Source organism: Glycomyces sp. NPDC047010 (assembly GCF_040644205.1).
GTDB lineage: Bacteria > Actinomycetota > Actinomycetes > Mycobacteriales > Micromonosporaceae > Glycomyces.
In genome coordinates this window covers 57,543-112,647 of the sequence record NZ_JBEYVY010000011.1, presented here as the reverse complement: position 1 = coordinate 112,647, position 55,105 = coordinate 57,543, and the positions used below count along the sequence as shown (strand labels likewise).

The 55,105-nt window shown below is 71.6% G+C and carries 57 protein-coding genes and 1 pseudogene (1 of these 58 running past the window's edge); 15 read left to right on the top strand and 43 right to left on the bottom strand.

The features are described 5' to 3' along the window. Both araB and AB0A65_RS21435 read right to left on the bottom strand, forming a co-directional pair. Positions 1–946 carry the 5' portion of a ribulokinase gene (gene araB / locus AB0A65_RS21440; protein WP_359953678.1) on the bottom strand. The gene continues 719 nt to the left of window position 1, outside the view, so only the first 946 of its 1,665 coding nucleotides appear in the window; the start codon lies at positions 944–946; its stop codon lies beyond the left edge, outside the window. A 289-nt stretch (positions 947–1,235) separates the two neighbouring features. Beyond that, positions 1,236–1,604: a hypothetical protein gene (locus AB0A65_RS21435; RefSeq protein WP_359953676.1), complete on the bottom strand. Its 369-nt coding sequence runs from the start codon at positions 1,602–1,604 to the stop codon at positions 1,236–1,238. Positions 1,605–1,863: 259 nt separating this feature from the next. Between AB0A65_RS21435 and AB0A65_RS21430 the strand changes: the two genes are divergently transcribed. After that, entirely contained in the window at positions 1,864–2,280 is a 417-nt protein-coding gene (locus AB0A65_RS21430) for a CBS domain-containing protein (protein WP_359953674.1), read from the top strand. A 115-nt stretch (positions 2,281–2,395) separates the two neighbouring features. After that, positions 2,396–2,962 (top strand): hemerythrin domain-containing protein, encoded by a 567-nt coding sequence (locus tag AB0A65_RS21425; protein WP_359953673.1) that lies wholly within the window; start codon positions 2,396–2,398, stop codon positions 2,960–2,962. Between the two features lie 39 nt (positions 2,963–3,001). On the opposite strand, the gene AB0A65_RS21420 is transcribed toward AB0A65_RS21425, so the two are convergent. The 21 genes and pseudogenes from AB0A65_RS21420 to AB0A65_RS21320 all read right to left on the bottom strand — a co-directional run bounded on the left by AB0A65_RS21420 (position 3,002) and on the right by AB0A65_RS21320 (position 21,114). Further along, entirely contained in the window at positions 3,002–3,805 is an 804-nt protein-coding gene (locus AB0A65_RS21420; RefSeq protein WP_359953672.1) for an RNA polymerase sigma factor SigF, read from the bottom strand. Between the two features lie 130 nt (positions 3,806–3,935). Beyond that, positions 3,936–5,663, bottom strand: coding sequence for a methylmalonyl-CoA mutase family protein (locus tag AB0A65_RS21415; protein WP_359953670.1), 1,728 nt, complete (start codon positions 5,661–5,663; stop codon positions 3,936–3,938). Positions 5,664–5,904: 241 nt separating this feature from the next. Further along, the gene (locus tag AB0A65_RS21410; protein ID WP_359953668.1) at positions 5,905–6,306 is read right to left on the bottom strand and encodes a Rid family hydrolase; all 402 of its coding nucleotides are present in this window, start codon (positions 6,304–6,306) and stop codon (positions 5,905–5,907) included. 17 nt (positions 6,307–6,323) lie between these two features. Next, positions 6,324–7,055: a bifunctional 1-(5-phosphoribosyl)-5-((5-phosphoribosylamino)methylideneamino)imidazole-4-carboxamide isomerase/phosphoribosylanthranilate isomerase PriA gene (gene priA, locus AB0A65_RS21405; protein ID WP_359953666.1), complete on the bottom strand. Its 732-nt coding sequence runs from the start codon at positions 7,053–7,055 to the stop codon at positions 6,324–6,326. Further along, positions 7,052–7,666, bottom strand: a complete 615-nt coding sequence (gene hisH / locus AB0A65_RS21400) for an imidazole glycerol phosphate synthase subunit HisH (protein WP_359953664.1) — start codon at positions 7,664–7,666, stop codon at positions 7,052–7,054. Before hisH ends, priA begins: the two co-directional genes overlap by 4 nt. A 10-nt stretch (positions 7,667–7,676) precedes the next feature. Further along, entirely contained in the window at positions 7,677–7,835 is a 159-nt protein-coding gene (locus AB0A65_RS21395; RefSeq protein WP_359953662.1) for a hypothetical protein, read from the bottom strand. Continuing rightward, positions 7,832–8,440, bottom strand: a complete 609-nt coding sequence (hisB, locus tag AB0A65_RS21390; RefSeq protein ID WP_359953660.1) for an imidazoleglycerol-phosphate dehydratase HisB — start codon at positions 8,438–8,440, stop codon at positions 7,832–7,834. The genes AB0A65_RS21395 and hisB overlap by 4 nt, the downstream gene beginning before the upstream one ends. Beyond that, positions 8,441–9,544 (bottom strand): histidinol-phosphate transaminase, encoded by a 1,104-nt coding sequence (locus AB0A65_RS21385; RefSeq protein ID WP_359953658.1) that lies wholly within the window; start codon positions 9,542–9,544, stop codon positions 8,441–8,443. Next, on the bottom strand, positions 9,541–10,869 hold the full coding sequence (gene hisD / locus AB0A65_RS21380) for a histidinol dehydrogenase (RefSeq protein WP_359953656.1): 1,329 nt from the start codon (positions 10,867–10,869) through the stop codon (positions 9,541–9,543). The genes AB0A65_RS21385 and hisD overlap by 4 nt, the downstream gene beginning before the upstream one ends. A gap of 45 nt (positions 10,870–10,914) precedes the next feature. After that, entirely contained in the window at positions 10,915–11,571 is a 657-nt protein-coding gene (locus AB0A65_RS21375) for a DUF2567 domain-containing protein (RefSeq protein WP_359953655.1), read from the bottom strand. 59 nt (positions 11,572–11,630) lie between these two features. Continuing rightward, positions 11,631–12,404 (bottom strand): annotated as a pseudogene (locus tag AB0A65_RS21370) (chromosome partitioning ATPase); the annotation flags it as partial. Between the two features lie 553 nt (positions 12,405–12,957). Further along, entirely contained in the window at positions 12,958–13,908 is a 951-nt protein-coding gene (locus AB0A65_RS21365; protein ID WP_359953653.1) for an RluA family pseudouridine synthase, read from the bottom strand. Beyond that, the gene (lspA, locus tag AB0A65_RS21360; RefSeq protein WP_359953936.1) at positions 13,905–14,402 is read right to left on the bottom strand and encodes a signal peptidase II; all 498 of its coding nucleotides are present in this window, start codon (positions 14,400–14,402) and stop codon (positions 13,905–13,907) included. Before lspA ends, AB0A65_RS21365 begins: the two co-directional genes overlap by 4 nt. Before the next feature lie 134 nt (positions 14,403–14,536). Continuing rightward, positions 14,537–14,902, bottom strand: a complete 366-nt coding sequence (locus AB0A65_RS21355) for a TraR/DksA family transcriptional regulator (RefSeq protein ID WP_359953934.1) — start codon at positions 14,900–14,902, stop codon at positions 14,537–14,539. A gap of 512 nt (positions 14,903–15,414) precedes the next feature. Next, positions 15,415–16,029, bottom strand: a complete 615-nt coding sequence (locus tag AB0A65_RS21350) for a hypothetical protein (RefSeq protein ID WP_359953651.1) — start codon at positions 16,027–16,029, stop codon at positions 15,415–15,417. 260 nt (positions 16,030–16,289) lie between these two features. Then, positions 16,290–17,243 carry a DivIVA domain-containing protein gene (locus AB0A65_RS21345; RefSeq protein WP_359953649.1) on the bottom strand — a complete coding sequence of 318 codons (954 nt, stop codon included), beginning with the start codon at positions 17,241–17,243 and terminating at the stop codon, positions 16,290–16,292. 83 nt (positions 17,244–17,326) lie between these two features. Further along, entirely contained in the window at positions 17,327–17,620 is a 294-nt protein-coding gene (locus AB0A65_RS21340; RefSeq protein ID WP_091043670.1) for a YggT family protein, read from the bottom strand. 22 nt (positions 17,621–17,642) lie between these two features. Continuing rightward, positions 17,643–18,266 carry a cell division protein SepF gene (gene sepF, locus AB0A65_RS21335; RefSeq protein WP_359953647.1) on the bottom strand — a complete coding sequence of 208 codons (624 nt, stop codon included), beginning with the start codon at positions 18,264–18,266 and terminating at the stop codon, positions 17,643–17,645. Between the two features lie 138 nt (positions 18,267–18,404). Next, a complete protein-coding gene (locus AB0A65_RS21330; protein ID WP_359953645.1) occupies positions 18,405–19,112 on the bottom strand; it encodes a YggS family pyridoxal phosphate-dependent enzyme in 708 nt (235 codons plus the stop codon). A 78-nt stretch (positions 19,113–19,190) separates the two neighbouring features. Next, complete coding sequence (ftsZ, locus tag AB0A65_RS21325) at positions 19,191–20,300, bottom strand: cell division protein FtsZ (protein ID WP_359953643.1); 1,110 nt, start codon at positions 20,298–20,300, stop codon at positions 19,191–19,193. Positions 20,301–20,379: 79 nt separating this feature from the next. Further along, the gene (locus AB0A65_RS21320) at positions 20,380–21,114 is read right to left on the bottom strand and encodes an FtsQ-type POTRA domain-containing protein (protein ID WP_359953641.1); all 735 of its coding nucleotides are present in this window, start codon (positions 21,112–21,114) and stop codon (positions 20,380–20,382) included. A 96-nt stretch (positions 21,115–21,210) separates the two neighbouring features. On the opposite strand from AB0A65_RS21320, the gene AB0A65_RS21315 reads away from it, so the two are divergent. After that, positions 21,211–22,134 (top strand): siderophore-interacting protein, encoded by a 924-nt coding sequence (locus tag AB0A65_RS21315; protein WP_359953639.1) that lies wholly within the window; start codon positions 21,211–21,213, stop codon positions 22,132–22,134. Positions 22,135–22,177: 43 nt separating this feature from the next. On the opposite strand, the gene AB0A65_RS21310 is transcribed toward AB0A65_RS21315, so the two are convergent. The 11 genes from AB0A65_RS21310 to AB0A65_RS21260 form a co-directional block, all read right to left on the bottom strand. Then, the gene (locus tag AB0A65_RS21310) at positions 22,178–25,306 is read right to left on the bottom strand and encodes a COR domain-containing protein (protein ID WP_359953637.1); all 3,129 of its coding nucleotides are present in this window, start codon (positions 25,304–25,306) and stop codon (positions 22,178–22,180) included. A 73-nt stretch (positions 25,307–25,379) separates the two neighbouring features. Further along, positions 25,380–27,473, bottom strand: a complete 2,094-nt coding sequence (locus AB0A65_RS21305; protein WP_359953635.1) for a hypothetical protein — start codon at positions 27,471–27,473, stop codon at positions 25,380–25,382. Continuing rightward, on the bottom strand, positions 27,470–28,480 hold the full coding sequence (locus tag AB0A65_RS21300; RefSeq protein WP_359953932.1) for a hypothetical protein: 1,011 nt from the start codon (positions 28,478–28,480) through the stop codon (positions 27,470–27,472). Before AB0A65_RS21300 ends, AB0A65_RS21305 begins: the two co-directional genes overlap by 4 nt. Before the next feature lie 140 nt (positions 28,481–28,620). Next, complete coding sequence (gene murC / locus AB0A65_RS21295; protein ID WP_359953633.1) at positions 28,621–30,030, bottom strand: UDP-N-acetylmuramate--L-alanine ligase; 1,410 nt, start codon at positions 30,028–30,030, stop codon at positions 28,621–28,623. Next, positions 30,027–31,139, bottom strand: coding sequence for a UDP-N-acetylglucosamine--N-acetylmuramyl-(pentapeptide) pyrophosphoryl-undecaprenol N-acetylglucosamine transferase (locus AB0A65_RS21290; protein ID WP_359953631.1), 1,113 nt, complete (start codon positions 31,137–31,139; stop codon positions 30,027–30,029). The genes murC and AB0A65_RS21290 overlap by 4 nt, the downstream gene beginning before the upstream one ends. Before the next feature lie 2 nt (positions 31,140–31,141). Continuing rightward, the gene (ftsW, locus tag AB0A65_RS21285) at positions 31,142–32,392 is read right to left on the bottom strand and encodes a putative lipid II flippase FtsW (protein WP_359953930.1); all 1,251 of its coding nucleotides are present in this window, start codon (positions 32,390–32,392) and stop codon (positions 31,142–31,144) included. A 17-nt stretch (positions 32,393–32,409) separates the two neighbouring features. Beyond that, positions 32,410–33,747, bottom strand: coding sequence for a UDP-N-acetylmuramoyl-L-alanine--D-glutamate ligase (gene murD, locus AB0A65_RS21280; RefSeq protein ID WP_359953629.1), 1,338 nt, complete (start codon positions 33,745–33,747; stop codon positions 32,410–32,412). Positions 33,748–33,807: 60 nt separating this feature from the next. Then, positions 33,808–34,935: a phospho-N-acetylmuramoyl-pentapeptide-transferase gene (gene mraY, locus AB0A65_RS21275; protein WP_359953627.1), complete on the bottom strand. Its 1,128-nt coding sequence runs from the start codon at positions 34,933–34,935 to the stop codon at positions 33,808–33,810. Then, positions 34,932–36,302 (bottom strand): UDP-N-acetylmuramoyl-tripeptide--D-alanyl-D-alanine ligase, encoded by a 1,371-nt coding sequence (gene murF / locus AB0A65_RS21270; protein ID WP_359953625.1) that lies wholly within the window; start codon positions 36,300–36,302, stop codon positions 34,932–34,934. The genes mraY and murF overlap by 4 nt, the downstream gene beginning before the upstream one ends. 43 nt (positions 36,303–36,345) lie before the next feature. After that, positions 36,346–37,803 carry a UDP-N-acetylmuramoyl-L-alanyl-D-glutamate--2,6-diaminopimelate ligase gene (locus AB0A65_RS21265; RefSeq protein WP_359953928.1) on the bottom strand — a complete coding sequence of 486 codons (1,458 nt, stop codon included), beginning with the start codon at positions 37,801–37,803 and terminating at the stop codon, positions 36,346–36,348. 110 nt (positions 37,804–37,913) lie between these two features. Beyond that, a complete protein-coding gene (locus AB0A65_RS21260) occupies positions 37,914–38,414 on the bottom strand; it encodes a MarR family winged helix-turn-helix transcriptional regulator (RefSeq protein ID WP_359953623.1) in 501 nt (166 codons plus the stop codon). Between the two features lie 251 nt (positions 38,415–38,665). On the opposite strand from AB0A65_RS21260, the gene AB0A65_RS21255 reads away from it, so the two are divergent. Continuing rightward, positions 38,666–39,673: a hypothetical protein gene (locus AB0A65_RS21255; RefSeq protein ID WP_359953621.1), complete on the top strand. Its 1,008-nt coding sequence runs from the start codon at positions 38,666–38,668 to the stop codon at positions 39,671–39,673. 58 nt (positions 39,674–39,731) lie between these two features. After that, positions 39,732–40,940, top strand: a complete 1,209-nt coding sequence (locus AB0A65_RS21250) for an Ig-like domain-containing protein (RefSeq protein ID WP_359953619.1) — start codon at positions 39,732–39,734, stop codon at positions 40,938–40,940. Between the two features lie 50 nt (positions 40,941–40,990). On the opposite strand, the gene AB0A65_RS21245 is transcribed toward AB0A65_RS21250, so the two are convergent. Further along, positions 40,991–41,335 (bottom strand): DUF3817 domain-containing protein, encoded by a 345-nt coding sequence (locus AB0A65_RS21245; RefSeq protein ID WP_359953617.1) that lies wholly within the window; start codon positions 41,333–41,335, stop codon positions 40,991–40,993. Beyond that, positions 41,332–41,664, bottom strand: a complete 333-nt coding sequence (locus AB0A65_RS21240; protein ID WP_359953615.1) for a hypothetical protein — start codon at positions 41,662–41,664, stop codon at positions 41,332–41,334. The genes AB0A65_RS21245 and AB0A65_RS21240 overlap by 4 nt, the downstream gene beginning before the upstream one ends. 65 nt (positions 41,665–41,729) lie before the next feature. On the opposite strand from AB0A65_RS21240, the gene AB0A65_RS21235 reads away from it, so the two are divergent. Continuing rightward, on the top strand, positions 41,730–42,638 hold the full coding sequence (locus AB0A65_RS21235; RefSeq protein WP_359953613.1) for an acyltransferase domain-containing protein: 909 nt from the start codon (positions 41,730–41,732) through the stop codon (positions 42,636–42,638). A 53-nt stretch (positions 42,639–42,691) separates the two neighbouring features. Here AB0A65_RS21235 and AB0A65_RS21230 read toward each other — a convergent pair whose 3' ends face one another. After that, positions 42,692–43,174 (bottom strand): cupin domain-containing protein, encoded by a 483-nt coding sequence (locus AB0A65_RS21230; protein WP_359953611.1) that lies wholly within the window; start codon positions 43,172–43,174, stop codon positions 42,692–42,694. A gap of 116 nt (positions 43,175–43,290) precedes the next feature. Between AB0A65_RS21230 and AB0A65_RS21225 the strand changes: the two genes are divergently transcribed. The 5 genes from AB0A65_RS21225 to AB0A65_RS21205 all read left to right on the top strand — a co-directional run bounded on the left by AB0A65_RS21225 (position 43,291) and on the right by AB0A65_RS21205 (position 46,317). Beyond that, a complete protein-coding gene (locus AB0A65_RS21225; protein WP_359953609.1) occupies positions 43,291–43,794 on the top strand; it encodes an Rrf2 family transcriptional regulator in 504 nt (167 codons plus the stop codon). A gap of 10 nt (positions 43,795–43,804) precedes the next feature. Then, positions 43,805–44,680, top strand: coding sequence for a TIGR01777 family oxidoreductase (locus tag AB0A65_RS21220; RefSeq protein WP_359953608.1), 876 nt, complete (start codon positions 43,805–43,807; stop codon positions 44,678–44,680). 38 nt (positions 44,681–44,718) lie between these two features. After that, positions 44,719–45,171: a hypothetical protein gene (locus tag AB0A65_RS21215; protein ID WP_359953607.1), complete on the top strand. Its 453-nt coding sequence runs from the start codon at positions 44,719–44,721 to the stop codon at positions 45,169–45,171. Between the two features lie 69 nt (positions 45,172–45,240). Beyond that, the gene (locus AB0A65_RS21210) at positions 45,241–45,720 is read left to right on the top strand and encodes a hypothetical protein (protein ID WP_359953606.1); all 480 of its coding nucleotides are present in this window, start codon (positions 45,241–45,243) and stop codon (positions 45,718–45,720) included. Positions 45,721–45,753: 33 nt separating this feature from the next. Then, positions 45,754–46,317, top strand: coding sequence for a hypothetical protein (locus tag AB0A65_RS21205; protein ID WP_359953604.1), 564 nt, complete (start codon positions 45,754–45,756; stop codon positions 46,315–46,317). Here the strand turns inward: AB0A65_RS21205 and AB0A65_RS21200 are convergent. Both AB0A65_RS21200 and AB0A65_RS21195 read right to left on the bottom strand, forming a co-directional pair. After that, positions 46,274–47,296: an LLM class flavin-dependent oxidoreductase gene (locus tag AB0A65_RS21200; protein WP_359953602.1), complete on the bottom strand. Its 1,023-nt coding sequence runs from the start codon at positions 47,294–47,296 to the stop codon at positions 46,274–46,276. The genes AB0A65_RS21205 and AB0A65_RS21200 overlap by 44 nt on opposite strands. Before the next feature lie 31 nt (positions 47,297–47,327). Continuing rightward, complete coding sequence (locus AB0A65_RS21195) at positions 47,328–48,716, bottom strand: class II 3-deoxy-7-phosphoheptulonate synthase (RefSeq protein ID WP_359953600.1); 1,389 nt, start codon at positions 48,714–48,716, stop codon at positions 47,328–47,330. A 138-nt stretch (positions 48,717–48,854) separates the two neighbouring features. Here AB0A65_RS21195 and AB0A65_RS21190 point away from each other — a divergent pair, with 138 nt between their 5' ends. From AB0A65_RS21190 to AB0A65_RS21180, 3 genes are all read left to right on the top strand, one after another. Continuing rightward, positions 48,855–49,478: a cyclodeaminase/cyclohydrolase family protein gene (locus AB0A65_RS21190; RefSeq protein ID WP_359953599.1), complete on the top strand. Its 624-nt coding sequence runs from the start codon at positions 48,855–48,857 to the stop codon at positions 49,476–49,478. Next, positions 49,475–50,323 (top strand): bifunctional 5,10-methylenetetrahydrofolate dehydrogenase/5,10-methenyltetrahydrofolate cyclohydrolase, encoded by an 849-nt coding sequence (locus AB0A65_RS21185; RefSeq protein WP_359953597.1) that lies wholly within the window; start codon positions 49,475–49,477, stop codon positions 50,321–50,323. Before AB0A65_RS21190 ends, AB0A65_RS21185 begins: the two co-directional genes overlap by 4 nt. Before the next feature lie 146 nt (positions 50,324–50,469). Continuing rightward, entirely contained in the window at positions 50,470–50,859 is a 390-nt protein-coding gene (locus AB0A65_RS21180; protein ID WP_359953595.1) for a hypothetical protein, read from the top strand. 18 nt (positions 50,860–50,877) lie between these two features. Here AB0A65_RS21180 and AB0A65_RS21175 read toward each other — a convergent pair whose 3' ends face one another. The 3 genes from AB0A65_RS21175 to AB0A65_RS21165 form a co-directional block, all read right to left on the bottom strand. Next, the gene (locus tag AB0A65_RS21175) at positions 50,878–51,297 is read right to left on the bottom strand and encodes a hypothetical protein (RefSeq protein WP_359953593.1); all 420 of its coding nucleotides are present in this window, start codon (positions 51,295–51,297) and stop codon (positions 50,878–50,880) included. 173 nt (positions 51,298–51,470) lie between these two features. After that, positions 51,471–52,496 (bottom strand): 6-phosphofructokinase, encoded by a 1,026-nt coding sequence (locus AB0A65_RS21170; protein WP_359953591.1) that lies wholly within the window; start codon positions 52,494–52,496, stop codon positions 51,471–51,473. Positions 52,497–52,606: 110 nt separating this feature from the next. Further along, positions 52,607–53,155 (bottom strand): polyadenylate-specific 3'-exoribonuclease AS, encoded by a 549-nt coding sequence (locus tag AB0A65_RS21165; RefSeq protein ID WP_359953590.1) that lies wholly within the window; start codon positions 53,153–53,155, stop codon positions 52,607–52,609. A 328-nt stretch (positions 53,156–53,483) separates the two neighbouring features. On the opposite strand from AB0A65_RS21165, the gene AB0A65_RS21160 reads away from it, so the two are divergent. Further along, complete coding sequence (locus tag AB0A65_RS21160) at positions 53,484–54,173, top strand: Crp/Fnr family transcriptional regulator (protein WP_198667126.1); 690 nt, start codon at positions 53,484–53,486, stop codon at positions 54,171–54,173. Between the two features lie 57 nt (positions 54,174–54,230). Here AB0A65_RS21160 and AB0A65_RS21155 read toward each other — a convergent pair whose 3' ends face one another. Then, positions 54,231–54,911: a lysophospholipid acyltransferase family protein gene (locus AB0A65_RS21155; protein ID WP_359953926.1), complete on the bottom strand. Its 681-nt coding sequence runs from the start codon at positions 54,909–54,911 to the stop codon at positions 54,231–54,233. Positions 54,912–55,105: the final 194 nt, after the last annotated feature.

Genomic DNA, 55,105 nt, shown 5'->3' with positions numbered 1-55,105 from the left:
CGCACATCCCCTGGGCCTCCTTCAGCTCCTCGCCGTTGACCACGTGGCAGGTGCTCGTGCCCATGATCGCGACCATCTGGCCCGGCCCCACGGCCTTCGCCGAAGCGGCCGTGACGTGCGCGTCGACGTTGCCGACGGCGATCACGGTGCCCGCGTTCAGGCCCGTCCACTCCGCGGCCTGCGCCGTCAGCTCCCCGGCCTTGTCGCCCAGCGCCGACAGCGGGTGTTCCATCTTCGCGTTGAAGTCCGCGAACCCCGGGTTCAGGGCCGCCAGGTACTCGCGGGAGGGGCGCTCCCCGTCCTGCACGATGCCCTTGTAACCGGCCGTGCAGGAGTTGCGGGTCTCCTCGCCGCACAGCTGCCAGATGATCCAGTCCGCGGCCTCGATCCAGCGGTCGGCGCGCGCGTACAGCTCCGGGTCCTCCTCAAGGAGCTGCAGGCCCTTCGCGTAGGCCCACTCCGAGGAGATCTTCCCGCCGTACCGCGGCAGCCACGACTCGCCGCGCTCGGCCGCCACCGCGTTGATGCGGTCGGCCTGGCCCTGGGCGGCGTGGTGCTTCCACAGCTTCGGCCACGCGTGCGGGCGGTCCCGAAACTCGTCGAGCTCGCACAGCGGCGTCCCGTCGGCGGTCGCCGGGAGGATCGTGCACGCCGTGAAGTCGGTCGCGACACCGATGACCTGGTCGGCGCTCACGCCCGCGGCGGCCAGCGCGGCCGGGACGGCGTTCTTGAGGACGTCGACCCAGTCCTTCGGCGACTGGAGTGCCCAGCTGCGCGGCAGGCGGACGCCGGAACCGGGCAGGGCCTCCTCGATCGCGCCGTGCTCGTAGACGTGCTCGGCGCTGGCGAGTTCGCGCCCGTCCGCCACCGACGCGACGACGGCGCGGCCCGAGAGCGTGCCGAAGTCGATCCCGATAGCAACGGCACCGTTGTCGCTGCCAGTCATTTGCAGCCTCCTTGGGCTCGTTCAGAAGTGACCGTTCACATGCACGGAGTCCCCCGCGCGCGTGCGGACCCGCCCCGGCGCGCGCTTGAGGGCGCTTTCACGCGGGTGGATCTCCCACAACCTAACGCATTCGCACGTTCGGTACCAGTGGCGGTCAGGCGTTCCGGCCCCGAAAGCGGACATGCCGCCCCGTTCCGGAGGGCCCGCGCGGGCCCGCTGTGACGCAGCTCCCTGGCCCGGACACGCCGCACCGGCGGGCCGTCGGGCCCGCCGGTGCGGTCTCGGGGGCTCAGCGGCCGACGAGTCGGCGCAGCTTCGAGCGGCGCGGGCGGATGCGGCGGGCGAGGTCGCGTACGGACCGCGCCTCGGAGCGGCGGTGGCCGCGGGTCACGGCGACCGTCACGACGGTGGCCGTGACGGCGCCCGCGGCGGCGACGGCCACCGTGAACGGGTGGCGGCGGACCGGGGCGAACGGGCCGTGCGCGTCCTCGGCGTCGGGCGCGAGGCCCAGGCGGTCGCGCATCTCGGCGACGGCGTCGTTGATGCGGTCGCGCGCGTGGTCGGCCTCGCGCAGGAGCGCCTCGACGGTGGACCCGGGCTCGCTCTCGGGCACCGTGCCGGGAGTCGTGTCGGTGGGGTGGGTGCTCGTGCTGGTCATCGGTGCGTCCTTCCGTGCGGGGCCCGGGCCTGGCGCCCGGGCGCGTCTGATGGCGTCCTGGGGATCGGCGGCATCACCCCGTCCGGGTTCCCGGAGCGGCGGCGGCGAAACACGCGGTTTCGCGGGCGGGGCGGCGGGTAGCCGGGAGGACGGGGCGGGCGGCGACGGATTCGGCGCTTCTCGCCCGGGACCGCGGCGATCCGGAGAAAATCGAGGAACATTCACTACTCGGGCGGTCCCGATGAAGGAGATGGGCCACATGGCAACCGCACGCGAACTCATGCACACCGGGTGCACCTGCGTCAAGAGCGACCAGACCGCGGCCGACGCGGCGCGCCTCATGACGGAGCTGAACGTCGGCGCGCTCCCGATCTGCGGCGCCGACGACGAGAAGATCAAGGGCATGGTCACCGACCGCGACCTGGTCGTGAACGTCATGGCCGCCGGGGAGGACGCCGCGACGTACACCGTCGACCGGCTCCCGCAGGGCCACCTCATCCTCGCCGACGCGAACGAGGACATCGACATCACCATCGCGAAGATGAAGGAGCACCAGATCCACCGCATCCCCGTGATCGACCAGGGGCGGCTGGTGGGGATCATCGCGCTCGCGGACGTGTCACACGGCATGCCGGAATCCGTCACCGGCGGCCTGGTGGAGTCGATCCGCTCCTGACCACGGTCGTCAGGAGCGGACGGCCCCGGGGAGGGCCGCCGCCGGAGCTCCCGGCGGCCCTCCCGCCCCCGTACTCCCCCGAAACCGAGTGCCCCGACACCCTGAGGAGGCAGCGATGCCCCGGACAGAACAGGACACCGATCTCATCCGCGTGGTCGAGGACGACCACCGCGCGTTCGAGGCGGCCTTCGCCGAACTGGAGGCCACCGCTTCGGAACCGGTGGGCCGCAAGGCCCTCGTGGACCACCTCGTCGCGAACCTGGTGCGCCACGCCGTGGTCCAGGAGCAGTTCGCGCACCCCGTGATCAGGAAGCGCCTCGACGACGGCAAGGCCGTCGTCGAGCACGAGCTGGCCGTCTACGGCGAGGCCGAGATGGTCATGAAGGCCCTGGACGAGCGCGGGCCCGCCGACGCCGACTTCGAGCCGCTCCTGGAGCGGCTCGTCACCGGGGTCAGGGCGCACATCATCGCCGAGGAGGCCGACCTCCTCCCCCGGCTCGGCGCGGCCTGCGACGCCGAGGAGCGGCAGGACATCGGGTTCAAGATGCTCGCGGCCAAGGACTTCGCGCCCACGCGGCCGCATCCGCACGCGCCGGACTCGACGCCCGCGAACCTCGTCGTCGGGCCCGGCGTCGGGCTCGTGGACCACATCCGGGACGCCTTGGAGCACCGGGACGTGTGAGCGGGGCGGGGCGGCGGGGGGACCCGCCGTCCCGGTCCGCTACTCCGGCTCGGGCGCCTGCTCAAGGCCCTCGCGGAGTTCGCCGAGCGTGCGGTGGAGGAGCCGCGAGACGTGCATCTGCGAGATGCCCACCTCCTCGGCGATCTGGGTCTGCGTCATGTCGCCGAAGTACCGCAGCGCCAGGATCTTCTGCTCGCGCTGCGGGAGCTCCTGGATGAGCGGGACGAGCGACTCGTGGTCCTCGACCAGGCCGAGCGCGGCGTCCTCGCCGCCGACGGTGTCGCCGAGGCGCGGCGCCCCGTCGTCGGCGGACGGCGCCTCGTCGAGCGAGAGCGCCCGGTACGCCTGCCGGGCCTCGTGGCCCTGCTGGACCTCCGCCTCGGTGATGCCGAGGTGCTCGGCCGCCTCGGCGTCGGTCGGGGGCCGGCCGAGGCGCTGCGACAGTTCCGCGCCCGCCCGGTTCACCGCGATCCGCAGCTCCTGGAGCCGCCGCGGGACCCGCATGGGCCAGCTCGTGTCGCGGAAGTGCCTCCGGACCTCGCCCATCACGGTCGGCACCGCGTACGAGAGGAAGTCCGTCCCCTGGCCGGGGTCGAAGCGGTCGACCGCGTGGATCAGGCCCACGGACGCGGTCTGCACCAGGTCGTCCTTCGCGATCCCCTTGCCGGAGAAGCGCTGTGCGATGTGCTCGGCGAGCGGGAGGTGCCCGGTCACGAGCCGCTCCCGGACCTCGGCCCGCCGCGGGTCGTCCGCGTCGAGCCCGGCCAGCTCCCAGAACAGCGGCGCCAGGTGCGCGTACTCGTGCGGGCCGCGCCGCTTTCCCTCTGTCTCTTCGTCTCCCATGCGATCGCCCTCCTGCCCCTAATGGACATCGGTTTGAAGCATGTTGCCCCATATAGGTACTTGACACCCCATTGTTACACCGTTGCGGGCGCGAGATCAACGGCGCGGGGTGAACATCGTGTCGACCGGGTCAGATGGCGGCGTTCTCGCGGTACTCGCCCCACTCGTCGCGCAGCGCCCCGCAGATCTCCCCGAGCGTGGCCTCCACTCGGGCGGCGTTCAGGATCGGCTCGATGAGGTTCGCGGTCCCCTTTGCGGCCGTGACGATCTCGGCGAGGGCCCGCTCGACCGCGGCGTTGTCGCGGCCCGCGCGGCGCTCGGCGAGGAGCGCGTTCTGGCCGTGCTCGACCTCGCCGGAGACGCGGAGGATCTCCAGGTCGGAGGTGACGGTGTTGGTCAGCTCGGTGACGCCGACGATGTGCTTCGTGCCGTCTTCGAGCTGGCGCTGGTACGTGAAGGCCGACTCGGCGATCTGGGCGTTGAACCACCCCTCCTCGATGCCGCGGAGGATGCCGGTGGTGACCGGGCCGATCTCGTGGCGCCCGGCCGCTTCGCGGGCGATGTCGGCCGCGTTCTCGCCGGTCTCGCCGCCGAGGGCGAGGATCTGGAGGAACAGGTCCTCGGCCTCGGCCTCGATCTTGTCGGTGAGCGCCTCGACGTACCAGGAGCCGCCGAGCGGGTCGGCCACGTTGGTCACGCCGGTCTCGTCGCGCAGCACCGCCTGGGTGCGCAGGGCGATCTCCGCGGCCTGGTCGGTGGGGAGCGCGAGGGTCTCGTCCAGCGCGTTGGTGTGCAGGGAGTTCGTGCCGCCCATGACGGCCGCGAGCGCCTCGACGGCGGTGCGCACCACGTTGTTGTACGGCTGCTGCGCGGTCAGCGAGACCCCGGCGGTCTGGGTGTGGAACCGGAGCCATTGCGCGCGTTCGGTCTCGGCGCCGTAGACGTCGCGCAGCCACTTCGCCCAGATGCGGCGGGCCGCGCGGAACTTCGCGACCTCCTCGAAGAAGTCGATGTGCGCGTCGAAGAAGAACGAGAGGCCCGGCGCGAACACGTCCACGTCGAGGCCGCGCGACAGGCCGAGTTCCACATAGGAGAAGCCGTCGGCGAGGGTGAACGCGAGCTCCTGCGCCGCAGTCGATCCGGCCTCTCGGATGTGGTACCCGGAGACGGAGAGCGGCTTGTAGCGGGGGATGTTCTCGGCGCAGTAGGCCATGAGGTCGCCGATGAGGCGCAGGTGCGGCTCGGGCGGGAACAGCCACTCCTTCTGCGCGATGTACTCCTTGTGGATGTCGGTCTGGAGCGTGCCGTCGAGGGTGGAGAGGTCGACCCCCTGGCGCTCGGCCGCGGCGAGGTACATGCAGAAGATCGGGACGGCCGGGCCGGAGATCGTCATGGAGGTGGTGACGCCGCCGAGGCCGATGCCGTCGAAGAGGCGGTCCATGTCGGCGGTGGAGTCGATGGCGACGCCGCAGTGGCCGACCTCGCCGAGGGAGGCGGGCTCGTCGGAGTCGCGGCCCATGAGCGTGGGCATGTCGAACGCGACGGACAGGCCGCCGCCGCCCGCGCCGAGGAGCATCTTGTAGCGGGCGTTCGTCTGCTCGGCGTTGCCGAACCCGGAGAACTGCCGGATGGTCCACTGGCGGCCGCGGTAGCCGGTCGGGTAGAGGCCGCGGGTGTACGGGAACTCCCCAGGCCAGCCGATGCGGCCCATGCGCGGGTCCTCGACGCCCTCCGGCGGACCGTAGACGGGCTCGACTTCGAGACCCGACAGGGTCGTGAAGTCGGCGTCGCGCTTGGCGGCGTGGGCGTAGCGCTTGGCCCAGCGCTCACGGCCTTCGGCGATCTCTTCAGCGTCCACGGTGACACCTCACTTTTGGCGAGACTACGGCGGGCCTTCGGTCGGGCCCACGGCCAATACTACTGAACGGTCGTTAAGCCGCCAGGCGGCATAACTCCCCAAATCATTCCGTATCAACCGGGAGTGTCTCCACAAATCGGGCGTCCGGGGGTCCCCTTGTTTTCAAACGTACGCGAGGGGTCCGACACTGTCCGTGACGCGAAGCCCGTTCGCGAGCAATCGATGCGAGGCCGCCTCGCGGCTAGTCGATGTCGCGCCAGGCCCGGAACGCCTCCAGCTCCACGGCCACGAGCTGGCCCGGGTGGAAGAGCCCCGTCACGATGACGACGGTGGCGGTCGGCAGGACGACGCCGAAGAACTCGCCGTGGACCCGGCCCACCGGGTCGGCGTGGGCCGGGTCGGTCACGTAGAGGCGGGAGCGCACGACGTCGGAGACCCCGGCGCCTGCGTGGACCATCGCGTCGAGCGCGGTCCGGAACGCCTCGCGGGCCTGCCCGGCCGGATCGCCCTCCAGATGCGGGCTCGCCTCGACGTCGGCGGTGCACGCGCTCGTGAGCACGAGCGGGCCCACCGCGACGGCGCGCGAGTACCCGTAGAGCTGCGCCCACGGCCCGGTCTCCGGAACCCGTTCGACCAGTGCCATGCGCGCCTCCCCTTGAGCTACATACCTTTCAGCAGGTTCAACGCTTCAGCGACCGTGAAGTTACGCTCGTACAGCGCGGTTCCCACGATCGCGCCCTCGACCCCGGCGTCGACGAGCCCGGCCAGCGCCCGCAGGTCGTCCAGGGAGGACACCCCGCCGGAGGCGATCACGGGCTTGTCGGTGGCCTCGCAGACGCTGCGCAGCAGGTCGAGGTTGGGGCCCGAGAGCATCCCGTCCGAGTTCACGTCGGTCACCACGTACCGCGCGCACCCGGCGCGCTCCAGGCGCTCCAGGGTCTCGAACAGCTCGCCGCCCTCGCGGGTCCAGCCGCGCGCGGCGAGGCGCCCGCCCTTGACGTCGAGGCCGATGGCGACGCGGTCGCCGTACTCGCCGCAGATCCGGTCGCACCACTCCGGGTCTTCGAGCGCGGCGGTGCCGATGTTGACGCGGCGGACCCCGGAGGCCAAGGCGCGCTTGAGGGTCTCGTCGTCGCGGATGCCGCCGGACAGCTCGACCTGCATGTCGACCTGGCCTGCGACCTCGGCGAGCAGCTCGTGGTTGGAGCCGCGCCCGAAGGCCGCGTCGAGGTCCACGAGGTGGAGCCACTCGGCGCCCTGGCGCTGCCATTCGAGGGCCGCCTCGACCGGGTCGCCGTACTGCTTGCCCGAGCCCGCGACGCCCTGGACGAGCTGGACGGCCTTGCCTCCGGTCACGTCGACGGCCGGGAGCAGTTGAAGTTCGGTCATCACAATTCCTTGATCCAGTTGGTCAGCAGCGCGTACCCGGCGTCGCCGGACTTCTCGGGGTGGAACTGGGTGGCGGCGAGGGCGCCGCGCTCGACGGCCGCGATGAACGGCTCGCCGTGCTCGCACACCGCGACGAGCGAGCCCGCGGGCTTCGCCTTGGCGGCGTAGGAGTGCACGAAGTAGAAGCGCTCGTCGGGGCCGATCCCCGCGAACAGGCGCATCCCGGCGTCGGCGCGCACGGTGTTCCACCCCATGTGCGGGATGCGCGGGGCGTCGATGAGCTCGACGCGGCCTTCGAGGACGCCGACCCCGGCGGTCTCCACGCCGTGCTCGATGCCCTCGGTGAACAGGACCTGCTCGCCCACGCAGATGCCGAGCACGGGCGCGTCGGCGGCGACGCGCTCGCGGATCACGGCGTCGACGCCGCTCTTGAGGACGCCCTCCATGCAGGCCGCGTAGGCCCCGACGCCGGGGACGACGAGGCCGTCGGCGCGGCGGGCCGCGTCGAGGTCGCTGGTGAGCGTGACGTCCGCTCCGGCGCGCTCCAGGGCGCGGAACGCGGAGCGGAGGTTGCCCGAGCCGTAGTCGAACAGGGCCACCGTCGGCTTGGTCACCTTGTCCCCCTTACCCGTAGACGAGGTAGACGCCGCCGCCGAACGCGGCGACGGCGAGCAGCGCGGTGACGACCGCCGCGGGGAGCTTCCCGTTGCGGCGCAGGCTCACGGCCCCGCCGAGGAGGATCCCGGCGAGCGCCATGAGGAGGATCGGCCCGGCCCAGCTCACAGGACCCCCTTGGTGGAGGGGATGTCGGTGCCGTCGATGCGGGTCGCGTACTTCAGGGCCCGCGCGAGGGCCTTGAACTGGGCCTCGATGACGTGGTGCGCGTCGGGCTTCTGGCCGGGGTTGGCGGCGCGGAGCACGGTGACGTGCAGGCAGATCCGGGCGTGGTACGCGAACGATTCGAGGATGTGGCGGGTCATCGAGGTCGGGTAGTCGGTGCCGATCACCGGCGCGATGTCCATGGGCTCGTCGTGGACCATGTACGGGCGGCCCGAGAGGTCCACGACGGCGCGCGCGAGCACCTCGTCCAGGGGCACGGAGGCGTCGGCGAAGCGGACCACGCCGGCCTTGTCGCCGAGGGCCTCGGCGAACGCCTGGCCGAGCGCGATCGCGGTGTCCTCCATGGTGTGGTGGGCGTCGATGTGCAGGTCGCCCTTGACGGCGATCTTCAGGTCGAAGCCGCCGTGCTTGCCGAGCTGGTGGAGCATGTGGTCGTAGAAGCCGACGCCGGTGGCGATGTCGACGACCTTGTCGGTGCCGTCGAGGTCGACGTAGACGTCGACGCTGGTCTCACCGGTGGTGCGGACGATGTGCGCGGTGCGGCTCACTTACTTGCTCTCCTCGAACAATTCGGGGCGGTCGGTCATGGCGGCGTCGAACGCGTCGAGGAGCGCGGTGGTCTCCTCGTCGGTGCCGGCGGTGATGCGCAGGCGCCCGGGGAGGCCCACGTCGCGGATGAGGACGCCTTCGGCGAGGATCGCGCGCCACACGGCGGCGGCGTCCTTGAGGCCGCCGACGAGCACGAAGTTCGCGTCCGAGTCGGCGACGGGGAGTCCCTTGGCGCGCAGGCTCTTCACGATCCGGTCGCGCTGGTGCTTCAGCTCGTCAACTTCGCCCTGGAGCTGGGCGGCGCACGCGAGCGCGCCGCGGGCGGCGGCCTGCGTGATGCTCGACAGGTGGTACGGCAGGCGCACCAGCAGGAGTTTCTCCACGAGTTCGGGGTCGGCGGCGAGGTAGCCGACGCGGGCCCCGGCGAACGCGAACGCCTTCGAGAGGGTCCGGGTGACGACGAGGCGCCTGCGTCCCTCCAGGCGGCCCAGCGCGGTGGAGGCGGGGTCGCGGGCGAACTCGGCGTACGCCTCGTCGATGACGACGATGCCGCGCGCGGCCGCGTAGGCGGCCTCGACGACCTCGGCGTCGAGCGCGGTCCCGGTCGGGTTGTTCGGGGACACCAGGAAGACCAGGTCCGGGTCGTGCTCCTCGATCGCGGCGCGCACGTACGCGGGGCTGAGCGTGTACCCGTCCTCGCGGCCCGCGTCGATGAACACCGTGCCGGTGCCGCGGGCGAGCAGCGGGTGCATCGAGTACGACGGCATGAAGCCGAGCACGGTGCGGCCCGGCCCGCCGAACGCCTGGAGCAGCTGCTGGAGGATCTCGTTGGAGCCGTTGGCGGCCCACACGTGGTCGGCGGTGAGCCCGTGGCCGAGGTAGGCCGCGAGGTCGGTGCGCAGGGCGACGGCGTCGCGGTCGGGGTAGCGGTTGAGGCCGCGCAGCTCGCGCCCGATGAACTCGGCGACGACGGCCGCCACGTCCTCGGGGATCGCAAAGGCGTTCTCGTTGGTGTTCAACTGGACCGGGACGTCCAGCTGCGGGGCGCCGTACGGCGACTGCCCGCGCAGGTCCGCGCGGAGCAGGTCCTCGATCTCGCTCACTGTGCTTCCTCCACGACCGGGGCCTCGAATCTGGCGGTCACGGCCTCGCCGTGCGAGGGCAGGTCCTCGGAGTTCGCAAACGTGACCACGTCCGCCGCCACGACTTCGAGGGCCTCGCGGGAGTAGTCGATGAGGTGGACGGCGCGCAGGAACGTGTGCACGCTCAGCCCGGCCGAGTGGCGGGCGCACCCGCCGGTGGGCAGCACGTGGTTCGACCCGGCGCAGTAGTCGCCGAGGGACACCGGCGAGTACGCGCCGACGAAGATCGCCCCGGCGTTGCGGATGCGCAGGGCCGTCTCGCGGGCGTCCGCGGTCTGGATCTCCAGGTGCTCGGCGGCGTACGCGTCCGCCACGGCCACGGCCTCGTCGATGTCGGCGACGAGGATCGTCCCCGACTGCTCCCCCGCGAGCGCGGTCAGGATGCGCTCGGCGTGGCGGGCAGCCGGCGCGCGGCGCTCCAGTTCGGCGTCCACGGCGTCGGCGAGGGCCGCGGAGTCGGTGATGAGGACCGAGGCGGCGGCCGGGTCGTGCTCGGCCTGACTGATGAGGTCGGCGGCGACGTGGACCGGGTCGGCCCCGGCGTCGGCGATGACGGCGATCTCGGTGGTCCCGGCCTCGGCGTCGATGCCCACGAGGCCGCGCACGGCCCGCTTCGCGGCGGTGACGTAGATGTTCCCGGGCCCGGTGATCATGTCCACCGGCTCGCACTCGTCGGTCCCGTAGGCGAACATGCCGACCGCGGCGGGGCCGCCGACGGCGTACACCTCGTCGATCCCGAGGAGCCCGGCGACGGCGAGGATGCCCTGGTCGGGCAGGCCGCCGTTGGTCTTCTGCGCGGGCGTGGCGAGCGCGATGGAGCCGACGCCCGCGATCTGCGCGGGGACGGCGTTCATGATCACGGAGGACGCGAGGACGGCGAGGCCGCCGGGCGCGTACAGGCCGACGCGGCCGACCGGCAGGTACCGCTCGGTGACCGTGCCGCCCGGGGCGACCTCGGTGGTGACGTCGGGGAGGCGCTGGGCCTCGTGCGCGGTGCGGACCCGCTCGATGGAGGTCTCGTAAGCGCGGCGCAGGTCCGGGTCGAGCTCCGCGACGGCGGCCTTGATCGCGGCCTCGGGGACGCGCAGGTGCTCCAGATGCACGCCGTCGAACCGCTCGACGATCTCGACCACGGCGGCGGTCCCGCGGCGGGCGATGTCGTCGATGAGCGGCTGGACCGACCGCAGCGCCTCGTTCACGTCGAACGCGGCGCGCGGCATCAGCTCGCGCAGTGCGCGGGCCGGATAGTCGGATACGGCTCCTGATAGGTCGATGCGTCTGAGCACGCTCCAAGCGTAGTCACCCGCATTTCCAGGTCAAAGGGCATACCGCTATTCGGGAGCGTCCGTGCGAAGGCTCGGGCGACGTGACCAACCGGCGCAGACGGTGTAAGTGAAGGTCGCGGCGAGGGCCATGACGGCGAGCGCCCCGAGCTGGAGCGAGTCGAGGGCCGTTGTGAGATGCCCGACCCTGAGCGCGTCCCAGGCGGCGCCGGGGTCCAGCTCGACGAACAGGACCGACGGCGGCCGGAACATGTGCACGCCGACGGGCGCGCGCTCGACGGCGTCCCAGAACTGCTGCCACTCGTTCGCGCCGATCTTCCACGCCACGACCTGGCAGGCGATCGAGCCGATGACCAGGCCGAGGAGGAGGAGCGGGCCGCGGCGCTCGCGCATCGCCGACCACGCGAAGATCGCGGCGGCGATCCCGAGGACCAGGCCGATCCCGGCGAACACCAGGTCGCCCTCGATGTAGCCGTCCGGGTAGGTCTCGACGGGCAGCCAGCCGCCGTCCACGACGACGAACTCGACGCGCGGGGTGACGATCTGCCAGAGCATCGCCGCGGGGAAGCCGAGCGCGGTGAGGACCACGGCGAGGACGCCCGCGGCGAGCAGGTCGCGGCCGACGGTGCGCGGGGACCGCTCGGGCGGGCCGCCGTAGACGTGCGGGTCGGTCGCGGGGGACACCGGGGTCGCTTCGTCGGTCACGCCTGGAATCCTGCCACAGCGGCCTCAGGGCGCGGTGGCGTGTTCGGTGGACGGGTCCGCTACAGACCGTCCACGATCGTCGCGGCGGCCTCGAACCAGGCGGCGCGGGTCTCCGGGCGCAGCGCCGAGAACTCGATCTTCGCGCCCGGCTCCAGCGACGGGTCGTACGGGACGACCGCGCAGGCGCGGGTGCGCTGCGAGAAGTGCCGCTGGAGGTCGTGCAGGAGCGGGCCCGGGTTCGGGGTGGGCATCGACAGGAGCGTCACCGCGTTCTTGACGAGGTTGCCGTACCCGCCCTCTTCGAGGTGGTCGAGCATCCAGTCCGCGGAGAACGCGGCGTCCTCGCGGGGCACCGTGGTGACCACGAGCCGGTCCACCGAGGAGACGACGGTCCGCCAGTTCGGGGACTCGACGTTGTTGCCGGTGTCGATGCACACGAGCTTGTGCGTGCGGGTGAGGATGTCGAGCACGCGCAGGACCGTGGTCGGGTCGAGGCGGCGCTGGAGCTTCGGGTCCTCGTCCCCGGCGAGCACGTCGAACGAGCCGTCGGAGGAGTGGCGCAGGAACTCGTCGAGGTGCTCGGGCAGGTGCACGCCCGCGGCCTCGACCTGGTCGAGGTGCTCCACGAGGTGGCGGATGGTGCGGCCGTGCCGGGCGGACCCGGCGCGCAGGCCGAGGGTCCCGCGCAGCTCGTTGTCGTCCCAGGCGATGACGCCGCCGTTGCGGGCGGTGCCCATGGCCGCGGCGGACAGCACCGTGGCGGTGGTCTTGTGGACGCCGCCCTTGGGGTTGATGAACGCGATGACGCGGCTGCGGCCGAGGTCGCGGCGGAGCCGCTGGAGCGCGACCGGGCTGGGCTCGGCCGACGGCTGCGGCTGGCGCGGCTGCGGCGGCAGGCCCTGCGGCGGGCGGATCGGCTGGGTCATCTGCGCGGCGCTCGGCGGGGTCTGCGTGGCGACCGGCGGGCGGCGGCCCGCGGTCGGCACCGAGTAGTGGGCCTGGCCGGGCGGGGGGCCGGGCGGCTGCGACGGCGGGTAGGACTCGCGGGGCGGGGGCGTGGGGGTCTGCTGCGCGCCTCCGGCGCGTCCGCGGCCGCGGCCGAGCAGCTTCTGCCAGCGCGAGCTGTCGTTGTTGCGGTCGTTGCTCCACGGTTCGGGCGTGTTCACGTGCGACCTCCTCTCGACCGGTGCGGTGGTCGGACTGCGAGCACAGCGGCCCGCGATTCCTCGCCGCCCCGACCGGACGCCATTACCACCCGCGACTATTAGAACACAACGATTCCTCAAGGCCCGTTGCGAATCGCGGGCGGCAGCGGCCCGGGGGTGAGGCGTGCGTTACGCCCGCCCCGACGGTGCGGCGGGCACCTGGCCCAAGTCTAGAGGTTGCCTATTGGTCGGCTCGCAACCGCGCCAGCGCCGTCTCCAGGTCGTCCGGGTAATCACTCGTGAAGGTGACCGTGCGGCCGGTGCCGGGGTGGACGAACTCCAGGCGGTAGGCGTGCAGCCACTGCCTGGTGAGGCCCAGTTTCTCGGCGAGGACGGGGTCGGCGCCGTAGGTGAGGTCGCCCGCGAGCGGGTGGCCGAGCGCGGAGAAGTGGACGCGGATCTGGTGGGTGCGGCCGGTCTCCAAGCCGAGGTCCATCAGGGACGCGCCGGGGAAGACCTCGATCGTGTCGTAGTGGGTGACGCTGGGCTTGCCTTCGGCGACGACGGCCCACTTGTAGTCGTGGCGCGGGTGGCGCCCGATGGGGGCGTCGATCGTGCCCGACAGCGGGTCGGGGTGGCCCTGGGCGACGGCCCGGTACCGCTTGGAGACCCTGCGTTCCTTGAAGGCGCGCTTGAGTTCGGAGTAGGCGCGCTCGCTCTTGGCGACGACCATGAGGCCGGAGGTGCCGACGTCGAGGCGGTGGACGATCCCCTGGCGCTCGTCGGCGCCGTGGGAGGACAGCCGGTACCCGGCGGCGGCGAGGCCGCCGGTGACGGTGGGGCCGGTCCAGCCGGGGCTGGGGTGGGCGGCGACGCCGACGGGCTTGGAGACCACCACGATGTCGTCGTCGTCGAAGACCACGTCGAGCCCGACCACGGGCTCTTCGACGCGGTTGCGGACGTCCTCGGGCGGCGGCGGGAGGACGACCTCCAGCCAGGCGCCCGCGGAGACCCGCTCGGACTTGGTGGCGCAGGGCGCGCCGTCGATGGTGACGTCCCCGGCGGTGACGAGCTCGGCGGCGACGGTCCGGGAGAGGCCCAGGAGCCGGGACACGACCTGGTCGATCCGCTGGCCCTCGAAGCCCTCGGGGACCGGCAGCGACCGGGTCTGGCGCGCGTCGGCGCCGCTCATGCGTCCGCCTTCGCGTCCTCGCGGGACGGTTTGCGGGCCTCGGGCGAGAAGCCGTGGCCGGTGAGTTCGAGGAGCACGATGAGGACGACGCCGCAGCACAGGGCCGAGTCGGCGAGGTTGAAGATGGGGAACACCTCGGCGAAGGGCTTGAAGACGCTGATGAAGTCCACGACGTGGCCGTGGGCAAAGCCGGGTTCGCGGAAGTACCGGTCGATGAGGTTCCCGGCCGCGCCGCCGAGGACCAGGCCGATCGCGATCGCCCAGCCGGGGTAGACGATCCTGCGGGACAGGAAGACCAGGAACACGACGACCGCCGAGGCGACGATCGTGAAGATCCACGTGTAGCCGGTGCCGAGGCTGAACGCGGCCCCGGAGTTCCAGGTGAGGCTCAGGTAGACGAGGCCGCCGAGGATGCGGACGGGCTCCTGGGGGTCGAGGTTGGCCTCGGCCAGGTACTTCGTCCACTGGTCCAGGCCGACGGCGACCGCGGCTATGAGCAGCGCGGCCAGGGTCAGGCCGGGCCGGCGGCGCCGGGGCGCCGCCTCGGTCCCGCCGTCCTGGGCGGTGTCGTCGGGGGTGGTGTCGTCGGGGCCGGGGCCGTCGTCGGCCCCGGGCTGGGTGTCCTCGCTCAGCGTCGCTCCTCAAGCTGTTTGCAACTGACGCAGAGGGTAGCCGACGGGAAGGCGGCCAGACGAGCCGCCGGGATGGGCTTGCCGCACTTCTCACAGAAGCCGTAGCCGCCCTCGTCGATGCGTTCGAGGGCGTGGCTGACCTGGCGGATGCGCTCGGAGATCGCGCCCGCGACGGCCACTTCGTGCTCGTGCTCGACGGTCTTGGAGCCGGAGTCGATCTGGTCGTCCCCGGCGGTGTCGCTCAGGCGCTCGCGCTGGGCGACGGCGATGGAGTCGGAGTAGCGGCGCTGCTCGGCGACGAGCTCGTCGAGCCGCTCTTTGAGCGCGGCGCGCAGTTCGGCCTGCTCGCTCTCGGTGCGCAGCTGGTGGTCGGGTTCGGGGGCCGCCGGAGGGGGCGCGGCGGCCTCGGTCGCGGCCGCGGTCTTCGCGGCGGCCTTCTTGACCGACTTCTTGACGGTCTTCTTCGCGGGCGCCGCTGCGGCGGCGGTCTTCGCCGCCGCCTTCTTCACGGGCGCCTTCTTCACCGCGCTCTTCTTGACGGCGGCCTTCTTGACGGCGCCGGCGGCGGCCGTCTGCTTCGCGGCCTGCTTCTGGGTCTTCTTGGCTGGACTCATGAGGCGCCTCTGGAGGGGTGTGTCGGCTCGGGTTCCGGTGTCGTCCGGACACGCCGGGGCCGCGGCAGTGCCCTGCGTCGGGCGTTCGTCATGGCGGCTCCCGAGTTCGCGTACTCCTGACGACCTCGCCGAAACGAGGACAATGCGCGCCAGGCCCCGCCGAGGCGGGAGCCTGCCGCGCAATTAAGCACACAGGATACGCAAGACCTGCAACTAGGTCAATTACTTCGGGAACTTGACCCCGGACTGTGCGTCAGCGTTCAGCGTCCCCCGACAGGGGCCATGAGGAGGCGCGAGGCGGGCTCGCACATCGCGCACGGCGTGAACCCCAGTTCGAGGGCCTCGGAGACGGCGAGCGGCTCGTGGTCGCGACCGGTGAGGTGCGCGCACGACATGTGGTGGAAGCGGGGCCGCCCGTCGACGACGGCGACCTCGGTGTCCAGGCGCATGAGGCCGGCGGCCTCGACGCTGGACATGCGCTGCTCGGTGGGCTCGTCGGCAAGCGACTCGGGTGCCCGGTGACTGGCGGCCTGCCGCTGCGGGTCCTCGAAGCGGAGCTCCGGGTCCCGGTCGACGGCGTAGTCGGTGGAGTCGAAGACCTTGCCTTCGATGAGCGGCAGCTCCGTGGTGGGGCTGTCGTCCACGCCGATGCGGCGGAACTGCTGGGTGTCGTCGTCGGCGACGGCGCGGCCGGTCCGCTGGGAGGCGATGCGCGGGCGCTTGGCGCCCCTCCCGCGGATGCCGACGTAGAGCGCGATCCCCGCGGCGAGGCTCGCGGTGATCGACGAGACCAGCAACTGGTCGTTCCCGGTGATCATGCCAGTGACCAGCAAGACCGCCGCTATGACGAGGATCAGCAGGCTGCTGACGATCACGTCGTGTCCTCCCCTGCGCGGGGCAGCGGGGCCCTCGCGCGGTCCTACCGCGGCCCCGAGGGGACCGCGGATCGCTAACGCATGATGGTGGCGGCGGTGAGGGCGGCCGTGGCGTCCCGTACTCGGGACACCGGCGCCCTCACCCGCTCACCCATGGATAACGAGGCGACCCACGTTCAGGTTATGCCCGCAGGCGTGCCAATGTCGCTTCGCGCGACCCTGCCTCGGCACGTGCGGCTCCCGGGGAGGCGGGAGTCGGGTCAGCCGCGGCCGCCCTGCATCACGAACGCCGACCGGGCGCCGGTCCGCTCGTTGCCGCCGGACTCGCGCTGGGCCTCCTCGAAGACCTCTTCCTGAGTGCGGCCCTGCTGGCCGTTCAGGTCGCGGAGCTGGCTTTCGAGGTAGAGCTTGAGGCGGGTGCGGTACTCGCGCTCGAAGGTCTTGAGCTCCTCGATGTTGTGGAGCAGCGAGGTGCGGGACTCCTCCAGCTGGCCGATGACCTTCTGGCGCTCGTCCTCGGCCTCCATCTCCATGCGCTCGGCCTTGTCGCGGGCCTGGCCCACGAGGTCCTCGGCCTGGGTGCGGGCCTCGGTGACCATCGTGTCGGCGTCGCGCTGGGCCTCGGTGACCATGGTCTTGGACTCGCGCTGGGCCTGGGACACCATGGTCTGCGACTCGCGCTGCGCCTCGGAGACCATCGTCTGGGCCTCGTGCTGGGCCTCGCTCAGGAGCGTGTCGGCCTCCCGGCGGGAGTCCTCCAGGTGCTCGTCGGCGGTGCGCTGGGCGACCATGAGGAGGCGCAGGGCCTCCTGCTCGCCGCCGCCGGCCGCGGCCGGGGCGGGGGCCTCCTGCTGGGGGCGCTGGACCAGTTCCTGCTGGAGCTGCTGGGCCTGCTGCTGCGAGGCGACCATCTGCTGGTGCATCTCGTGCAGCTCGCCGTCGAGCTCCTGGAGCTGCTGCTCCATGGTGTGCTTCTCCCGCTGCACCCGGTCGAGTGCGGCGGCCATCTCGGCGTGGTCGGCGGCTCCGGGGGGAGCACCGGCGCGGAGGCTGTCGACCTGGGCGCGAAGCTCGCCGTTCTCATCGCTGAGGCGAGCGAGTTCGCGCTCGACCTCGTCGAGGAAACCGTCGACCTCGTCCTCGTCGTATCCGCGCTTTCCGAGCATGGGTTTCTTGAACGTGACGTTGTGAACGTCGGCTGGGGTCAGCGGCATTCGAAACTCCTTCTCAGCTGTTCGCCTGGCGCGCAAGGCCACTCGACACGATAACCGTGCCTCGCACCCCCGCCCGGCGTTGCTCAGGAGATGAATCCCGCGATCACGAAGTCCATCAGGATCCACACGATCAGGAGCAGCGCCAGGAACGCCAGATCAATCGATACAGTACCAAGCCTGAGAGGGGGTATCACCTTCCTCAACCCCTTCAGGGGAGGGTCGGTCACGCTGTAGACCGTCTCCAGCAGGGCCGCGGCGCGGGGGCCGGGCTCCCAGCGGCGGGAGAACTGGACCACCACGCTGCACACCAGGCGAGCCAGTAGGAACAGGTAGAACGCGAAGAGCGCCAAGTAGACGAGCTGGAGTGCCAGGTTCACGGTGTGGAGTCTATCCGCCCGGTCACGCCTGGTTGAAGAACCCGCCCTCGGCGATCTTCGCCTTGTCCTCCGCGGTCACCTGGACGTGCGGCGGCGAGAGGAGGAACACACGGTTCGTCACCCGCTCGAAAGAGCCCCGGGTGCCGAAGATCAACCCGGCGGCGAAGTCGACCAGGCGCTTGGCGTCGGCCTCCTCCATCTCCGAGAGGTTCATGATGACCGGCGTGCCGTCGCGGTAGCGCTCGCCGATGGTGCGCGCCTCGTTGTACGTCGTCGGGTGGAGCGTGGTGATCCGGTAGTTCACGGGGGACTCCTCCTCCGACGGCACGGGCCGGATCGTGGAGGGCTCCGCGAGCGCGAGGTTGTCGCGCGTCAGCGGCGTGACCGAACCGGAGCCGCGGTTGAGCTGGCGGACGGGGCTGCGGTCCTCAAGGCGGCGGTCGTCGGAACGCCGGTCGTCGAGACGGCGCTCCTCGGCGGGGCGGCCGACCCGGCCGGTGGTCCGCTGCGATCCGCGCGCACGGGCGGGGGCCGCCGGCGCCGGCTCCTCGGCGAACTCGTCGTTCTGCTCATAGCCGTTGTAGCCGCGCTCCTCCTCGTCCTCGATGAGGCCGAGCCAGATGCCTGCCTTCCGCATCGCGCCCATCGATCCTGCTCCCTCCTCGGGCCGCCCCTGTTGAGTCAGGTACGCGGTCTCATCCTAGCGCCGACTCCTTACACGGATGTGTTTTTCCGCGGTTCATGGTGCACGGCCGCGGCATAGATCCCTTTACTGCCGTATACCTTACGCCATCGGCTCACGTTCGCCGAGGACGTTTCTCCCCAGTCTGACCATTGTGGCCCCACCGGCGACGGCCTCGCGGTAGTCGCCGCTCATGCCCGCCGAGACCTCGGCGGCGCCCGGGTCCACTCGGCGCACCACTGCCGAGGACTCCATAAGCAGCGCAAATGCTTTCGCGGGCTCCCAGCCGATCGGCGCGACGGCCATGACTCCCTTGAGGTCGATCGAGGCCAGGGCGGCGATGCGCTCGGCGAGCGGCTCGACGTCCGCGGCGACGACGCCGCCGCGCGAGGTGTCGCCGTCGAGGCTCACCTGGACGAGTGCATTGAGGCGGCGCCCGTGCGCCGCGGCGGCCCGGTCGAGGGCCTCGGCGAGGGAGTCGCGGTCGACCGAATGCACCCAGTCGGCGTACGCGGCGACCGAGCGGGCCTTGTTGCGCTGGAGCTGGCCCACGAAGTGCCACACCGGTTCCAGACCGCGCGCGGCGAGGTCGGCGGCCTTCGGCGCGGCCTCCTGGTCGCGGTTCTCCCCCAGGTCGGTCTGGCCCAGGTCCACGAGGGTCGCGGCGTCGAGCGCCGGGAAGGTCTTGGTGACGACGACCAAGCGGACCGCGCCGCGGTCGCGCCCCGCGCGTTCGCAGGCGTCGGCGATGGCCTCGCGCGTCCGGTTCAGGTTGTCCTGCAACTGGACTCTGCGGGCTTCAGTGCTCAAGGCGGTCCTCGCGGGTGGTGCGTTCAGGGCTGCGGGCGGCGGTCCGCCGAGTCGCGGGGACCCGACGGAGCGCCGCCGCTAGAAGCCCTCTTTGAGGAAGGAGGGGACGTCGACGTCGTCGAACAGGACCTTGCCCGAGGCGGACTCGCGCTCCGGTTCGGGCTTGGCCTCGCGGACCGGCTCCGGCTTCTGCTCGGGCAGGGCCGAGATCCGGGTCGGCTGCGCCAGTTCGAACTCGGCGTCGTCGGTGTCGAAGCCCGCGGCGATCACGGTCACCCGCGCCTCTTCGCCGAGAGCGTCGTCGATGACCGCGCCGAAGATGATGTTCGCGTCGGTGTGCGCGCAGTCCGAGACGAGCTCGGCCGCGTCGTTGATCTCGAACAGGCCCAGGTCCGAGCCGCCCGCGATCGACAGGAGCACGCCGCGCGCGCCCTCCATGCTCTGCTCCAGCAGCGGCGACTCGATCGCCGCGCGCGCCGCCTCGACGGCGCGGTTCTCACCGCGCGCCGAGCCGATGCCCATGAGCGCCGAGCCGGCGCCGGACATGACGCTCTTGACGTCCGCGAAGTCGAGATTGATGAGGCCGGGCGTGGTGATCAGGTCGGTGATGCCCTGGACACCGGAGAGCAGCACCTGGTCGGCGAGGCGGAAGGCGTCCATCATGGAGATCGAGCGGTCGCCGAGGTGGAGCAGGCGGTCGTTCGGGATGACGATCAGCGTGTCGCACTCGTTCCGCAGATCCTCTATCCCCGAGACCGCCTGGGTCTGGCGGCGCTTGCCCTCGAAGGCGAACGGCCGGGTGACCACGCCGATCGTGAGCGCGCCGAGCTTGCGGGCGATGTTCGCGATGACCGGTGCGCCACCGGTACCGGTGCCGCCGCCCTCGCCGCAGGTCACGAAGACCATGTCGGCTCCCTTGAGGACTTCCTCGATCTCGTCGCGGTGGTCCTCGCAGGCCTTCGCGCCCACTTCGGGATTCGCGCCCGCGCCGAGGCCGCGGGTCAGCTCGCGGCCGACGTCCAGCTTGACGTCGGCGTCGCTCATCAGGAGCGCCTGGGCGTCGGTGTTGATGGCGATGAACTCGACGCCCTTGAGGCCCGCCTCGATCATCCGGTTGACAGCATTGACGCCGCCGCCTCCGACTCCAACGACTTTGATGACGGCGAGGTAGTTGTGCGGTGGTGTCATCGCGGCTGCCTTCCTTCCCCTTCGCGCGGCCCTGGGTGCGACAAACGGGATGTGCAAGCACACCCGCTCCCCCTTAACGCTAACTCACAGTGGGGGCATCTGGTGCGCTGACATCGACATGTTCGTACCCGACCGCGAGCAATCGATCGGCCACCTCGGCCTTCTGCTCCCCCTCGGAACCGTCGCCCCAGGTGAGCGTCCGTCCACCGTCGAGGAACAGCGTCACCCCGGCGGGGGACGGGGATTCGACGTGTTCGACCTCGTCGGCGAGCCCCTTGGGAAGGGAGTCGAGGACTTTCAGGGTCTCGACGGTGGCGAGGTCGTCCGGTGACGGATCGTCGAGTTCGACTATCCAAACAGAACCGGAAGGCGAATCGGACTCGTCGAACGCCACACCTTCGGAATCGACCATGAGAAAAGTCTCGTCACCGGACGGAACCGCCATATACGGCTCGCGTTCCGTGACGTCCACGCGCAGGGCGTCGGGCCACGAGCGGGTGACGTCCACCGACTTCACCGGCGCGAGCCCCGCGACCGCCGCCGCGAGCGAGTCCAGGTCGGCGCCGAGCAGCGGGTCCCCAAGGGCCCCTTGGCCGAGTGCCTGCACCTCCGCCGGGTCGAGCACCGACGTGCCCTCGACCTCGATGCGCTGCACCTGGAACCACGGCACGGTCCAGAGCACGACGAACGCCGCGATGAGCAGGACGAGCACGCCGAGGACCGTGTACCTCAACTTCTTGTTGGGCAAGCCCCGGCGCATCACGTGGACCAGCCGCCAGGGACCGGGCCCGGCCGGGTCTTCGGAGCCGCGCATGCACCGATCATGGCACGGGCCGCCCACCGGACGGTGGCGGCACGCCGGGGCGTCGGCTAAGGTTAGGCAAACCTAAACCCGAAGGAGGGGCAGCGCGTGGCGACGCAGACACAGGCCGAGGCGGCACCGGAGCAGACGGTCCGGGCGTTCGACATCTTCCCCGGGGAGGTGCGGGCGCTGCGGCGGCTCAGCCCCTCGTTCCTGCGGGTCACCTTCGCCGGGGACACCCTCGCCCACTTCGCGGACAACGGGAACGACCAGCGGTTCAAGCTCATCTTCCCCGCCCCCGCATGCGGCTTCGACAAGATGCCCCGCTCCGAGCGCTGGTACTCCGAGCTCCGCGCCCTCCCCGAGCAGGAGCAGTGCGGGGTCCGCACCTACACCGTGCGCGCCGTCCGCCCCGAACTCGGCGAGGTCGACGTCGACATGGTCGTCCACGAGGCCGGCGCGAACGAGCACTGCGGCCCGGCCCTGCGCTGGCTCCAGACCGTCCAGGTCGGCGACGAACTCCTGCTGCTGGGACCGGACGCGCGCTTCGACGGACCGCACGGCGGCGTCGACTTCCACGCCCCCGAGGGGGCGGACCTGCTCATCGCGGGCGACGAGACCGCCGCCCCGGCGATCGCCGCGATCCTGGAGGACCTCCCGGTCACCGCCCGCGGCAAGGTGTTCATCGAGGTGCCCACCGCCGCCGACGTCCTGGAGCTCGACGCCCCCGAGGAGGTCGAGGTCCACTGGCTGCCGCGCGAGGGCGCGGTGTGGGGCGACAAGCTCGTCCCCGCCGTCACCGACGCGGCCCGGGCCATGGACTTCGGTGCGACCGGCGAGTTCGAGGAGACCGGCGAGGAGATGATCTGGGACGCCCCGCAGGCGCCCGTCTCCGCCGGGGCGTACGTGTGGATCGCCGCCGAGACCGGCGTCGTCAAGACCCTCCGCTTCACCATCCGCAAGGAGCTGGGCCTGCCGAAGGAGTCAGGGGCCTTCATGGGCTACTGGCGCAACGGGATGCCCTGGGACTGAAGGACTTCAGAGGGAGGCGGGCGCCGCTGGCGCCCGCCTTTCGTCATGTCCGGTCGAAGGTGGGCACGCCCGGCTCGTACTCCCCCGCGAAATCGCGGTGGACCCACAGGAACCGGTCCCGGTCCCGCACCCGTTCGAGGCCGCCGTAGCCGGGGTCGGCCTTGTTCAGGAACGCGTGCAGGCGGCGCAGCTCCGCCCCCGAGCGGGCGTTCCCCGAGCCGGCGGCCCACGGCTGCTCGGCCCCGGCCTCGATCGCGTCCTCGCCGATCTCGGCGATCACGTCGAAGGACTCGTCGGCGAGTTCGAGGTGGTTCTGGATCGCGGCCGGGTCGAACGCGGGCGCGAGCGCGTCCAGCACGACCGACCCGCCCGGCAGGAGCGTCGAGGCCAGGACCTTGAGGGTGCGGCGGATCAGCGGCGCCGACTTGAGGAGCCACTCGCGGGGCACGTCGATGTCGAAGACGCCGCTGGTCGGGTCGTCGTCCAGGACGTACAGGGGCATGTGCGAGTGCTCGCACCACAGGACCACCCGGACGCCCACGTGCGTGAGCCGCTTGGTCCAGGAGCGCTTGTCGCGCAGCTCGACCGTGTAGAGGCGCGGGCCCTGGACCGCCTCGTCCGAGAGCAGCCCGATGATCTTCCGCAGCTCCTCCTGGGTCTGCGTCCACTGCCCGATCGCGTCGATGCCGAGGGGCCGCACCGCGCCGGGGACCGGCGGGGCCTCGGGCTCCTCGTCGGCGGGGCGGCGGTGGAGCAGCCCGTCGATCGGCACGTCCTGCCAGCAGCGGCGGCACTCGGCGGTCTTCTTGCCGAGGCGGCGGCGCGACAGCAGCCGCTCCATGCCGAACAGGCCCGCCTCCGAGTCCTCCGGGTCGATGCACACGCCCGCGCACGGCACGAGCCGCTTGAGCCGCAGGCCGCTCCACAGCTCCCCCGCGTACGCCTCCAGGTCGTTCACGAACTCGTGGAGGAACTGCTCGGGGTAGACGGCCTTCACCTCGACGCGCAGCCGCTGCCCCTCCAGGCGGACCAGGGCCCGCGAAAACGGGTCCGGTTCGATGACGAAGCCCGAGTGCCAGTGGACGGAGTCCTCGAAGCGCTCGCGGCCCAGGGACCTGCGGTGCCAGCGCACGATCAGCTGGTGCATGAGGCCCTCGGGGACGGCCTTGGCGCCGTTGGCGTCCAGGAACTCGCACAGCTGCGCGTCGCGGGCGAGGCGCGGCCCGAACGCGTCCCAGACCTCGTCCAGGGGCGGCGGGGCCTCGTCGAGGAGCTGGGCGATGAGGCTCGACTCGGGGCGGCCGGGCTCGGGGGCGATGCGGTAGGAGATGTCGTACTTCTCCATGAGCTGCACGAGGGCCGGGTGGAACTTCGGATCGTAGCGGTAGCGGGGGCCGCGGCCGGGGTCGTCCCAGAGGTCGCCGAGGTGCGGGTGCTCCACGAGGCCGTTGGCGCCCGCGGCGGCGGGGTCGTCCAGGACGAGGCTGACGGCGGTGGAGAGCCAGTCGCCCTTGAGGACCACGATGTCGTCGAGGCCGGGGATCTCGGGGTAGTGGATCCAGTAGCCGAGCTGGGTGGCGATGCGCGCGAGGGCGCGGGCGGCGTCGGCGTCGAGGCCGAAGGCGTCTGCGCGGCGCTCGTAGGCGCTGTATTCGAGATAGGACTCGCCGCTCTCGATGAGGTTGCGGCGCAGGTTCCTCCAGCTCGCGGGGACCTCGCGGCTGATCTGGGGCATGGCGGCGGCGGACTCCCACAAGGCCGCCTTGAGGTCGGCGATGCCGGTGCCGGTCGCGGAGTCGGTGAAGTGGAAGCCGCCGACGAGGTCGCCGTGGCGTTCTCTCAGGCCGGCCTGGTCGAGCCTGGGGTGCTGGCCCTCGGCGTCGGCGTGGGTGGCGACGATGTGGATCTTGACGTTCGCGTCGCTGGTGCGGCGGCGGATGAGGTCGATCCAGTAGTCCACGAAGCCCTGCATGGGGCCCTGGCGGGCCTTCCAGACGACGACGTAGACCGCGGGGGCGGTGAAGAACAGCTGGTGCGTGGGGCGGTATGCCTTCTGGCCGCCGAAGTCCCAGGCGTTCAGGGCGATCGCGGTGGCTGGGTCGGCGCCGGGGCCGGTGAGTTCGAGGGTCTTCACCTCGATGCCGTGGGTGGAGCCGCGGTCGGGGTCGAAGGGCTCGCCGCGCATGGCGGCGAGGAGGGAGCTCTTGCCGACCTCGCCTTCGCCGACGAGCACGAGCTTCGACTCGCGGAAGTCGGCGCCCTCGACGTCGGTGCGCTCGATGAGCTTGCGCAGCTCGGGGAGGCCGGTCTCGGCGGCGCCGCGCTGCTCGGCGGAGAGGAGGTTCCCGTCGAGGTGGAGGACGGTGAGCTTGTCGAGGCGGAACAGGGAGCGGGGCAGGGTGCGCAGGCCGTTGCCCTCGGCGTCGAGGCGGGTGAGCTCGGTGAGCGCGCCGATGTGGTCGGGCAGCTCCTTGAACTGGTTGCCGTTGAGGATGAGTCGGTCGAGCGCGGTGAGGGACGCGATCGAGCGGGGCAGGGTGGAGAGCCGGTTGTCGCCGAGGCCGAGGTGGGTGAGGTTGACGAGGCGGCCGATCGCGTCCGGCAGCTCCGTGAGCCCGGAGCGGGAGAGTTCGAGCCACGTGAGGCCGGTGAGCGCGGTGATCGGGGCGGGGAGGGTCCCGAACCGGTTGTGGCCCGCGTCGAGCCACGTGAGCGCCTGGAGGCGCTCCAGGGACGTCGGGAGGTCCGTGAGGCGGTTGCGGGACAGGTCGAGCCGTACGAGGCGCGTGAGGCGGCCGATGGAGCCCGGCAATGCGGTGATCCGGTTGAGGTCGAGGTCGAGCCGGGTCAGGGCCGCGAGGCGCCCGATGGACGCGGGGAGGGCGGTGAGCTGGTTGTCGCCGGTGTTGAGCCACAGGAGGCTCCCGAGGCCGCCGAGGGACTCGGGGAGGGCGGTGAGGCGGTTCCCGTAGAGGTTGAGGACGGTGAGGTCCGGGAGGTCGCCGATCCAGTCGGGGAGGCGGGTGAGGCCGTTGACCGAGAGGTCGAGTTCAGTCAGGTGGGTGAGGCCCCTGATGGCCTCGGGGACCGAGGTGAGGTTCCTGCGGGAGAGGTCGAGCCGCTTGCGGCCCTGGTGCTTCGCGTCCGCGATGAGCTTCTTGACGGACGGCATGGGGCGTTCACCTGCCGGGGGTGGGGGATGTCGTCTGCTGTCCGCATCGTACCCACCGGTTGCGACATCCCGGTCACACGCGGCGCGGGGACCGCCCGATCGTGAGGTCCCGCATGAGCGCGGCCTCCTCGCGGTTCTCGGCGCGCCACAGGCGGTACGGGCTGGCCGTGACGAGGTCGCGGTCCTCGGGGAAGCGGGCGCGGAGGGCGTCGGGGGCGCTGCGGCGGGCGAGGGTGGCGACGATCTGCGGGGAGGTGATGCTCGCGAGGATGCCGGCGTTCCAGCCCTTGGCGACGAGGAACGCGGTGGCGGCCTTGAGGTCGAGGCCGCCGCCGCGGGCGGTGGTGAGGAACGCGGGCATGAGGCGGAGGTTCGCGGGGTTGCCGCCGGGCCGCATGAGGCGCGAGCCGTTGAGGAACGCGTAGTGCATGGCGAGCTGGGTCAGGGTCGGCATGTGGGCGGGTTCGAGGCGGTTCTCCGTGAGCATCGCGTATTCGAGCTTCGCGGCGCCGAGGAGCAGGCCCACCGAGCGCTCGATCTCCTCGCGGTCGGCGGTGCGGGTCCCGTTGGCGCGGTGGACGTCCAGGCACACGGCGTCCACGGTGGCCTGGAGGAGGAGGGCGCGCACGAACATGATCTGCGCGGCGATCTTCCATTTCGCGGTGGACGCGCGGTCGTAGCGCTTCGCGGCGGGCAGGCCGTGCTCGCGGGTGAGGTGCTCCAGCTTCCCGACGCCCTGCGCGGCCGCGTCGAGGGCCCTGCGGCCCTGGCGGACCAGGGGCGAGAGGCGCTCGGGCGAGAGCCGCGCGGTGCCCAGGAACGGGTAGGACAGGTGGTATTCGAGGAGGCGCAGCTCGGTGCCGCCCGCGGCGAGCCACACCTGCTGGTCGGCCTCGGCGAAGCCCACGGCGTCCGCTTCGGCGGTGGTCCACGCGCCGCTCCACCGGTCGAGGTAGCCGCGGCTCGCGTCGAGCCAGACCTTCGCGGCGCCGTACCGGTGGCGCTTCGACTCCAGGAGGGCCTGGACGCGCAGGAGCGCGCCGGTGAACGGGCCGTTGTCGGCCAGCGCGAGGGTGCCGAGGGAGCCGGTGAAGTCCGCGGGGAACGCGATCCCGGCGTTCGTCATGTGGACGGCGAGGTAGTTCAGGGTGCCGAAGACGCCCTTGACGTCCCGCGGGTGGAGCGCGCCGCGGGCGGCGAGGCGGGCGAGGGTTCCGGCGAGGTCGGCCTTCTCGGTGCGGAACTCGCGGGAGCGGACGAGGGCGGCGACGGTGTCGTGGAGCCGCTCGTGGTCGAGGAGCCACGCGGGGGCCTCGTCGGAGCCGGAGGCGCGGTAGACGGCGAGGCGGTCGCGGAACTCGTCGGTGGTGCGCCGGTCGCGCAGGCCGGTGTCGACGGCGGGGGCGGCCGCGGGGGCGGCGGGTGCGGACTGGTTCACCTTGCGGGCCTTGACGAGGACTTCGCGGTAGGGGGCGTAGCCGGGGGGCGGGGCGACGGCGTCGAGGAGGGATTCGGTGAGGATCTGGTCGACGAGGTGGTCGTGGACCTCGCCGAGGTCTTCGGATCGGAGGAGGTCGTCGCCGGAGCGTTCGAGTAGGGCGGCGAGGCGGCGCTTCGGGGCGGGGTCGGGCTGGTCGGGGACGGCGGCGGCGAGGCGGCGCTGGGCCTCGTCCTGGTGGAGGTCGAGGCCGACGGGTTCGATCCACAGGGGGTGGTACCAGAGCCATTCGCGGGCGAGCGGGTACCCGGCGAGGCCCTCGCCGTCGGCGGGCGCGAGGCCGAGGACGCGCAGGCCGGTCTCGGTGCGGACGCGGGGGCGCCAGCCGGGGAGGTCGCGGTCGAGGCGGTCGGCGGCCCGCTGGTAGACGGCCTTCTTGAAGGCGCGGAAGACCATCGAGACGGGGCGGGGTTCGCGGTCCCGGAGGCCGGTGGTGAAGGCGGTGACGCGGTCGCTGGAGTCGGCGTAGCCGCGCAGGCCGATCCGGCGGGCGCGCAGGTGGGCCTCGAAGCCGCGGCAGAATTCGGCGCGCCAGGCGTCGTCGGCGACGAGGCCCGCGATGCGGGCCGCGAAGGGGTGGGCGGAGGGCGCGCGGGCGAAGTCGTCGCCGCTCTCGATCTCGCCCGGCCAGTGGGCGTCCGGCTCGGGAGCCGCGCCTCCGGGGGTCACGGCCGCCGCCGCTGGCGGCGCACGGCGGCGTCCCTCAGGCGCCGCATGGAGACGATCGCCGAGCGGATCTCCTGGAGGTACTGTCCGATGATCGTCGCGTCGGGGTGGAGGGTCGTCCCGGCGAGGTCGACGCCGACGGTGTCGATCTCGCACCGGTAGGGCAGGCCCATGGTGGCAACGGCGTCGCAGTGCTGGAAGGGCACGAAGATCGAGGAGGTGACGACGAGGACGCGGTCCCCCGGTTCGAGGACGGCCACCCGGTCGGCCCAGAAGCGGCACGTGTCGACGGTGTTGGCGCGGGTCGCGGCCGGGTCGGAGGCGTCGGCGGCGACCACGTGCGCGGAGCGGCCCTCGGTGCGCGGGGAGAGGCCGTCCACGGCGCTGTAGGTGCGGATCTTCCAGGACCGGTTGGGGTCGGCGTACGGGTCGCCCTTGGACTGCTCGTACGGGGTGCCGGTGAGGGTGAACGCGCGGACCATCGCGGCCTCCATGGCGTCGACCTCGAAGTCGAGGCCGTCGGCGGGCCGCACGGGGGCGGCGGCGCGCTCGGCGTAGTCGGTCGGGCGGAAGCTGCCGAGGCCGGAGACCTCGGGGGCCTCGACGAGGTTGCGGAGGAGTTCGGCGGCGAACTCGGCGCGGGCGGTGCAGGTGCGCATCTTGCCGCCGAGGATGAGGACGTGCCGGTACTCGTCGTGGGACGGGTAGGTGGTGGCGCCGAGGCCGAGGGCGTAGGCGGCGGCCTGGACGAGGCGGGCGGTGCCGGGTTCGAAGTCGCGGTGCTCGGCCTGGCTGCGCTCGCGGCCGCCCCGGAAGTCCCAGTGCTCCGCGGAGAAGTCCTCCAGGTAGCGGAGGGCGTCGGCGTGGCCGCCGGTGGGGAGCGTGCCGCCGAACTCCGCGACGAGATCGCGGATCGGGAGGGAATGCGACCATTCGCCGATGTGGTCGAGAATGGACTCCGGGTCCCGGGAGTCCATGCGGGTGAGGCGATATGCGGGGTAGTCGAACATTTCCACCGGATTCTCCGTTCCTCGGGCCGTGCGAGCGCCTGAGGACATGGTCGTTGAATCGATATCGAGTTGGACCCCGTATGGGAAATGGTACGGGGCGGCGCCCTCAGGCACCGCCCCGTTCAGTCTCGCGTCTTACTTCAGCGCAGGAGGTCGTCGGGCATCAGGGACACCGGCGGGGCGCCCATGGTGACGACGACGTCGCCTTCGGAGGCGAGGGCCCGCACCGCGGCGGGGACGTCGTCCCACTCGGGGACGAAGACCTTGTCGTCGGCGTGGAGGACGATCGCGTCCAGGAGCGCCTGTCCCCCTTCGCCTTCAGGGATGTCCTCGCCGGGGCCGAAGATCTCCATGACCACGACGCGGTCGGCGAGGGACAGCGCGGCGGCGATCTCCTCGCGCATGGCGATGGTGCGGTAGGCGCGGTACGGCTGGAAGACCACGATGAGGCGGCCGTCCCCGGCGACCTCCTTGAGGGTCTTCACGGCCTCGGTCATCGCGGTCGGGTGGTACGCGTACTCGTCGAAGACCGCGTAGCCGTCCTTCTCGCCGCGCTTCTCGAAGCGGCGCTTGACGCCGCTGAACGCGGCGATCCCGGCGGCGATGTCCTCCGGTTCGAGGCCCAGGTACAGGCCCACGGCGACCGCGGCGGTCGAGTTGAGGGCGATGTGGCGGCCGGGCATGGGCAGGTGGAAGCGGCCGAGGACCTGCTTCTCGTAGAGCACCGTGTAGTCGACGCCGTCCACACTGGACTCGACGTCGCCGAGCTGCACGTCCGCGCCGTCGCTGAACCCGTAGGTGGCGACCGTGCGGCCCTCGGCTCGGAGCTTCTTCGCGAGGCCGAGCGTGCCGGGGTTGTCGGCGCACAGGACGAGCAGGCCGTCCTTGTCGGTGTTGCGGCAGAACCGCTCGAACGCCTCGGTCAGGGACTCCATGTCCCCGTAGGTGTTCAGGTGGTCCACGTCGATGTTGGTGACGATCCCGACCTCGGGCCGGTAGCGCAGGAACGACCGGTCCGACTCGTCGGCCTCGGCCACGAACAGGTCGCCCGAGCCGTGGGCGCCGGTGAACGCGCCGATGTTCTCGCCGCCGTTGACATAGGACGGCGCGAGCCCCGCGTGCTCCAGCATCTGCGTGATGATCGCGGTGGTCGTGGTCTTGCCGTGGGTGCCGGTGACGACGACCGAGCGGCGGCCGGTCATGGCCGCGGCGAGGGCCTCGGAGCGGTGGTAGACGCGGATGCCGCGCCTGCGGGCCTCGGCGACTTCGAGGTGCTCGTCGTTGTGCGCGGTCGAGCGCACCACGGTGTCGACGCCGTCCAGGTTGGACGCCACGTGCTCGCGGTGGATGGTGACGCCGAGGCGCTCCAGCTCCGGCAGCGAGGGCCAGTCCTTCAGCTCCGAGCCGGAGACGGGGAGGCCACGCGTCGCGTACAGGCGCGTGAGGCCGTTCATGCCGACCCCGCCGACCCCGATGAAGAGCACGCGCCCGAGGTCCTCGGCGGTGACGCCCTCGTCGATCGGGCTGGTCAGGTCGTTCGGATCGCTCATGCCTGCGAGACCACCTTCAGCGTGTAGTTGCGGAGCGCCTCGTCGCCGGTGCGGGACCCGAAGGCCGCCGCCGCCTGCGACATCTGGAGGACGCGGTTCCGGTCGGTGATGACCGGGATGAGGTTCTCGGCGATCCAGCCGGGGCTGAGGTTCTCGTCGTCGCAGAACATCGCGCCGCCCGCGGCCACGACCGGCCCGGCGTTGCGGTACTGCTCCTTGTTGCCCCACGGCATGGGCACGAACACGGTGGGGATGCCGAGCGCCGAGACCTCGGCGACGGTCATCGAGCCGCCGCGCGCGAGGACCATGTCCGCGGCGGCGTAGCCGAGGTCCATGCGGTCGAGGTACGGCAGCGTCCGGTACGGCACGGGCAGGCCCTCGGGGACGTGGACGGGCTCGTCGCGGCGGGCGCCGGTGATGTGGAGGACCTGCACGCCGCGGTGCGAGAGCATCTGCGCCGCACCGGAGACGGCGTTGTTGATCGAGGCCGCGCCCTGCGAGCCGCCGTACACGAACAGCACGGGGCGCCGCGGGTCGAGCCCGAAGTACTGGCACGCCTGGCCGCGCATCGCGTTGCGGTCCAGGTGGCTGATCGCCGGGCGCAGCGGCACGCCGGTGAACTCGCCGTCGGCGAGGATCGGCGACGCCTGCGCGAGGTGCGGGAAGCCCAGCGCGAGGTTGTCGCTGAACTTCAGGGCCAGCTTGTTGGCGACCCCCGGCGGGTCGTTGAACTCGAAGATGACCATGGGGGTCTTGCGGCGCCACGCGGCGAGGTACGCGGGGACGGCGACGTACCCGCCGAAGCCCACGATGACGTCGGCCTGGACCTCGTCGAGGATGTCGCGCGTGGCCTTCATGGCCTTGAGCATCCGGGGCGCGGTCAGGAGCAGGTCGAGGTTGACCTTGCGGGGCAGCTGGTGCGCCGGGACGTTGCGGAGGTCGTACCCGGCCTTGGGGATGAGGTCGTTCTCCAGGCCCTTCTCGGTGCCGAGGCAGGTGACGCGCACGTGGGGGTCGTGGCGGCGCAGGCAGTCGGCGTAGGCCAGGAGCGGGTAGATGTGGCCGCCGGTGCCGCCGCCGGCGAGGACGACCGATCGAAGCTGTGCCAACGTCATTTCTTTCTGGTCGTGGGACTCGGGGACTCGGAGTCGGACTCCGAGCGGGGTGCGGGCGGCAGGGGGGCCCAGAGCAAGCGTACGAGACGGGAGGGGTTGCGCGCCCGCAGCGCCTGCGCCGCGTCGGGTTCGGCACGCGCGAACCCGGCGAGCATCCCGACCGCCGCGAGCACCACGACGAGCGCGGTGCCGCCGTCGGAGATGAACGGGAGCGGGACGCCGGTCATGGGGATGAGGCCGAGCACGCCGCCGATGTTGATGAACGCCTGGCCCGCGATCCAGATCGTCACGCCCGCGGCCACGAGGGACCGGAACGCGTCGTCGGAGCGGCGCGCGATCCGGAATCCCGTGTAGACGAGCACGCCGAACAGCGCCAGGATCACCAGGCAGCCGACGACGCCGAGCTCCTCGGCGATGAGCGCGAAGATGAAGTCGTTGTGGCCGTTGGGGAGCCACTCCCACTTCTGGCGGCTCTCGCCGAGGCCGAGGCCGAACCAGCCGCCGTCGGCGATCGCGTAGTAGCCCTGGATGGCCTGGTAGCCCCAGGTGTCGGCGAAGTCCTCGGGGCGCGAGAACGAGATGATCCGCTCCATGCGGTACCCCTCGAACGCGATGAGGAGGACCGAGCCGACCAGGGCCGTCCCGAACAGGACCCCGAGGATGCGCAGCGGCACGCCCGAGGCCCACAGGAGCCCGATGAACATCGCGACGATGATGAGCATCGTCCCCAGGTCCGCGTAGCCGATGATGATCATGAGCAGGCCCGCGATGGGGAACATGGGGATCGCGAGGTCCCGCCAGGAGGCGATGCGCGGGCCCAGGCGCACCAGCGAGTCCGCGGCCCACAGCAGGAGCGCGAACTTCGCGACCTCCGCGGGCTGGAACTGCACGGGCCCGATGTGGATCCACAGGTTGTCGGTGGCGATCCCGGAGCTGTCGTTCTCGTCCTGCGTCATGGACATGACGACCAGGAACAGGCCGAGGAGGATCGCGACGACCAGGAGCGGGCGCGAGACCGCCCGGTAGGTGCGGGCCGGGAGGCGCTGGGCCACCCAGAAGCACACCAGGCCCACGACCGCCCAGATGACCTGCTGGAGGATCACGGCGAACGCGTTGCCGGTGGCCTCGTAGGACTCGACCATGGTGGCGGAGAAGACCATCACCAGGCCGATGGTGAGCAGCAGGCCCGCCGAGGAGAGCAGCAGGTAGTACGAGGCGAGCGGCCGGTCGAGGAGGCCGCGGAGCATCTCGGTGAACCCGCTTCTCACCCGGCGTCGCCCCCGATCAGCCCCCGGACGGCGGCGGCGAACGCGTCGCCGCGGTGCGCGTAGGAGCGGAACATGTCGTAGGAGGCCGCGGCCGGGGCCAGCAGCACGGTGTCCCCGGGCTGCGCGAAGCCCGCGGCGCGGGCGGCGACGTCGGTCATCACCGCATCGTCGCCGCCGTCGAGCACCGCGACGGGGACCCCGGGGGCGTGTCGCGCGAGCGCTTCGGCGATGAGCGCCCGGTCCTGTCCGATGAGGACCGCGGCGCGGAGCTTCGGCGCGTACTCGGCGACGAGCCCGTCGACGTCCACGCCCTTGAGCTGCCCGCCCGCGACCCACACGACCGAGTCGTACGCGGCGAGCGCGGCGGCCGCGGCGTGCGGGTTCGTGGCCTTGGAGTCGTCGACCCAGGTGATCCCGCCGTGCTCGGCGAACGCGACGTTCCGGTGCGGCTCGGGCGTGTACGTGCGGATCGCCTCGGCGATGTCCGCATGCGAGACCCCGGCCTGCCGGGCGAGCGCGGCGGCCGCGAGGGCGTTGGCGACGTTGTGCCAGCCCGCGGGGCGCACGTGGTCGACCGAGCAGATCTGGACCGGCTCGTCCCCGGTGTAGTCCACGAGGAACCCGAGGGCGACGCCGAACTGGCCCGGCTCGGGCTGGTTGAGCGTGAAGCCGGTGACGTGCGCGTCGGTGTGCTTGGCGAGGGCGACCACGGACGGGTCGTCCAGGTTGGCGACGGCCTCGCCGCCGCGCCAGACCGTGGCCTTGGCCTCGGCGTACGCGTCGAACCCGCCGTGCCAGTCGAGGTGGTCGGGCGCGAGGTTGAGCACGGCCCCGGCGGTCGGCGCGAGCTCAGTGGACCAGTGGAGCTGGTAGCTGGAGAGCTCCACGGCGATCACGTCGTAGGGGCCGTTGGCGGCGTGGACGAGCGGCACGCCGATGTTGCCGAGGGCCGCGGTGCGCAGGCCCCCCTCCGCGAGCATCGCGGCGAGCATCGTCGTGGTCGTGGTCTTGCCGTTGGTGCCGGTGACGGCGAGCCAGCGGGCGGCCCCGGGTTCGCGCAGGCGCCAGGCGAGTTCGGGCTCGGAGAACGCCTCGATGCCCGCGTCCCGCGCGGCGGTCGCGACCGGGTGGTGCGGTGGGAAGCCGGGCGACAGGACGACCTGCTCGATGCCGTCGAGCAGCGCCGGGTCGAACGCGCCGGTGGCCGTCCGCGCGCCGCGGGCGGCGAGCGCGCGGAGGTTCTCGGAGTCGTCCCGGTCGTAGACGGTGACGGCGGCGCCGCGGTCGAGGAGGACCTCGGCGCAGGCGGTGCCCGCGACGCGGGCGCCCGCCACCAGACTGCTCCTCTGAACGACGTGGCTCTGAACGGCGTGGCCTGCTGTGTCCGCCACCGGCTACCCCGCTATCCGCAGGAAGTCGGCGAAGAAGAAGCCGAGCGCGATGGCGACGCCGATGCCAGCGATGATCCAGAAGCGGACCACGATGTTGACCTCGGACCAGCCCGCCAGCTCGAAGTGGTGCTGCAATGGCGCCATGCGGAAGACGCGGCGCCCGGTGAGCTTGAACGACGTGTACTGGATGATCGAGGAGCACGTGATGATGACGAACAGGGCGCCGATGATCGGCAGCAGCAGGATCGTCTTGGACGTCAGGGCGAGCCCGGCGAGGAGGCCGCCGAGGCCCAGCGCGCCCGAGTCGCCCATGAAGATCTGCGCGGGCGAGGTGTTCCACCACAGGAAGCCGAACATGGCCCCGGCCGCGGCCCCGGCGACGAGCGCGATCTCCAGGGGGTCGCGGACGTCGTAGCAGAGGTTCGCGGCGGGCTGCGCGCCGCCGCACCAGTGGCGGTACTCCCAGAAGCCGATGATCATGTACGCCAGGAAGGCCATCATGGAGGCGCCGGTGGCGAGGCCGTCGAGGCCGTCGGTGAGGTTGACGCCGTTGGCGGTGGCGTTGACCAGGAAGATGATGACGATGACCATGCCGATCTTCGTCACGTTGAGCCACTCGACCTCGCGGGTGAAGGAGAGGTAGGGGGTCGCGACGGTCTCGGAGATCTCGTCGGTGTGGATCGATCCGGTGTAGTAGACGGCGATGAGGCCGAACACGGCGGCGGCGATGGAGAGGCCGAGGATCTTCATCCGGCCGGAGATGCCGCCGGAGTGCTTCTTGCGGATCTTGATCCAGTCGTCGATGAAGCCGACGAAGCCGCAGGCGACGAACAGTCCGATGAGGACGATGCCGGTGGCGGTGAACCCGGTCGGGCGGTTGAAGGTGACGCCGTTGACCTGCTCGGGCAGGGCCATGAGGACGAGGTGGCCCGCGACGTAGGCGAGCACGGTCGTGAAGATGAAGACGACGCCGCCCATGGCGGGCGTGCCGGCCTTGGCGAGGTGCGTCTGGGGGCCGTCGGAGCGGATGGGCTGTCCGGCCTTGAGGCGGCGGAACAGCTTGGCGGCGAGGGGTGTCAGCGCCATGGTGAGCGCGAACGCCACGAACGCGGCGACGATTACTGCTCTCACTGGTCGGTTTCCTCCTTGGCGCGCAGGTGGTCGGCGACGTCCCAGGTCCGGTATCGGGAGCCTTTCACCAGGACGGCGTCGCCGGGGCGCAGCCGGTTATCGAGCAGCGCGATGGCCGCGGCTTGATCGGGGACGTGGGTGGAGGTGACGCCGTCGGCACCGTCCATGATGGGTTGCGTGCCTTCGCCTACGGCGATGACCTCGTCGATCCCCGCGTCGCGGGCCTGCTCGCCGAGGCGCCGGTGGCACTCCTCTTCGAGCTCTTCGAGGTCGGCCATGAGCCCGAGGACGGCGATGCGCCGCCCTTCGGTGGGCAGGAGTCCGAGGGCGCGGACGGCCGCGCCCATCGAGGCGGGGTTGGCGTTGTAGGAGTCGTCGATGACGACGGTGCCGTCGGGGCGGGTGAAGACGTCCATGCGGCGCTCGGAGAGCCGCCCGGACTCGGCGAGCCCGGCGGCGATCTCCTCTGGGGAAGCGCCGAGCTTCCAGAGGACCCCGGCGGCGGCGAGTGCGTTGTAGACGTGGTGGTCGCCCCACAGCTGCAACCGGACGCGGGCGGAACCGGCGGGGGTGACGAGGGTGAACGAGTGGCGGCCGTCGCCGGGGTCGACGTCCTCGGCCCTGACTTCGGCGTCGCCGCCGAGGCCGAAGGAGTACGTCTGCGCGCGGGTCAGGTCGGCCATGGCCGCGACGCGCGGGTCGTCGGCGTTGACGAACAGCGTGCCGTCGGGGCCGAGCGCCTGCGGCAGTTCGGACTTGGCCTTCGCGGTGGTCTCGATCGACCCGAAGCCGTCGAGGTGGGAGATGCCCACGTTGAGGACCACGCCGATCGAGGGCGGGGCGATCTCGCACAGCTGCGTGATGTGCCCGAGCCCGCGGGCGGCGAGTTCGAGGACCAGGTACTCGGTCTCGGGGGCGGTGCGGCAGACCGTGTACGGGTGGCCGAGCTCGTTGTTGAAGTTCGCCTCGGTGGCGACGGTGGGGCCGAGGCGGGCGCACAGCTGGCCGATGAGGTCCTTCGTGGAGGTCTTGCCGTTGGAGCCGGTGACGCCGATGATCCGGGCCTTCGCGTTCGCCGCGATGTGCTTCGCGAGGCGGGTGAGCGCCTCGATCGCGTCGTCCACGTAGACCGCGGGGGTGTCGATCGGGCGGGTCGCGATGGTCGCGACGGCCCCCTGCGCGTGGGCCTTCGCCGCGAAGTCGTGGCCGTCGGCCTTCGCGCCGGGGATGGCCAGGAACAGGCCGCCGGGCCCGGCCTTGCGCGAGTCGAACTCGACGTCGCCGGTGACCAGGGTCTCCGGGTCGGCCGTCTCGCTGAGCGTGCCGCCGGTGACGGCGGCGACCTGGGCCAGGCTCATGGGGATCACGCGGCGGACTCCTCCTGTTGTGTGTTCTGGTGTGGAGCTGTTCTCAGCCTTCGTCCGCGGCGGGCGCGACCCATCCCGCGTCGCGGAGGGCGCGGGCCAGGAGGACGCGGTCGTCGCTGGCGACGGGCCCGTCGGCGGTCTCGGTGTACGTCTCGTGGCCCTTGCCGAGCAGCGCGATGGCGTCGCCGGGAGCGGCCAGTGCCGCGGCCTCCCGGACGGCGGGTTCCCGTCCCGGAATATTACGGCAGGGCACGCCCTGGACGGCGGCGGCCACCTCGTCCCTGATGCGCGCGGGGTCCTCGGTGCGCGGGTTGTCGTCGGTGACGATGACCAGGTCGGCGGCGGCCGCGGCGGCCGCGCCCATGAGGGGGCGCTTGGAGCGGTCGCGGTCGCCCCCGGCGCCGAGGATGGCGATGACCTTCCCGGGGGTGGACTCGCGGAGCGCTTCGAGGACCGCGGTGATCGCCTCGGGCTTGTGCGCGTAGTCGACGACGCCGCGCACGGGCGCGGTCCCGGAGACCAGCTCCATGCGGCCGGGCACGCCGGTGCAGGACGCGACGCCCGCCAGCGCGGCGTCGGTGTCGAGGCCGACCGCTTCCAGGAGCGCGACGGCGAGCACGGCGTTGGCGACGTTGTGGCGCCCGGGCATGTTGACGCGGCCCTCGCCCTTGCCGAAGGGGCCGCTGAGGTGGAACGTCTGGGTGAAGCCGTCCCCGGCGAGGTCGTGCGCGTAGTAGTCGGCGGTGGGGTCGCGGAAGGAGAAGGTGCGGTTGACGCCGTCGGCGAGGGTGGCGACGCGGGCGTCGTCGGCGTTCAGGATCTCGGTCTCGGCGCGGCCGTCGAAGAGGCGGGCCTTGGCGGCGAAGTAGTCGTCGAGGTCCTTGTGGAAGTCGAGGTGGTCGGTGCCGAACATGGTGAACCCGGCGGCCTTGAAGCGGCAGCCTTCGACGCGGCCGAGGACGAGGGCGTGGCTGGAGACCTCCATGACGACGTCGGTGACGCCGCGTTCGAGGGCGGTCGCCAGGAGCGCCTGGAGCTCGGGGGCCTCGGGGGTGGTGCGCTCGGACTCGACGCGGTCCCCGGCGATGCGGGTCTCGACGGTGCCGATGATGCCGGTGGTGCGCCCGGCGTGGGCGAGGGCGGCCTCCACGAGGTAGGCGGTGGAGGTCTTGCCGTTGGTGCCGGTGATGCCGATGAGGTTGAGGCGCTCGGAGGGCCGGCCCCAGACGCGGGCGGCGACTTCCCCGGTGAGGGTGCGCGGGTCGTCGGCGACGAGGACGGGGAGGAGGTCGCCGGCGAGTTCGGCGCCGCGGGCGTCGGTGAGGACTGCGAGCGCGCCGTTCTCGGCGGCCTGCGCGGTGAACTCGGCGCCGTGGCGGTTGGCGCCGGGGAGGGCCGCGAAGAGGTCGCCGGGTTGGACGGCACTGGCGGCGAGGCTCACTCCGGTGACGGCGAGGTCCAGGTCCCGGGCCTCGGGCAGGAGGTCGGCGAGTCCGTCCACTCGGTAGGGGACGGTCGAACGGGGACGTGGAAAGCTCGGCACGGCCTGACCCTACACCGGCACGGACGGTCGGCAGGCCGTACACCGGGCGGGGCACCGGAACGGTGCCGTCAGTGGTCGGGGCGGTGGACCGGGTTGCGGTCGTGCTCGTCGAGGTTGTCGGACCAGGTGCCGAGGAGCTTGTCGAGCTCGGCGGACTGGTCGCAGTTGAGGTCGTCGAGGAACAGCTCGCGGACGAGGGAGAGGATGCAGGGCGCGGCCTGCTCCAGGCGCTCCAGTCCGGCGGGGGTGAGCTTGACCCAGGTGCCGCGGTTGTCGCTGTCGCACTTGTGGCGCTCGACCAGGCCCATCTCGGAGAGCTTGTTCACCTGGTACGTGACGGCGCTCTTGGCGGTGACGATGGTGTCGGCGAGGTCGCTCATGCGCATGGCGTGCCCGTCGCCGTCGGCGAGGCGCACGAGGATCTCGTACTGGGTGTGGGTGATGCCGTGGTTGCCCTGGAGGCGCCGGTCGATCTGGTGCTCCAGGCGGTGCGTGACCTGGAGGAACCGGGTCCAGACGGCGTTCACGTCGGGTCGGAGCCAGCGGCTCTCGAAATCGCCCGCGCCCATCCCGTTCCTCCTTCCCTCACCCCGTGACCAGCCGCGAGGCTGGTTCAATTTCGAACAATCCTATCAGTCCGCCTTCCCCCGTGCGGGTCGCGCGTAAGCGACGCCATAGCGCGCACCGAACCCGTGACGGGGCGGCCACCTGGGGCTATGCCCACTGGCCCGGTTCTCATTGAGGAATCCTCCCGTTCTAGAGTTGGGCCCGACCAATCGACCCCAGAGGTCGGCTCCGAGCCACCGGAGGACCGCACGCCGTGAACGCCGGACACCCCGCCAGACGCGACGCCCTGCGCGGCGCCAAGCGCCTGCTCACCTTCCCGATCGCCGCCGTGGCGGCCGTGGTGTTCCTGGTCTCCCCCGCCTCCCAGTCGAACGCGCAGGAGGAGGGGGCCTCGGACGCGCTGAGCCAGGCCATCGAGGACTACCTGAACGCCCAGGACGAGCTCGCCGACCTGGAGCAGCAGCAGGTGGACCTCGAAGCCGAGCTGGCGTCCTCGACCGAGGAGCGGGCCGCGCTCCAGGTCGAGCTGGAGGAGTTCGCGTACGTCGCGTCCACGACCTCCGACTACCAGTCGACCGCCGCGCTCCTGGCCTCCGGCGACCCGCAGGACGCCATCGCCGCCATGGAGATCCTCCAGTTCCTCGGCGAGTCCCGGGCGCAGCGCCTGAACGAGCTGATCGCGCGCCTCGCGGAGATCGAGGCGCTCCAGCAGACCCTCGACGACAACATCGCCGAGCAGGCCGACGTCGCCGAGGAGCTCGAAGCGGCCCGCGACGAGGCCGCCCGCGAGCTCGCCGGCTCCGGCGGCACCTCCACCGACGGCCCCACGGCCTCCGACGCGCCCGCGGCCGAGCCGTACGAGGGCGGTGGGGGCGGCTGCTCCGAGGACGACCCGACCCCGGCCGACGGGTGCCTCACCCCGCGGACCCTCCACGCCCTGGAGCAGGCCCAGATCGCTGGGTTCACCAGGTACGTCTCCTGCTACCGGCCCTCCGGCTCCGGCGAGCACCCCAAGGGCCGGGCCTGCGACTTCTCCTCCGAGCCGGGCGGCTTCGGCGGGGACGCGTCGGGCGGGGACTACGACTACGGGCAGAACCTCGCGGCCTGGTTCATCGAGAACTCCGACGCCCTCGGCGTGCAGTACGTGATCTGGTACCGGCAGATCTGGTTCCCCGGCAACGGGTGGAAGTCCTACTCGGGCGCGTACGGCGACCCGTCCTCCGACCACACCAACCACGTGCACCTGAGCATCCGCGCTTAGGCCCAACTCACAGGTTCACTGGGGACTCGGGCTGGCCGCACGTGTGTACCGTTGGGCGATGAGCTTCGGACGATCCTCTCTGACCCGGCGCGGCACCCTCGTCGCCGCCGGTTCGGCCGCCGCCCTGGGACTGGCCGCGGCCTGCACCAAGGACAACGGCACCATATCGGAGGACGGCGGCTCCTCCGACGAGCCGCAGAGCGCCGCCAAGGTCACCATCACCCCCGCAGACGGCTCCGCCGACGCCACCGCCGCCACCGAGATCGCCTGGACCGTCGAGGCCGGCGAGTTTCAGGAGTTCGCGCTCACCGACGCGTCCGGTGCGGCCGTCGAGGGCGCGATGCACCCCGACGGGACCACCTGGGTCCCCGCGAGCCCCCTCGAATGGGAGGGCGTCTACACCGCGACCGTCAAGGCCGCCGACGACGCCGGGCTCGTCGCCGAAGCGACCTCCACGTTCACCGTCATCGCCTCCCCCGGCGACCGCGTGAGCATCGAGAACTACCTGCCCGGGCAGGACTCCACGGTCGGGCAGGGCGCGATCCTCGCGTTCCGCTTCACCGACCACGAGGTGGCCGAGGACCTGCGCGCCTCGGTCGAGCGGCGCCTGTTCGTCACCTCCGAGCCCGAGCAGGAGGGCTCCTGGCACTGGATCACCGGGCGCGCCCTGGAGTACCGGCCGAAGGACTACTGGCAGCCGAACACGCAGGTCAGCGTGCGGCTCGGCCTGGGCGGGCTGGCGCTGGGCGACGGGAAGTACGGCGAGTACGACCAGGAGACCGCGTTCGCCACGGACTCGGAGTCGCGGCTCCTGGAGGCCGACAACGACACCAAGGAGATGCGGGCGTACCTGGACGGCTCGATCGTGCAGACCATCCCGATCTCGCTGGGCTCGGACACCCCGATCGACGGGAACGACGCGCGGTCCTTCTCCGGCACCATGACGATCATGAGTCGCGAGGAGTCCTCGACCTTCGTCTCCGACCTGTACGACTACGAGACCGACGTCAAGTGGGCGATGCGCCTGACGTTCTCGGGCCAGTTCATCCACGGCGCCCCGTGGGCCGCCGACCGGCTCGGCGTCTCGAACGGCTCCCACGGCTGCCTCAACGTCTCCGACGAGATGGGCGAGTGGCTCTACAACTTCGTGCGCTGGGGCGACCCGGTCGTCGTCAAGAACACCGGCATCGAAGTGCCCCAGGGCGACGGCTTCACCGGGTGGTCGCTCGAATGGGAGGACTTCAAGGCCGGGTCGTACCTGGAGTAAGGCATGGAGAAGGGCCCGGCGGGAGACCGCCGGGCCCTTTTCTCTTGGTCTCAGACCCGCTCTTCCTGCCGGACCTTCGGGTCGGCGGCCTGCGGGTGCTCCTCCAGGATGCGGCGGTGCGCCCAGCGCTCCACGAAGAACGAGGCCACCGGGACGGTCCCGCCGAGGAGCAGGCCCACGGTCTGCGGCCAGAACTTCCAGCCCGCCTGCTGCGCCAGGTGGAAGCCCAGCACCAGGTAGACCATGTAGCAGAGGCCGTGGATCGGGCTGATCACGGTGACGAGGACGTCGTTGTGGCCGATGTACTTGAGCGGCATGGCCACGAAGATGAGGCCGATGAGGAACGTGCCGACGATCCAGGCGACGATCCGGAAGCGTTTCAGAGCGGCGTTCATGCGTGGCTCCCCTGGGAGGATTCGGAAGAGGACTGCCGCGCGTTCAGGATGGCGTCCTCGAAGGGCGAGGCCATCGGCGGCGGCTCGGGGCGGCGGCGGGGCGCCTCGGATTCGGGGCGGTCCTTGCGCAGCTCCAGGCGCATCTGCCGGATCCACACCACGAGCGTGAAGATCGCGAACACCGGCCATTCGAGCGCGTAGCCCCAGCTGATGGCGTTGCCGCCCTGGGCGCGGCCCAGCTGCCACCATCCGAGCAGCCCGAACGCGACCGTCAGGACCACGGCGAAGCAGTGGAGGACGATCCAGGGGGGCGTCAGCAGCCGTCGCACGAACCCAGACTAGGGTGACCGACCCGATGTTGCCGCCGGGGGGCCGTCCGTGGTGACATAGGCCCGTGACTCAGGAGCTCCCCCAGGCGGGCGCCGTGCGGGCCTACCCGGCCCCCGGCGCCGCCGACGTCCGCGAACTGCTGCTCGACTGGTGCGGCGCCGACGCGGACGACGCCGACGACGCGGTGCGCGCCCTCGGCGCCCTCGACGGCCCGGCACTGGAACTGGCCGACCGGCTGTACCAGGACATCGCGGCCGACATGGGCGGCACGAGGTGGCTGCCCTGGCCGAAACCGCCTGCGGCGCACCCGCTCCTGGGCCTGTTCCCGCTCCTCGCGGCCGTTCCCGACATGCTCGCGTTCCATGCGGAGCGCGGCGTCGACGAGGACCTGTCGCGGCGCCTCCTCGGCGACGTCGGCGAGAAGCTGCGGCTCAACCGGCGCCTCTACGGGCGGGCCGGACTCGACGTGGCCGCCTGGTTCACCAGGCACCTGCGCGGCTCGCTGTACCAGCTCGGGCGGCTCCAGTTCGGCGTCGAGGGCGAGGGCCCGAAGCCGTACGTGGGCCTGCACATCCGCGGCGAGGGCGGCCCGCTCACGCTCGACGCGGTGCGCGACTCCGTCGAATGGGCCCTGGAGTTCCTGCCCGCGGTCTTCCCCGAGCGGTACGCCGGGCCCGGGGACCTCTCGCTCGGCTGCCAGTCATGGCTGCTCGACCCGCAGCTGCGCGAGTGGCTGCCCGAGCGCTCGAACATCCCCGGCTTCGCGGCGCTGTTCACCCTCGAAGGCGACGGCGACCCGGCCGGGAACCGCTCCGACCTGTGGCGCTTCGTGTTCGGGCGCAGCGAGGACACCCCGGTCGAGAAGCTCCCGCTCGACAACACGCTCCAGCGGTCCGTGATGGCCGGGATCGAGGCGGGCGTGCAGTGGCGCAACCGCTTCGGGCGCCTGGACCTCGCGAGGCTGGGCCTCTAGACGAACGGCGACGGCCGCCCCGGGCTCCCCCAGGGCGGCCGTTTTCGCGTCCCTTACGCGCGGGCCTCGGCCCAGGCGTCGCTGGCGACGTAGTGGTTGTCGTACTGCTGCCCCGACGCGGGGATCTCGGCCGGGTCGGACTCGCCCGCGACGACGCGTTCGAGCAGGCGGTAGTAGTCGAACCGGTCCGCGGCGGGCGTGAAGACCGCGAGGACGTCGGCGTCGGAGCCCTTCGCGGCGCCGAACGCGTGCGGCAGGCCCGGCGGGATCGAGACGAAGTCCCCCGCTTCGAGGACCACGACCTCGTCGCCGGTGAGGACCTGGAGGCGGCCCGAGATGACGAACAGCGATTCGCTCGCGGCGGTGTGGAAGTGCGAGGGGGCGCCGTCGCCGCCGTCGGGGAAAGTCGAGCGGGTGACCGACAGGGCGCCGCCGGTCGCGGAGGAGTCGGCGAGCAGGGTCATGACCGACTGCTGGGCGTGGGCGAGGCGCTCGGCGGAGGCGGCGCGGGCGATGACGGGCTTGAGGGTGCTCATGCGGGTGTCCTTCGGTTCGTCGTTGATATCTAGACATTACATGTCTAGATAAAGATCCGCAAGTGCAGTGCTCCAGAACACGTATGCGCGAAACCGGGACGGCTACCATCGGGATTATGCGAATCAGCGAAGGCGTCGAATGGGCCGCGCACTGCTGCCTCCTCCTCGACTGGATGGGCATGGGCGACCCCGAAGCGGCCCAGCCGGTCTCGACCGCCCGGCTCGCCGCCGGGTACGGCCTGCCCGCGGCCTACCTCAACAAGCAGCTCCAGCCGCTCGTCAAGGCCGGCATCCTCACCTCCACCGCCGGGAAGAAGGGCGGCTTCCGGCTCGCGAAGCCGTTGGCGGACATCACCCTCATGGACGTGCTCACCGCGATCGAAGGCCCCGACGAGGCGTTCCAGTGCGCGGAGATCCGCCAGCACGGCGTGTGGGCCGACGAGCCCGCGTCGGTGTTCCGCGCCCCCTGCGCCATCGACAACGCGATGCGCAGCGCCGAGCTCGAATGGCGCCGCGCCCTCGCGGCCCAGACCCTCGCCGCCGTCCAGGCCAACGCCGAGCTCCAGGCACCGGGCCTGCGAACGCAAGTCCAGGACTGGTACGCCCGGCCGAGGCCCTAGGCTTTAACCCATGCGCATCGTCATCGCCGGATCGAGCGGCTACCTCGGCAGGCCCCTCATGCAGGCCCTCGAAGGCCACGACCTCGTGCGCCTCGTCAGGCGCCGCCCCGACGAGGAGAACGAGATCCGCTGGGACCCCTACCGGGAGGCCCTCGACCCGCAGATCCTCGACGGCGCCGACGCCGTCGTGAACCTCTGCGGCGCCTCCATCGGCGGCCAGCGCTGGAACGCCGCATACAAGCAGCGCCTGCGCACCACCCGCGTCGTCCCGACCACGGTGCTCGCGAAGGCCGTCGCCGAGGCGGGCGTCCCGGCGCTCATCAACGGCTCGGCGATGGGCTGGTACGGCGACCGCGCCGACCTCGAAGTGGACGAGACCTTCCCGGCCGCCGCCGACTTCCTCGGCAAGCTCTGCCTCGCCTGGGAGCAGGCCGCGGCCCCCGCCGCCGAGGCGGGCGCCCGCGTCGCCTACCTGCGCACCGGCCACGTCCTCGGCCCCGGCAGCGTGCTCCTCGCGCGTCTCGCGCCCGCGTGGAAGCTCATGCTGGGCGGGCGGTTCGGCAACGGCCGCCAGTACATGTCCTGGATCTCCCTGCGCGACTGGACGGCCGCGGCCGTCCAGGTCATCGAGGGCGACGCCGCGGGCCCGGTCAACATGGTCGCCCCCAACGCCGTGCGCAACAAGGACTTCGCCAAGGCCCTCGGCACAGCCCTCCACCGCCCCGCCCCCTGGCCCATCCCCGGCTGGGCGGTCAAGATCGTCGCAGGAGAAGCCGCCGTCGAAATGCTCCGCGGCGCCAACATCAAGCCCCGCAAACTCGAAGCCATCGGCTACGACTTCCACGACAAGACCATCACCGAAGCCCTCCGCTACGCCCTCCACTGAGGCCACCGGCCCGTCCGCGGATGCGCGACACTTGGGCCATGGCCCCCACCTCGGACCGCCCGGTGAAACCGCGCTCGATCGGACGCGCGCAGGCTGGGCTGTGGCTCCAGTACGTCTACCTCCTGGTCGACGTGCTGCTGACCTCGCAGGTCACGAACGACTCGTTCGGCGCGCACCTGCTCACCGCGGCCGGTCAGCAGCACGCGCTGCTGCTGTTCCTGGTGGGCCTCCCGGCCCTCGGCGTCGGCGCCGGGCTCCTCACTCTGATGCTCGGCGACCGGATCCCCGGCGCCCGCACGGCCGCGGTCTTCGCCTGCGCCGCCCTCGCCCTCGCAACGTGTGCGGCCGCCGCCACGTCCCCGTCCCCGCTCATCACGTTCGCCACCGCCCTCCCCTGGCTCGCCCTCCAGGCGATGACCTTCTTCACCCTCCACACCCCGGACTCCGACCGCTGGTTCACCCGGCACGGGGATGTGGAGTCCGCCTCATGAGCTCCTGGGACCCAGTGCCTCCGCGTATTGTTGAACATGTTCAACTCCTCAGTGCGCAAAGGCCCGGACATGTTGATCCACCCCGTTCCCCGACCCCTTCGACCCAGGTCGATCGCCGCCGCCCGGCGATACGCCTGGCTCCACGCGGCCGCCGCGCTGCTCCTCGGATTCAATCCGTGGCTCATGTTCTACGTCGCATACGGCATGCCTTTGATGTCCCTGTTCAGCAGGGCGACTGACGACCTCGGAATCGGGTTTCTCTGCGCCTTCGGGGTGGGAGTGGTCTGGAGCATCGGTCACACGGTGCTGCTCGACACCTGGATACTCCGTGCCGACCGACGAGCCCGACCCGCGGCGGTGGTCGGCGCGGTGATGCCGGTCGCGATGCTGCTGCTCGCGCCGGCGACAATCGGCTGGGACTGGTTCGCGGTCCCGCTCGTCACCTGCGCGCCCTCGATCATCTTCCAGGCGTTCCTGCTCCGGAACATCTTCAGCAAGGAGGCCGCGAGCTGGTTCTCCGGCGAGTGGGCAGTGGCCCCCGAGCCTTAGACTCCAGGGACCGCCCACCCGGAGGACCCGCCCATGATGACCCCGCCTTCCACGCCGCTGCCGCCGGAGCTGCTGCACCGCAAGCCCGGTACCGTCACCGCCGCGCAGGTGATGATGTGGCTCCAGTTCTCGTTCCTGATCTGCTGCGGGACGGGCACGGGGATGATCGGGCTGTTCTGGACGTCGGTGGACTTCGACGACTTCGGGTTCGAGGAGGACATCGCGAAGGGGTTCGAGGACCTCGCGGCGCTGCTGGTCGTGGTGATCGCGGCGACGATCATGATCGTGATCCTGTACGGGATCCTCGCGGTGAAGATCGGCGCGGGGCGGCGGTGGGCGCAGGTCGCGACGATCCTCATCATGCTCGGGTCGATCGTGACCGGCTTCTACGGCCTGTACGCCGGGTTCCAGGTCGGGGACCTGGAGACGTCGGTGGTCGACGGGTCGCGGCTGGTGTGGACGCTGCTGGGCCTGTCGATGCCGATCGTGACGCTGCTGTGCCTGTTCACCGGGTCGGCGAACCAGTGGTTCCGGCAGAAGGGCCGGGACCCGCTCAAGGGCCTGCCGCCGCAACCGCCGGTGTACCGCCCGTACTGAGGACCGCGCCGAGCGCGGCGATGTTGTCGCGCACGGCCTCCGGGTCGCCGCGGCCCTCCACGAGGAGGAGCTGCCGGGCGACGCCGGTGGCCTCGGCCGAGGCGGCGAGCCGTTCGGCCACGTGGGAGGCGGTGCCGACGGCGTGGCGGCCGATCATCCAGTCGACGTAGGCGCCGTGGTCGCGCTGGGTGCGGCCGGGTTTGAGGGACACGTACTGGCCGGTGCCGCGGACGAGGAGCTCGGTGAGGGATTCGCGGAGGCGGCCGGTCTCGGCGGGCGTGTCGGCGACGTGGGCGAGGTGGGTCGAGACGTGCTCGGCCGCATCGGGGTCATGCCCGGCGGCCTCGGCTTCGTTGCGCCATGCCCCGATCAGCGAGCAGTGCTCTTCGTCCGGAGCGTGCATCCCGAGGAGGAGCGGCAGTCCGAGCCGTCCGGCGAGCCGCGCGGTGCCCTCGCCGGTGGCGGCGACCCACAGCGGGGTTCCGGCGCCGGGCGGCATGACGCGGACGGGCAGGACGTCGAAGAACTCGCCGGCGTGGGCGACCTCGGTGGCGCCGGAGAGCCAGGTGGTGAGGAGGCGCAGGCCCTCCTCGAAGCCGCGTTCGTAGCGGTCGAGGCCGGAGCCGAACACGTCGAGGTCGATCCAGGGGCCGCCGCGGCCGACGCCGAGGCGGAACCGGCCGGGCGCGAGGGCGTCGAGGGCGGCGGCCTCCTCCCCCAGGGCCACGGGGTGGCGGGTGGAGAGGACGGCGACGGCCGTGCCGATCTGGATGCGCTCGGTCGCGGCGAGGAGGTGCGCGGCCATGAGGGTCGCGGAGGGGCTGGCGCCGTACTCGATGAAGTGGTGCTCGGCGGTCCAGGCGCCGTCGAGTCCGGATGCTTCGGCCTGGCGCGCATAGGAGACGACTCGGCGGAGCGATTCCGCCGGTGCGGTACCGGGGAACACTCCGCCGAGCAGGAACACGTCGTGTGCACTCATGCACACCACTCTATGGGTCAGTGCAATGAGATCAGTGGCGCAGCATCTCCGCGACGAGGAACGCCAGCTCCAGCGACTGCTGCGTGTTCAGGCGCGGGTCGCACGCGGTCTCGTACCGGTCGGAGAGCTGGTCGTCGCGGATCTCCTGGGCGCCGCCGACGCACTCGGTGACGTCCTCGCCGGTGAGCTCGATGTGGATGCCGCCCGGGTGGGACCCGATGCGGCGGTGGACCTCGAAGAACCCGAGGACCTCGTCCACGACCTGGTCGAACGCGCGGGTCTTGTACCCGGACGCGGACTCGAAGGTGTTGCCGTGCATGGGGTCGCACTGCCACACCACTTTGCACCCGGCGGCCTCGACCTTCTCGACGATCGGCGGGAGCAGGGTGCGGACGTTCTTGTGGCCCATGCGGGTGATGATGACGAGCTTCCCGGGGACGTTGTCCGGGTTGAGCTTCTGGCACATCTCCACGACCCACTCGGGCGTGGCGGTCGGACCGATCTTGCAGCCCACCGGGTTCGCGACGCGCGAGAGGAAGTCGATGTGGGCGCCACCGAGCTGGCGGGTGCGCTCGCCGTTCCAGACCATGTGGCCGGAGAGGGCGTACGCCTTGCCGTCGTAGATGCGGGTGAGCGCCCGGTCGTACTCGATGGCGAGCATCTCGTGGGACGCGAAGACCTCCGCGGTGTGGAGGTTGTCGTCCTCGACGCCGCACGCAGCCATGAAGCGCACGGCCCGGTCGATCTCGCGGCCGATGGCCTCGTACCGCTCCCCGGCCGGGGAGGTCCGCACGAAGTCCTTGTTCCAGTCGTGGACGGCCATGAGGTCGGCGAGGCCGCCGCGCAGGTAGGCGCGGAGCATGTTCATGGTGGCCGCGGAGTTCGCGTACGCGCGGATCATCCGCTGCGGGTCGACGACCCGGGCCTCCTCGGTCGCTTCGAGCGAGTTGAACATGTCGCCGCGGTACACGGGCAGGCCGAGCGAGTCGGTCGCGGCCGAGCGCGGCTTGGAGTACTGGCCGGCGATGCGGCCGACCTTGACGACCGGGAGCGACGCCCCGTAGGTGAGCACGACCGCCATCTGGAGGAGCGTGCGCATGTTCGCGAGGACGTGGTGCTCGGTGTTGTCGATGAACGTCTCGGCGCAGTCGCCGCCCTGCATGAGGAACGCGCGGCCCTCGCACACCTCGGCGAGTCGCTCGCGCAGGTGGTCGACCTCGTAGGGCGCGACGATCGGCGGGACGGCGGCGAGCACGCCGGTCACGTCCTCGACCTCGGCGTAGTCGGGCCACGGGGGGACCTGCTCGCGGGGCAGGTCCCGCCAGGCGTCGAGCTGATAGCGCTCGGCTTCGTCCTCGTCGGCGACGACGGGGACGAGGCCGGGGTTTCGCAGGTCATGCCATTGGCGGTTCACGCGCATATCGTACGCGGGGGGCCGCGGCGGCGGTGACGCCGATTTGGCAATCCCATGGGGTGGGCCACTGCGCGCACAGGCCGCCGCGACACACTCGGCGTCGTGGAGACATCCCACCTTTGACGTCGCGTCTAGGCTGGTCGGGTGCGTAAGACGACGATTGATGAGTGGCTGTCCGACCTCGCGTCGGACAAGCCGGCGCCCGGCGGGGGCGCCGCGGCGGGGGTGAACGCGGCCATGGGCGCCGCCCTGGTCTCCATGGTGTGCAACCTGACGATCGGGAAGCCGAAGTTCGCGGAGCACGAGGCGGTGATGCGGGAGGTCCTGGCCGAGGCCGAGCGGCTCCGGGGCGAGGCGCTCCAGCTGGCCGAGGACGACGCCGAGGCGTTCTCCGGCGTGGTCGCCGCGTACAGGCTCCCGAAATCCTCCGACGAGGAGAAAGCCGCGCGGACCGCGGCGATCCAGTCGGGCCTGGTCGAGGCCGCGGCGGTGCCGCTGGCGGTCGCGCGGGTCTCGGCGGAGGTCATCAAGCTGTCGGGGCGGGTCCTGGAGGGCTCCAACCCGAACGTGCTGTCCGATGTGGCCGTGGCGGCGTCGGCGGCGAAGTCGGCGCTGGAGTCGGCGGCCCTGAACGTGGACATCAACCTGGTGTCGATCAAGGACCCGGCCGAGCGCGAGCGGCTCGCTGGCGCCCTGAACGAGGCTCTCCAGGCGAAGGTGCAGGCCGAGGCGATCATGCACGCGGTGGCGAAGCGGATCCGCGCATGAGCGACATCGACGGGCGCGCGGTCGCCAAGGCGATCCGCGCAGACGTGGCCGCCGCGGCGGCGAAGCTGCGGGCCGAGGGGACGGCCCCGACGCTCGCGGTCGTCGTGCCCACGAACGATGAGGGCACCGCCTGGTACGTGCGGTCCATCAAGAAGGCCGCCGAGAAGGAGGGCGTCGACTGCCGCATCGAGCAGCTCGACGCGCCCGGCAAGAGCGAGATCATCGCGAAGCTCCAAGAGCTGTCGGCCGATCCGGACGTGCACGGGATCATCTGCCAGACGCCGCTGCCCGACGGGGTGACGCTGCCCGAGGTGGGCTGGTACATCAGCCCGTTCAAGGACATCGACGGCGCGAACTCCGAGGGCCTGGGCCGCCTGGCGCAGGGCCGCCGCACGTGGGCCCCGGCGACGGCCGCGGCCGTGCTGGAGCTGCTCAAGCGCGAGGGCCTGGAGCTGTCGGGCGCGCGGGCCGTGGTGGTCGGCCGCTCGACGGTGGTCGGCAAGCCCGCGGCGCTGCTGCTGCTCAACGAGTCGGCGACGGTGACCGTGTGCCACTCGCGCACGAAGGACCTGGCCGCGGTGTGCCGCGAGGCCGACGTCCTGGTCGCGGCGGTCGGCCGCGCGGGCATGATCGGCGCGGACTTCGTGAAGCCCGGCGCCACGGTGATCGACGTGGGCACCAACCCGACCGACGACGGCGGGCTGGTCGGCGACGTCGACTACGCGGCCGTCGCCCCGGTCGCGGGCCGCCTCACCCCGGTCCCCGGCGGCGTCGGCCCGGTGACCACGGCGCTCCTCCTGCGCCACACGGTCGAGGCCGCGGAACTGACCAAGACCCACCCGTAAGCACCGCAACGCGAAACGGCCGGGAACCCATTGGTTCTCGGCCGTTTCGCGCGCTTTGAACCAGGTCGGGCAAGTGGCGGATACCCGACAGACATGGGCGACTACCGGACGTAGCGTTAAGACTCCGCACGCAAAGGAGGTCTCGAATGACACGTCGTCTCGCCTTCGTGGCGACCGTCGCCGCCATGATCCTGGCGGTGTCGAGCCCGGCGATGGCGTTCCAGCACGACCGGGTCCACAACCCGGTGCTGCACTGGGCGCTCGACATCGCGACCCTGGCCATCGTGGTCGCGCCCATCTGGACGGCGCTGCTGTGGGGGCGGGGCCGGAGCAAGTGGCTGCTGGTCGGGCTGATCGGCATCGTCCAGCTGCCGGTGGCGATCCTCGGGTTCTCCCCGGGCGCCTCGTCGCTGTTCGCGGGCACCGGCCTGTTCTTCGGGCTGGCGATCACGGCCGCGGCCATCGTCTACACGCGGCGGGCCACCCGCCTGGAGCGCGCCAAAGCGGCCGACGCGCAGGCCGCCGAAGCGGACTGAACCGGGCCCGGCAGGGGCCTACCGGACCGGGCGCGCGGTGACCGCGCCCGCCACAACTCCATCCTCCGGATCGACGAGGAACCGCCGGGCCGGGCTCCCCGAGCCCAGCTCGAACCCGCGGGCCCGGTCGCCGTCGAAGAGCACCCGCAGCAGCGGGCACCCCGCGAGCGGCCCGTCGAACCCGCCCGAGCCGGGGTCGCGGTAGGCGTGCCACGAGCAGTGCGCCTCGCCGACCCAGCCCCAGGCCCGGTGGGTCTCGCTCCCCCCGAACCGGTAGACCCCGACACTGAGCACCCGGTCCCCGACCGGACGCCGGTAGAAGTCGGCGGCGAGCCCCCTGACCGGGACGCCCTCGAAGTCGACGTCCTCAAGGGTCTTGTGAAACGTGAAGTCGGCGAGATGCGGGATCTCGCCGACTTCCATGCGGAGATCGGTCATCTGCGAATCGGTGAAAGCGACGGGCACGCCCGGTCTAACGACCGGGCGTGCCCGTGGTTGCGCGTTCGCAGTGCTTTGTGGCCGGTCCGCCTTCAGCTCCCCTTCAGGAACCCGCAGGTAGCGTTGAAAACGGGGGGCCCACCCCAGCGGGCGGGACCGGCCTCCGGCGTGCGCTACACGCCGAAGAAGACCTCGGCGTCGGCGTAGCGCTCGACCGGGACGGTCTTGAGCACGTCGGTGCCCTCGTGGATCGGGATGCGCACGACATTGGTGCCCTGGAGCGCCATCATCTTGCCGAAGTCGCCCTCGCTGACCGCGTCCGCGGCCTCAAGGCCCAGGCGGGTCGCGAGGACCCGGTCGAACGCCGACGGGGTGCCGCCGCGCTGGAGGTGGCCGAGGATGATCGCGCGGGTCTCGATGTCCGCGCGCTCCTTGATCTGCGCCGCGACCCAGTCGCCCACGCCGCCGAGCTTGACGTGGCCGAACGCGTCGACCTCGCCGTCCTTCAGCACCATGCCCTCCTGGGCGTGCGCGCCCTCGGAGACCGCGACGATGGTGGCCTTCCCGGCCTCCTTGCGCTCCTTGACGAAGTTCGCGACCTTCTCGATGTCGAACGCGACCTCGGGGATGAGCGTCACGTTCGCGCCGCCCGCGATGCCCGCGTGCAGCGTCATCCAGCCCGCGTGGCGGCCCATGATCTCCACGACGATGCACCGGTCGTGCGAGTCCGCGGTCGTCCACAGCCGGTCGATGGCCTCGGTCGCGATGTTCACGGCCGTGTCGAAGCCGAACGTGTAGTCCGTGCCCGACAGGTCGTTGTCGATGGTCTTCGGCACGCCGACGCAGTTCACGCCGTCGGCGGTCAGCTTCGTGGCCACGCCCAGGGTGTCCTCGCCGCCGATGGCGATGAGCGCGTCCACGCCCAGGTCCGCCATGTTCTTCTTGATGGCCTCGACGCCGCCCTCGATCTTGTAGGGGTTCGTCCGCGAGGAGTGGAGGATGGTGCCGCCCTGGTCGAGGATGTTCTCGACCACGTCCCAGTTCAGCTCCTGGGTGATGCCCTCGATCGGGCCCCTCCAGCCGTAGCGGAAGCCCACGAACTCGTGGCCGTATTCCTTGGTGCCCTTACGGACAGCGGCTCGGATGACCGCGTTGAGACCGGGGCAGTCGCCGCCGCCGGTGAGCACGCCAATGCGCATGCGTCTAACTCCCTAGAAGTGAGGACTGTTAACTGGGCGGCCTCATTGCCGAAACTTCGCCCACCATATATCGGGGCCCGGGAGCGGCGACCAGGGGTTCAGGACGGTGGTCAGCGGTGGGACTCGACGATGCCCGAGCGCTCCGCGCGCACCGCTTCGAGGGCCTTCCACCGGGCCAGGTTCAGCTTCGCGTCCGTCAGCGCGTCGTGCATGTCCGCGTCCGGGGTCACCGGCAGCTCCGGCCGCCCCAGGTCCTCCCAGCGCTGGCGCAGGTCCTTCGTCATCCGCGGCAGCGCGCGCGGCAGCTCCGGCATCGTCCCCCACAGCTGCGCGAGCACCACGTGGTCGTACGCGCCGATCCACGCCCACAGCTCCGCGCGCTCCCCCGGGTGGCTGCCGGTCTTGCGGCGCACCGGCCCCACCAGGAACTCGTACAGCTCGTCCCGGATCGTCGCCCGGTCCTTCCACAGGTGGCTCGACGGGGCCGGGAGCTTGTCGAGGACGTTGCGCCGCACCCACTCGATCGCCCGCGACGGGTCGAACTCGGTCGACACGGCGTAGTACTCGCGGCCGTGCTCGTCGACGACCGCGATCGAGACCAGGTCGATCGTGCGACCGTCCTCGATGAACTCGGTGTCGTAGAAGTAGCGGTACGCCACGCATCGGCCTTTCGTATGATCACGGGCGGTCTGTTCGGCCCAGAATCGGGCGCCGCCCGTATGTCGCCGGACTGGAGTCGACGCTACGCCATACGATCAGGCAGCCGGAATCTGACCTCGCAATCTGCATATGAGAAGCGCGATACCGGACAATAGACGCGAAAGCACGTAGACTCGATCGTACGCGCGGCCGAGCGACAAGTGCACCGTCTGGACACACGACCCAACGGAGCGTGAAGTTTCCGACACCGGGCTCTGTACAACGACGGAAAAGACAGCGATCATCGGAGGGAGCCCGCGACCCGGGACCCACCGAAGGGGGAGAACTATGGGTGTCAGCCCATCTGAAGACCCGCTTGCAGGCGTCGCCATGTTCGCCGGCCTCGACCCGCAGGCGCGGCGGCAGATCGCGGGCGTGGCCGTGCAGCGCCACTACCGGCGCGGGCACCTCCTGTTCTTCGAGGGCGAGCCGGGCGAGTCGCTCATCATGATCCGCTCCGGCGCCGTCAGCGTCTTCCGCACCGCGGCCACCGGCGAGCGGGCCATGCTCCACGTCGCCCGCGCCCCCGAGGTCCTCGGCGAGGTCTCCCTCCTCGACGGCTCCCCCCGGTCGGCCAGCGCGGAGGCCCTGGAGGACACGTCGGCGCTGGCGCTGGCGCGCTCGTCGTTCCTGGAGCTGGTGCACGGCAACCCGAAGATGCTCGACGCGGTGCTCAGGTCGATGGGCATGATCGTGCGGCGCCTGACGGAGCAGTCCTCGGACCACGTGTTCCTGGACCTGCCGGGCCGGGTGGCGAAGACGCTGGTGCGGCTGGCGGAGCAGCACTCGTCGCCGATGACGACGATCGAGCTGAACCAGACGCAGCTGGCGGAGATGGCGGGCGGGTCGCGCCAGAGCGTGAACCAGGCGATAGGGATCTTCGCGAACCGCGGCTGGCTGCGGACGGAGGGCCGCAAGATCGTGGTGGTGGACCTGCCGGCGCTGCGGCGGAGGGCGGGGTTCGGGGGACCCGAATAGCGGTGCAGTGGGGGACCCGAGTAGCGGTGCAGCGGGGGGCCCGAATAGCGGTGCCGGCTATTCCTTCTTCTGTTCGCGCGCTTTGACGTTCGCCGCGTACTCGTCGACGTAGTCCTGGCCGGTGAGCTCGCGGAGGGCGTCCATGACCTCGTCGGTGACGGCGCGTTCGATGAACCTGTCCCCCACGAGGTCCCGGTACCGGTTGAAGTCCAGCGGCGGCCCGAACTTGATGCGGACGCGGCCGATCCGCGGGATGCGGCGGCCGATCGGCTGGAGCTCGCCGGTGTTGAGCATGGCGACCGGTACAACCGGGGAGCCAGTCTGGAGGGCGAGGCGGGCGACGCCGGTCTTGCCGCGGTACAGGCGCCCGTCGGGCGAGCGCGTCCCTTCGGGGTAGATGCCGAACAGGCGGCCCTCGGTGAGGACCCGCTTCCCGGTGTCGAGGGAGACGTTCGCGGCGTCGCCCCCCGCGCGGTCGACGGGGATGGCGCCGACGGCGTTCATGAAGACCCGCACGAACCAGCCCTTGAAGCCGGTGCCGGTGAAGTACTCCTCCTTGGCGATGAAGGTGACCCGGCGCGTGACGACCAGGGGCATGAAGAAGGAGTCGGTCACGGCGAGGTGGTTGGAGGCCAGGATCGCCGGGCCGTCGTCGGGGACGTGTTCGAGTCCGTCGACCTTCGGGCGGTAGACCACCCACAGCACCGACCCCAGCGTCGCCTTCAGAAACCACCACATGATCACGGGTCCAAGCGTATCGGCAGCGGTCAATCCCGCGGACCGGCGTCCGCCCCGGGCGGGCGTTCCGGGCCCGCGAGCGGTGGCAGGGCGGGGCGGGCGCGTGCGAGAATGGGCACGCAGAGCGAAAAGGGACCTCCCCGGCCGCGGCCCCGGGCCGCTCCGGGCCGGGCGGGTCCGGCGCCCCACATTCG

What these genes read in the sequence shown, in the direction of transcription:
- AB0A65_RS21435 (WP_359953676.1), bottom strand. Translation starts at nt 1,604, where the DNA reads ATGACCAGCACGAGCACCCACCCCACCGACACGACTCCCGGCACGGTG.
- AB0A65_RS21430 (WP_359953674.1), top strand. Translation starts at nt 1,864, where the DNA reads ATGGCAACCGCACGCGAACTCATGCACACCGGGTGCACCTGCGTCAAG.
- AB0A65_RS21425 (WP_359953673.1), top strand. Translation starts at nt 2,396, where the DNA reads ATGCCCCGGACAGAACAGGACACCGATCTCATCCGCGTGGTCGAGGAC.
- AB0A65_RS21420 (WP_359953672.1), bottom strand. Translation starts at nt 3,805, where the DNA reads ATGGGAGACGAAGAGACAGAGGGAAAGCGGCGCGGCCCGCACGAGTAC.
- AB0A65_RS21410 (WP_359953668.1), bottom strand. Translation starts at nt 6,306, where the DNA reads ATGGCACTGGTCGAACGGGTTCCGGAGACCGGGCCGTGGGCGCAGCTC.
- AB0A65_RS21365 (WP_359953653.1), bottom strand. Translation starts at nt 13,908, where the DNA reads ATGAGCGGCGCCGACGCGCGCCAGACCCGGTCGCTGCCGGTCCCCGAG.
- AB0A65_RS21345 (WP_359953649.1), bottom strand. Translation starts at nt 17,243, where the DNA reads ATGCCGCTGACCCCAGCCGACGTTCACAACGTCACGTTCAAGAAACCC.
- sepF (WP_359953647.1), bottom strand. Translation starts at nt 18,266, where the DNA reads ATGGGCGCGATGCGGAAGGCAGGCATCTGGCTCGGCCTCATCGAGGAC.
- ftsZ (WP_359953643.1), bottom strand. Translation starts at nt 20,300, where the DNA reads ATGACACCACCGCACAACTACCTCGCCGTCATCAAAGTCGTTGGAGTC.
- AB0A65_RS21320 (WP_359953641.1), bottom strand. Translation starts at nt 21,114, where the DNA reads ATGCGCGGCTCCGAAGACCCGGCCGGGCCCGGTCCCTGGCGGCTGGTC.
- AB0A65_RS21310 (WP_359953637.1), bottom strand. Translation starts at nt 25,306, where the DNA reads ATGCCGTCCGTCAAGAAGCTCATCGCGGACGCGAAGCACCAGGGCCGC.
- AB0A65_RS21300 (WP_359953932.1), bottom strand. Translation starts at nt 28,480, where the DNA reads ATGTTCGACTACCCCGCATATCGCCTCACCCGCATGGACTCCCGGGAC.
- murC (WP_359953633.1), bottom strand. Translation starts at nt 30,030, where the DNA reads ATGAGCGATCCGAACGACCTGACCAGCCCGATCGACGAGGGCGTCACC.
- ftsW (WP_359953930.1), bottom strand. Translation starts at nt 32,392, where the DNA reads ATGCTCCGCGGCCTCCTCGACCGGCCGCTCGCCTCGTACTACCTGCTG.
- AB0A65_RS21260 (WP_359953623.1), bottom strand. Translation starts at nt 38,414, where the DNA reads ATGGGCGCGGGCGATTTCGAGAGCCGCTGGCTCCGACCCGACGTGAAC.
- AB0A65_RS21250 (WP_359953619.1), top strand. Translation starts at nt 39,732, where the DNA reads ATGAGCTTCGGACGATCCTCTCTGACCCGGCGCGGCACCCTCGTCGCC.
- AB0A65_RS21245 (WP_359953617.1), bottom strand. Translation starts at nt 41,335, where the DNA reads ATGAACGCCGCTCTGAAACGCTTCCGGATCGTCGCCTGGATCGTCGGC.
- AB0A65_RS21230 (WP_359953611.1), bottom strand. Translation starts at nt 43,174, where the DNA reads ATGAGCACCCTCAAGCCCGTCATCGCCCGCGCCGCCTCCGCCGAGCGC.
- AB0A65_RS21225 (WP_359953609.1), top strand. Translation starts at nt 43,291, where the DNA reads ATGCGAATCAGCGAAGGCGTCGAATGGGCCGCGCACTGCTGCCTCCTC.
- AB0A65_RS21220 (WP_359953608.1), top strand. Translation starts at nt 43,805, where the DNA reads ATGCGCATCGTCATCGCCGGATCGAGCGGCTACCTCGGCAGGCCCCTC.
- AB0A65_RS21215 (WP_359953607.1), top strand. Translation starts at nt 44,719, where the DNA reads ATGGCCCCCACCTCGGACCGCCCGGTGAAACCGCGCTCGATCGGACGC.
- AB0A65_RS21210 (WP_359953606.1), top strand. Translation starts at nt 45,241, where the DNA reads ATGTTGATCCACCCCGTTCCCCGACCCCTTCGACCCAGGTCGATCGCC.
- AB0A65_RS21205 (WP_359953604.1), top strand. Translation starts at nt 45,754, where the DNA reads ATGATGACCCCGCCTTCCACGCCGCTGCCGCCGGAGCTGCTGCACCGC.
- AB0A65_RS21200 (WP_359953602.1), bottom strand. Translation starts at nt 47,296, where the DNA reads ATGAGTGCACACGACGTGTTCCTGCTCGGCGGAGTGTTCCCCGGTACC.
- AB0A65_RS21195 (WP_359953600.1), bottom strand. Translation starts at nt 48,716, where the DNA reads ATGCGCGTGAACCGCCAATGGCATGACCTGCGAAACCCCGGCCTCGTC.
- AB0A65_RS21185 (WP_359953597.1), top strand. Translation starts at nt 49,475, where the DNA reads ATGAGCGACATCGACGGGCGCGCGGTCGCCAAGGCGATCCGCGCAGAC.
- AB0A65_RS21180 (WP_359953595.1), top strand. Translation starts at nt 50,470, where the DNA reads ATGACACGTCGTCTCGCCTTCGTGGCGACCGTCGCCGCCATGATCCTG.
- AB0A65_RS21175 (WP_359953593.1), bottom strand. Translation starts at nt 51,297, where the DNA reads ATGACCGATCTCCGCATGGAAGTCGGCGAGATCCCGCATCTCGCCGAC.
- AB0A65_RS21170 (WP_359953591.1), bottom strand. Translation starts at nt 52,496, where the DNA reads ATGCGCATTGGCGTGCTCACCGGCGGCGGCGACTGCCCCGGTCTCAAC.
- AB0A65_RS21160 (WP_198667126.1), top strand. Translation starts at nt 53,484, where the DNA reads ATGGGTGTCAGCCCATCTGAAGACCCGCTTGCAGGCGTCGCCATGTTC.
- AB0A65_RS21155 (WP_359953926.1), bottom strand. Translation starts at nt 54,911, where the DNA reads ATGTGGTGGTTTCTGAAGGCGACGCTGGGGTCGGTGCTGTGGGTGGTC.